General features: G+C 59.3%; 52 protein-coding genes (1 of these 52 running past the window's edge). 25 read left to right on the top strand and 27 right to left on the bottom strand.

Features of this window, described 5'->3' with window-relative positions:
* On the bottom strand, positions 1 to 639 hold the 5' portion of the coding sequence (gene hemE, locus BTE54_RS09480; protein WP_078052270.1) for a uroporphyrinogen decarboxylase. Its footprint begins 396 nt before the window's first position; only the first 639 of its 1,035 coding nucleotides appear in the window; its start codon is at positions 637 to 639; its stop codon lies beyond the left edge, outside the window.
* A 408-nt stretch (positions 640 to 1,047) separates the two neighbouring features.
* Between hemE and BTE54_RS09475 the strand changes: the two genes are divergently transcribed.
* From BTE54_RS09475 to dnaQ, 5 genes are read left to right on the top strand one after another with little or no spacing between them, the layout of a single operon-like run.
* Positions 1,048 to 1,869, top strand: coding sequence for a pyruvate, water dikinase regulatory protein (locus BTE54_RS09475; protein ID WP_003521149.1), 822 nt, complete (start codon positions 1,048 to 1,050; stop codon positions 1,867 to 1,869).
* A gap of 31 nt (positions 1,870 to 1,900) precedes the next feature.
* Positions 1,901 to 2,500, top strand: a complete 600-nt coding sequence (locus BTE54_RS09470) for a Maf-like protein (protein ID WP_078052269.1) — start codon at positions 1,901 to 1,903, stop codon at positions 2,498 to 2,500.
* Positions 2,493 to 3,353, top strand: a complete 861-nt coding sequence (locus BTE54_RS09465) for a shikimate dehydrogenase (RefSeq protein ID WP_078052268.1) — start codon at positions 2,493 to 2,495, stop codon at positions 3,351 to 3,353. The genes BTE54_RS09470 and BTE54_RS09465 overlap by 8 nt, the downstream gene beginning before the upstream one ends.
* Positions 3,353 to 3,961, top strand: coding sequence for a dephospho-CoA kinase (coaE, locus tag BTE54_RS09460; protein WP_078052267.1), 609 nt, complete (start codon positions 3,353 to 3,355; stop codon positions 3,959 to 3,961). The genes BTE54_RS09465 and coaE overlap by 1 nt, the downstream gene beginning before the upstream one ends.
* Positions 3,954 to 4,652, top strand: a complete 699-nt coding sequence (gene dnaQ, locus BTE54_RS09455) for a DNA polymerase III subunit epsilon (RefSeq protein WP_065656821.1) — start codon at positions 3,954 to 3,956, stop codon at positions 4,650 to 4,652. Before coaE ends, dnaQ begins: the two co-directional genes overlap by 8 nt.
* Before the next feature lie 102 nt (positions 4,653 to 4,754).
* Here the strand turns inward: dnaQ and secB are convergent, their stop codons facing one another.
* Together secB and BTE54_RS09445 are read right to left on the bottom strand one after the other, a co-directional pair.
* A complete protein-coding gene (gene secB, locus BTE54_RS09450) occupies positions 4,755 to 5,237 on the bottom strand; it encodes a protein-export chaperone SecB (protein WP_003521154.1) in 483 nt (160 codons plus the stop codon).
* A 102-nt stretch (positions 5,238 to 5,339) separates the two neighbouring features.
* Positions 5,340 to 5,888, bottom strand: a complete 549-nt coding sequence (locus tag BTE54_RS09445; protein ID WP_065656820.1) for an FxsA family protein — start codon at positions 5,886 to 5,888, stop codon at positions 5,340 to 5,342.
* 140 nt (positions 5,889 to 6,028) lie between these two features.
* On the opposite strand from BTE54_RS09445, the gene BTE54_RS09440 reads away from it, so the two are divergent.
* The 5 genes from BTE54_RS09440 (at position 6,029) to gyrB (ending at position 11,357) form a co-directional block, all read left to right on the top strand.
* Entirely contained in the window at positions 6,029 to 6,727 is a 699-nt protein-coding gene (locus BTE54_RS09440; protein WP_137004140.1) for a Tim44/TimA family putative adaptor protein, read from the top strand.
* Positions 6,724 to 7,836, top strand: coding sequence for a murein transglycosylase A (locus tag BTE54_RS09435; protein WP_078052266.1), 1,113 nt, complete (start codon positions 6,724 to 6,726; stop codon positions 7,834 to 7,836). The genes BTE54_RS09440 and BTE54_RS09435 overlap by 4 nt, the downstream gene beginning before the upstream one ends.
* Positions 7,833 to 8,402, top strand: a complete 570-nt coding sequence (locus BTE54_RS09430) for a Smr/MutS family protein (RefSeq protein WP_065656817.1) — start codon at positions 7,833 to 7,835, stop codon at positions 8,400 to 8,402. Before BTE54_RS09435 ends, BTE54_RS09430 begins: the two co-directional genes overlap by 4 nt.
* A complete protein-coding gene (locus tag BTE54_RS09425; protein WP_065656816.1) occupies positions 8,399 to 8,764 on the top strand; it encodes a helix-turn-helix domain-containing protein in 366 nt (121 codons plus the stop codon). Before BTE54_RS09430 ends, BTE54_RS09425 begins: the two co-directional genes overlap by 4 nt.
* 157 nt (positions 8,765 to 8,921) lie before the next feature.
* The gene (gene gyrB, locus BTE54_RS09420) at positions 8,922 to 11,357 is read left to right on the top strand and encodes a DNA topoisomerase (ATP-hydrolyzing) subunit B (RefSeq protein ID WP_078052265.1); all 2,436 of its coding nucleotides are present in this window, start codon (positions 8,922 to 8,924) and stop codon (positions 11,355 to 11,357) included.
* A gap of 98 nt (positions 11,358 to 11,455) precedes the next feature.
* Here the strand turns inward: gyrB and BTE54_RS09415 are convergent, their stop codons facing one another.
* Positions 11,456 to 12,058: a nitroreductase family protein gene (locus BTE54_RS09415; protein WP_078052264.1), complete on the bottom strand. Its 603-nt coding sequence runs from the start codon at positions 12,056 to 12,058 to the stop codon at positions 11,456 to 11,458.
* A 128-nt stretch (positions 12,059 to 12,186) separates the two neighbouring features.
* On the opposite strand from BTE54_RS09415, the gene BTE54_RS09410 reads away from it, so the two are divergent.
* The 8 genes from BTE54_RS09410 to BTE54_RS09375 all read left to right on the top strand — a co-directional run bounded on the left by BTE54_RS09410 (position 12,187) and on the right by BTE54_RS09375 (position 20,446).
* A complete protein-coding gene (locus BTE54_RS09410; protein ID WP_003521165.1) occupies positions 12,187 to 13,029 on the top strand; it encodes a fumarylacetoacetate hydrolase family protein in 843 nt (280 codons plus the stop codon).
* A gap of 126 nt (positions 13,030 to 13,155) precedes the next feature.
* Positions 13,156 to 14,388 carry a polyhydroxyalkanoate depolymerase gene (locus BTE54_RS09405; RefSeq protein ID WP_245316573.1) on the top strand — a complete coding sequence of 411 codons (1,233 nt, stop codon included), beginning with the start codon at positions 13,156 to 13,158 and terminating at the stop codon, positions 14,386 to 14,388.
* A 69-nt stretch (positions 14,389 to 14,457) separates the two neighbouring features.
* Positions 14,458 to 15,225, top strand: a complete 768-nt coding sequence (locus BTE54_RS09400) for a M48 family metallopeptidase (RefSeq protein WP_065656812.1) — start codon at positions 14,458 to 14,460, stop codon at positions 15,223 to 15,225.
* A 102-nt stretch (positions 15,226 to 15,327) separates the two neighbouring features.
* Positions 15,328 to 15,990 (top strand): phosphoribosylanthranilate isomerase, encoded by a 663-nt coding sequence (locus BTE54_RS09395; protein WP_065656811.1) that lies wholly within the window; start codon positions 15,328 to 15,330, stop codon positions 15,988 to 15,990.
* Position 15,991: 1 nt separating this feature from the next.
* Positions 15,992 to 17,212 (top strand): tryptophan synthase subunit beta, encoded by a 1,221-nt coding sequence (trpB, locus tag BTE54_RS09390; protein WP_078052262.1) that lies wholly within the window; start codon positions 15,992 to 15,994, stop codon positions 17,210 to 17,212.
* Positions 17,213 to 17,216: 4 nt separating this feature from the next.
* Positions 17,217 to 18,056 (top strand): tryptophan synthase subunit alpha, encoded by an 840-nt coding sequence (gene trpA, locus BTE54_RS09385; RefSeq protein ID WP_065657024.1) that lies wholly within the window; start codon positions 17,217 to 17,219, stop codon positions 18,054 to 18,056.
* Positions 18,057 to 18,083: 27 nt separating this feature from the next.
* Positions 18,084 to 18,980, top strand: a complete 897-nt coding sequence (gene accD / locus BTE54_RS09380) for an acetyl-CoA carboxylase, carboxyltransferase subunit beta (protein WP_078052261.1) — start codon at positions 18,084 to 18,086, stop codon at positions 18,978 to 18,980.
* Between the two features lie 86 nt (positions 18,981 to 19,066).
* A complete protein-coding gene (locus tag BTE54_RS09375) occupies positions 19,067 to 20,446 on the top strand; it encodes a folylpolyglutamate synthase/dihydrofolate synthase family protein (protein ID WP_198939112.1) in 1,380 nt (459 codons plus the stop codon).
* Positions 20,447 to 20,493: 47 nt separating this feature from the next.
* Here BTE54_RS09375 and trxA read toward each other — a convergent pair whose 3' ends face one another.
* From trxA to chvI, 12 genes are all read right to left on the bottom strand, one after another.
* Positions 20,494 to 20,814 carry a thioredoxin gene (trxA, locus tag BTE54_RS09370; protein WP_003521174.1) on the bottom strand — a complete coding sequence of 107 codons (321 nt, stop codon included), beginning with the start codon at positions 20,812 to 20,814 and terminating at the stop codon, positions 20,494 to 20,496.
* Positions 20,815 to 20,891: 77 nt separating this feature from the next.
* Positions 20,892 to 24,449 (bottom strand): double-strand break repair helicase AddA, encoded by a 3,558-nt coding sequence (gene addA / locus BTE54_RS09365; protein ID WP_078052260.1) that lies wholly within the window; start codon positions 24,447 to 24,449, stop codon positions 20,892 to 20,894.
* Positions 24,439 to 27,624, bottom strand: a complete 3,186-nt coding sequence (addB, locus tag BTE54_RS09360) for a double-strand break repair protein AddB (protein WP_078052259.1) — start codon at positions 27,622 to 27,624, stop codon at positions 24,439 to 24,441. Before addB ends, addA begins: the two co-directional genes overlap by 11 nt.
* The gene (locus tag BTE54_RS09355) at positions 27,621 to 28,358 is read right to left on the bottom strand and encodes a nucleotidyltransferase family protein (protein WP_078052435.1); all 738 of its coding nucleotides are present in this window, start codon (positions 28,356 to 28,358) and stop codon (positions 27,621 to 27,623) included. Before BTE54_RS09355 ends, addB begins: the two co-directional genes overlap by 4 nt.
* 16 nt (positions 28,359 to 28,374) lie before the next feature.
* Entirely contained in the window at positions 28,375 to 29,886 is a 1,512-nt protein-coding gene (gene tsaE, locus BTE54_RS09350) for a tRNA (adenosine(37)-N6)-threonylcarbamoyltransferase complex ATPase subunit type 1 TsaE (RefSeq protein ID WP_078052258.1), read from the bottom strand.
* On the bottom strand, positions 29,883 to 32,465 hold the full coding sequence (locus BTE54_RS09345; RefSeq protein WP_078052257.1) for a PAS domain-containing sensor histidine kinase: 2,583 nt from the start codon (positions 32,463 to 32,465) through the stop codon (positions 29,883 to 29,885). Before BTE54_RS09345 ends, tsaE begins: the two co-directional genes overlap by 4 nt.
* A 208-nt stretch (positions 32,466 to 32,673) precedes the next feature.
* A complete protein-coding gene (gene ahcY, locus BTE54_RS09335; protein ID WP_078052256.1) occupies positions 32,674 to 34,074 on the bottom strand; it encodes an adenosylhomocysteinase in 1,401 nt (466 codons plus the stop codon).
* Between the two features lie 128 nt (positions 34,075 to 34,202).
* A complete protein-coding gene (locus tag BTE54_RS09330; RefSeq protein ID WP_003521181.1) occupies positions 34,203 to 34,478 on the bottom strand; it encodes an HPr family phosphocarrier protein in 276 nt (91 codons plus the stop codon).
* A gap of 11 nt (positions 34,479 to 34,489) precedes the next feature.
* Positions 34,490 to 34,891 carry a PTS sugar transporter subunit IIA gene (locus tag BTE54_RS09325; protein WP_003505374.1) on the bottom strand — a complete coding sequence of 134 codons (402 nt, stop codon included), beginning with the start codon at positions 34,889 to 34,891 and terminating at the stop codon, positions 34,490 to 34,492.
* Between the two features lie 125 nt (positions 34,892 to 35,016).
* Positions 35,017 to 35,481, bottom strand: a complete 465-nt coding sequence (locus BTE54_RS09320) for a serine kinase (RefSeq protein ID WP_065656804.1) — start codon at positions 35,479 to 35,481, stop codon at positions 35,017 to 35,019.
* Positions 35,471 to 37,261 carry a two-component system sensor histidine kinase ChvG gene (gene chvG / locus BTE54_RS09315; protein WP_078052255.1) on the bottom strand — a complete coding sequence of 597 codons (1,791 nt, stop codon included), beginning with the start codon at positions 37,259 to 37,261 and terminating at the stop codon, positions 35,471 to 35,473. Before chvG ends, BTE54_RS09320 begins: the two co-directional genes overlap by 11 nt.
* A 58-nt stretch (positions 37,262 to 37,319) precedes the next feature.
* A complete protein-coding gene (gene chvI / locus BTE54_RS09310) occupies positions 37,320 to 38,045 on the bottom strand; it encodes a two-component system response regulator ChvI (RefSeq protein WP_003505377.1) in 726 nt (241 codons plus the stop codon).
* A gap of 339 nt (positions 38,046 to 38,384) precedes the next feature.
* On the opposite strand from chvI, the gene BTE54_RS09305 reads away from it, so the two are divergent.
* Together BTE54_RS09305 and arfB are read left to right on the top strand one after the other, a co-directional pair.
* Positions 38,385 to 39,995, top strand: coding sequence for a phosphoenolpyruvate carboxykinase (locus BTE54_RS09305; RefSeq protein WP_078052434.1), 1,611 nt, complete (start codon positions 38,385 to 38,387; stop codon positions 39,993 to 39,995).
* 111 nt (positions 39,996 to 40,106) lie between these two features.
* Positions 40,107 to 40,541 (top strand): alternative ribosome rescue aminoacyl-tRNA hydrolase ArfB, encoded by a 435-nt coding sequence (arfB, locus tag BTE54_RS09300; RefSeq protein ID WP_078052254.1) that lies wholly within the window; start codon positions 40,107 to 40,109, stop codon positions 40,539 to 40,541.
* 18 nt (positions 40,542 to 40,559) lie between these two features.
* Here arfB and coaA read toward each other — a convergent pair whose 3' ends face one another.
* From coaA to hisB, 7 genes are read right to left on the bottom strand one after another with little or no spacing between them, the layout of a single operon-like run.
* Complete coding sequence (coaA, locus tag BTE54_RS09295; protein ID WP_174036646.1) at positions 40,560 to 41,561, bottom strand: type I pantothenate kinase; 1,002 nt, start codon at positions 41,559 to 41,561, stop codon at positions 40,560 to 40,562.
* Positions 41,558 to 41,881, bottom strand: coding sequence for a phosphoribosyl-ATP diphosphatase (locus tag BTE54_RS09290; RefSeq protein ID WP_078052432.1), 324 nt, complete (start codon positions 41,879 to 41,881; stop codon positions 41,558 to 41,560). Before BTE54_RS09290 ends, coaA begins: the two co-directional genes overlap by 4 nt.
* 15 nt (positions 41,882 to 41,896) lie before the next feature.
* On the bottom strand, positions 41,897 to 42,673 hold the full coding sequence (gene hisF, locus BTE54_RS09285) for an imidazole glycerol phosphate synthase subunit HisF (RefSeq protein ID WP_078052253.1): 777 nt from the start codon (positions 42,671 to 42,673) through the stop codon (positions 41,897 to 41,899).
* Positions 42,670 to 43,413, bottom strand: a complete 744-nt coding sequence (gene hisA, locus BTE54_RS09280) for a 1-(5-phosphoribosyl)-5-[(5-phosphoribosylamino)methylideneamino]imidazole-4-carboxamide isomerase (RefSeq protein ID WP_078052252.1) — start codon at positions 43,411 to 43,413, stop codon at positions 42,670 to 42,672. Before hisA ends, hisF begins: the two co-directional genes overlap by 4 nt.
* A gap of 1 nt (position 43,414) precedes the next feature.
* Positions 43,415 to 44,065: an imidazole glycerol phosphate synthase subunit HisH gene (gene hisH / locus BTE54_RS09275; RefSeq protein WP_078052251.1), complete on the bottom strand. Its 651-nt coding sequence runs from the start codon at positions 44,063 to 44,065 to the stop codon at positions 43,415 to 43,417.
* Position 44,066: 1 nt separating this feature from the next.
* Positions 44,067 to 44,561, bottom strand: a complete 495-nt coding sequence (locus BTE54_RS09270) for a DUF2628 domain-containing protein (protein ID WP_078052250.1) — start codon at positions 44,559 to 44,561, stop codon at positions 44,067 to 44,069.
* A gap of 22 nt (positions 44,562 to 44,583) precedes the next feature.
* Positions 44,584 to 45,180: an imidazoleglycerol-phosphate dehydratase HisB gene (hisB, locus tag BTE54_RS09265; protein WP_078052249.1), complete on the bottom strand. Its 597-nt coding sequence runs from the start codon at positions 45,178 to 45,180 to the stop codon at positions 44,584 to 44,586.
* A gap of 201 nt (positions 45,181 to 45,381) precedes the next feature.
* On the opposite strand from hisB, the gene hslV reads away from it, so the two are divergent.
* The 4 genes from hslV (at position 45,382) to BTE54_RS09245 (ending at position 50,740) form a co-directional block, all read left to right on the top strand.
* Positions 45,382 to 45,906 carry an ATP-dependent protease subunit HslV gene (gene hslV / locus BTE54_RS09260; protein ID WP_003521197.1) on the top strand — a complete coding sequence of 175 codons (525 nt, stop codon included), beginning with the start codon at positions 45,382 to 45,384 and terminating at the stop codon, positions 45,904 to 45,906.
* 73 nt (positions 45,907 to 45,979) lie between these two features.
* The gene (gene hslU / locus BTE54_RS09255; protein WP_078052248.1) at positions 45,980 to 47,287 is read left to right on the top strand and encodes an ATP-dependent protease ATPase subunit HslU; all 1,308 of its coding nucleotides are present in this window, start codon (positions 45,980 to 45,982) and stop codon (positions 47,285 to 47,287) included.
* A gap of 199 nt (positions 47,288 to 47,486) precedes the next feature.
* Positions 47,487 to 48,452, top strand: a complete 966-nt coding sequence (locus tag BTE54_RS09250) for a DUF1402 family protein (protein ID WP_065656796.1) — start codon at positions 47,487 to 47,489, stop codon at positions 48,450 to 48,452.
* Between the two features lie 119 nt (positions 48,453 to 48,571).
* A complete protein-coding gene (locus tag BTE54_RS09245) occupies positions 48,572 to 50,740 on the top strand; it encodes a malate synthase G (protein ID WP_078052247.1) in 2,169 nt (722 codons plus the stop codon).
* A gap of 78 nt (positions 50,741 to 50,818) precedes the next feature.
* On the opposite strand, the gene BTE54_RS09240 is transcribed toward BTE54_RS09245, so the two are convergent.
* Entirely contained in the window at positions 50,819 to 51,532 is a 714-nt protein-coding gene (locus BTE54_RS09240; RefSeq protein ID WP_003521204.1) for a L,D-transpeptidase, read from the bottom strand.
* Positions 51,533 to 51,715: 183 nt separating this feature from the next.
* Here BTE54_RS09240 and BTE54_RS09235 point away from each other — a divergent pair, with 183 nt between their 5' ends.
* The gene (locus tag BTE54_RS09235; RefSeq protein WP_004444350.1) at positions 51,716 to 52,201 is read left to right on the top strand and encodes an MmcB family DNA repair protein; all 486 of its coding nucleotides are present in this window, start codon (positions 51,716 to 51,718) and stop codon (positions 52,199 to 52,201) included.
* A gap of 6 nt (positions 52,202 to 52,207) precedes the next feature.
* On the opposite strand, the gene BTE54_RS09230 is transcribed toward BTE54_RS09235, so the two are convergent.
* The 3 genes from BTE54_RS09230 to hrpB all read right to left on the bottom strand — a co-directional run bounded on the left by BTE54_RS09230 (position 52,208) and on the right by hrpB (position 56,692).
* Positions 52,208 to 52,795 (bottom strand): ActR/PrrA/RegA family redox response regulator transcription factor, encoded by a 588-nt coding sequence (locus tag BTE54_RS09230; protein WP_078052246.1) that lies wholly within the window; start codon positions 52,793 to 52,795, stop codon positions 52,208 to 52,210.
* 73 nt (positions 52,796 to 52,868) lie between these two features.
* Positions 52,869 to 54,176 carry a two-component system sensor histidine kinase ActS gene (actS, locus tag BTE54_RS09225; protein WP_078052431.1) on the bottom strand — a complete coding sequence of 436 codons (1,308 nt, stop codon included), beginning with the start codon at positions 54,174 to 54,176 and terminating at the stop codon, positions 52,869 to 52,871.
* A 29-nt stretch (positions 54,177 to 54,205) separates the two neighbouring features.
* Positions 54,206 to 56,692 carry an ATP-dependent helicase HrpB gene (gene hrpB, locus BTE54_RS09220; RefSeq protein WP_078052245.1) on the bottom strand — a complete coding sequence of 829 codons (2,487 nt, stop codon included), beginning with the start codon at positions 56,690 to 56,692 and terminating at the stop codon, positions 54,206 to 54,208.
* Positions 56,693 to 57,056 lie beyond the last annotated feature (364 nt).

The raw sequence follows: 57,056 nt of genomic DNA, 5'->3' as shown, positions 1-57,056 counted from the left end.
TTCCTTCTCACCGAGCACGCCGGCCCAGGAATCGAAGATTTGAACCGCATCCGCGCCTGCATCGATCTGCGCGACCAGATAATCGGCGGAAACGTCGGCGAGGAAAGCCAGCAGCTTTTCCATGGCCACCGGCTCCTGATAACCGAATAGTCGCGCCGGGGCCTGATCCGGCGTTCCGTGTCCCGCGATCATATAAGTCGCAACCGTCCACGGCGCGCCGCAAAAACCGAGAAGCGTCGTTTCATTGGGCAAAGAGGTGCGCAGACGGGAAACGGTTTCGAAAACGGGAGAAAGATGCGCCATGACATTTGTGGCATCCAGCTTCTCGATACCGCTGACATCGATCGGGTCCATGGCCGGACCTTTTCCCTCGCTGAAAGACACGTTGCGGTGAAGCGCATCCGGTATCACCAGAATATCGGAAAAGAGAATGGCGGCATCCAGCCCGAACCGGCGAATGGGTTGGAGAGTAACCTCCGTCGCCAGTTCGGGATTATAACAGAGATCGAGGAAACTACCGGCGCTCTTACGCGTTTCCCTGTACTCGGGAAGATAACGCCCAGCCTGTCGCATCAGCCATATGGGCGGCGGTGTGACCGTCTGCCCGTTCAACACCGTCATAACCTTGCGTTCGCTCATGGCACCCAGCTTCTAAAAAATAAAATCAAAGAGATTTAAAAGATTTTCTATTTCTTAGAGTCTGTGGGTAGCAAGGATTAAAATCATTCCAGTCGAAATGCCGCAGTCACAAAGTTTCAAGCGCGCCTGTCGATGTTATCGATCCGCTTGCTTTGGAATAATCGGGAGAATAGAAATTTTATAAATAATTTCAGTTATTTATGACGAACCAGAAAAACAGGACAACTGTGGATAATCTGGGGAAAATTTTGAATGGTTTCACATTCTTCCAACAATTCACAAGCACGTCGGAGACGATTGAAGCTACTTGCGGATTGTGGAAAAACACCACCTTATTCACGTCGCGGTTCGACCCGTAGGACAATTCGGAGATTTGTCCCGGTTTATCAACAGCGGGAGAAAAACAGCGTGGAGAACAAAAAAAGCTTCTTCCATCTGCACCTGATTTCGGACTCAACGGGAGAGACTCTGATGTCGGCCGGTCGGGCCGTTTCGGCACAGTTCCACGCTTCCATGCCGGTGGAACATGTCTATCCGATGATTCGAAACCAGAAACAGCTCGCACAGGTCGTCGACCTCATCGACAAGGAACCGGGCATTGTTCTCTATACGATCGTCGACCAGCAGCTGGCAGAGTTTTTGGATCTGCGGTGCCATGCGATCGGGGTGCCCTGCGTAAATGTCCTTGAACCCATTATCGGCATCTTCCAGACCTATTTGGGTGCGCCGTCCAGGCGGCGCGTGGGCGCGCAACATGCCTTGAATGCAGATTATTTTGCCCGGATCGAGGCGCTCAATTTCGCCATGGATCACGACGATGGGCAAATGCCCGAAACCTATGACGAGGCTGATATCGTCATCATCGGCATCAGCCGCACCTCCAAAACACCGACCAGCATCTATCTCGCCAACAGGGGAATAAAGACCGCCAATATACCGGTCGTTCCCAATGTGCCTTTACCCGACAGCCTCTATGCGGCCACGCGACCGCTGATCGTCGGGCTGGTCGCGACATCCGACCGGATATCGCAGGTGCGTGAAAACCGGGAACTCGGCGCGACGGGTGGATTTGACAGCGGCCGCTACACGGACCGCGCCACCATTATGGAAGAGCTGAAATATGCGCGAGCGCTCTGCGCCCGCAACAATTGGCCGCTGATCGATGTCACGCGCCGCTCCATCGAGGAAACGGCGGCGGCGATCCTTGCCCTTCGTTCGAGGACACGATAATCCGAATCGCACCATTCGGAGCAGACAGTCGATGCAACAAGAATTGATTCTCGCCTCGTCCAGCGCATCCCGCCAGATGCTGATGCGCAATGCGGGGCTGACATTTTCGGCCATCCCCGCGGATATTGACGAACGTGCGCTCGATGAACAGCTGGAACGAGACGGCGCCAGTCCGGAAGAGGTTGCGCTGGAACTCGCCAGGGCCAAGGCTCTTGCGGTTGGCGCGCTTTATCCAGAAGCACTGGTTCTCGGCTGCGACCAGACCATGGCACTCGGCACCCGCGTTTATCACAAGCCGAAAACCATGGCGGAGGCCGAAGCGCATCTGCTGTCATTGTCCGGCAAGGTTCATCGCCTGAACAGCGCTGCCGTTCTCGTCCGACATGGTGAGGTGGTATGGCAGATCGTTTCCAGCGCCGAGTTGACCGTCCGGACCTTGAGCACCGAATTTGTCTCCCGCCACCTGCAACGGGTGGGAGAAAAGGCCCTGAGCAGCGTCGGCGCGTATCAGCTCGAAGGAGAGGGAATCCAGCTATTCACCTCGATTGAGGGCGATTATTTCACGATTCTGGGTCTGCCGCTTCTGCCGCTTTTATCGAAACTGCGCGACATGGATGTCATCGATGGCTGATTCACGTGAAACATTAACCATAAACGCCTTCGTTGTCGGCTATCCGATCAAGCATTCGCGATCGCCTATTATCCATTCCTACTGGCTGAAGAAATTCGGCATTGCCGGTTCGTATAAGGCCGTGGAAATTCCTCCGGACGATTTCGCGAATTTCATTGCAACGCTGAAGCAGGGCAAGCCGGGCACGGCCGTCGGCGGCAATGTCACCATTCCCCATAAGGAAGCGGCTTATCGGCTGGCAGACAGACCAGATGCTCTGGCGGAAGAACTCGGCGCCGCCAACACTGTCTGGATGGAGGAGGGTGAGCTTCACGCTACCAATACGGATGGTTATGGTTTCGTCTCCAATCTCGATGAGCGGCATCCGGGCTGGGACAGGACAGAGCGGGCAGTGGTTATGGGTGCCGGCGGCGCTAGTCGGGCGGTCATTCAGTCGCTGCGTGATCGCGGCATCGCCGAAATCCACGTCCTCAACCGTACCGTCGAACGGGCGCGCCAACTGGCCGACCGTTTTGGGTCGCGGGTTTTTGCCCATCCCCAGGCAGCGCTTCATGAGGTCATGCAGGGTGCCGGGATTTTCGTGAATACGACGTCGCTCGGCATGGATGGAACGGAAGCGCCACATATTGATTTTTCGCCGCTGGCAGATCAGGCCGTCGTAACCGATATCGTCTATGTGCCGTTGAAAACACCGATCCTGAGAATGGCGGAAGAGCAGGGCGTCGCAACCGTCGATGGGCTCGGCATGCTGCTTCATCAGGCTAAACCCGGTTTCAAGCGATGGTTCGGCAAAACGCCGGAAGTCGATGAGGCCCTGCGTTCGCTCATCATCGAGGATATGGAGAAACATTGATGATCGTCATCGGTCTCACCGGCTCGATTGGAATGGGAAAAACGACGACGGCGAAGCTGTTTGCCGGGGAAGGAGTTCCGGTTCTCGATTCGGATGAGGTCGTGCACGGGCTTTACCGGGCGGAAGCCGCCCCGCTGATCGAAGCGGCCTTTCCGGGCACCACCGTTTCCGGTGCGGTGGACAGGCAGAAACTCGGTGAGATCTTGCGGCAGAATCCGGCTAATTTCAGCAGACTGGAAGAGATCGTGCATCCGCTGGTGCGCGCAACGCAGGAGGCGTTTCTGGCGCAGGCGAGGACAGAGGATCGGCAATTCGCCCTCCTCGATATTCCGCTGCTGTTCGAAACCGGGGCGGAAAGCCGGGTCGATAAAGTCGTTGTCGTCAGTTGCGCGCCGGAGATTCAGCGAGAGCGGGTTTTATCCCGACCTGGAATGACGGAAGAGAAATTCGAAATGATCCTCGCCCGGCAGATGCCCGACGCCGAAAAGCGCCGGCGTGCCGATTTTATCGTCGATTCCGGAAATGGTGTCGAAGCGGCACGGGATCAGGTAAGACAGATTCTGCAGAAACTGGCCGCTCAGTCGCGCCCCGGAGAGATGAATGCGTGAGATCATTTTCGATACGGAAACCACGGGCCTTGAATCGAAGCTGGACCGCGTGATTGAAATCGGCGGCATCGAGCTGATCAATCACTTTCCCACCGGCCGCACGCTGCATCTCTACATCAGCCCGGAAGATCGCAAGGTTCACCCCGACGCACTTGCCGTTCACGGGATTACCGACGAGTTTCTGAAGGATAAACCCAAATTCGCCGAGGTCGTCGACCAGATTCGCGACTTCTTCGAGGGCGCGCGCTGGGTGGCGCATAACGCCACATTCGATATGGGCTTCATCAACGCGGAATTCGCCCGTCTCGGCATTGAGCCAGTTGCCGCCGATCTGGTGACGGATACGCTTTCGCTCGCCCGTCGCAAGCACCCCATGGGACCGAACTCGCTGGACGCACTTTGCCGTCGTTACGGTATCGACAATTCCCACCGTACCAAGCACGGCGCTCTTCTCGACTCCGAGCTGCTCGCCGAAGTTTATATTGAAATGATCGGCGGGCGCCAGACGGCGCTCGGTTTCGGTTCCGCCGCCAAGCAGGAAACCATCATCGTCGAGGAAGACGTTGCGCTTGAGCCACTGCAAAGGCCGCGGGCTTTGCCCTCGAGGCTGGATGCGGAAACGGTCGCGGCCCATGGCAAACTCGTTCTCGGCATGGGTGACAAGGCGATTTGGAACCGTTACCAGAATTGATGCCTGTCCAGGCACCGGAAACGGTGCATGCCGTCAAAGAAAAACCCGGGCATGAACCCGGGTTTTGTTTTGTCTGAATTCTGCAGCGCAGAGCCGCGTCACTTAGTTCGGTACGGCCTGAACCTTGGCCTTTGCCTGTTCCTCGGCAACGCGCTGGGCGAACATCTGCGCAAAATCGATCGGATCGATCATCAGCGGCGGGAAACCGCCATTGCGGGTAACGTCCGCAATGATCTGGCGCGCGAAGGGGAACAGCAGGCGCGGGCATTCGATGAACAGCACCGGCAGCATATGTTCCTGCGGGAAGCCGGCGATGCGGAACACGCCGCCATAAACCAGCTCGGCCGCGAACAGCACCTTGTCGCCATCCTTGGCTTCAGCATTCAGCGTCAGCACAACATCGAAATCCGAACCCGAGATCGGGTTTGCATTGACGTTGACATTGATGTTGATCGACGGCGCATTGTCACGGGCCTGAAGCGAGCGAGGAGCACCCGGATTTTCGAAGGAAAGATCCTTGATGTACTGGGCAAGAATGTTGAGGGAAGGACTTACTGCGCCCTGTGCACCATTTTCAGCGGTCATTACATTTCCTCACGGCGTGAATTCGTGGAAGGCGGTCTATCATTTCGACCCGGGGCTTACAACCCTTCGTGATCGGGTCATCGCGATCCATTCCGCCCGGGATCAGGGTTTGGGCAGATCGCGATCATCCGGGTTGCGCGACCATGGCGAACCCTTTGGCTCTTCGCGATGAAACTCCTCCTCGTCGAGATCCACCACCTTCGAATTGCGCGCATGTCCCGGATCATTCCGAAAGCCGGAAAAATCACCGGGCTGAGGACCGGATTGCTGGCCGGATTGCCGAAACGAACCCGCAACGACGACGCGCGGCCCGAAGGCTTTCCAGAAAAAGCGCCGTACGGTGGGCGAGAGAAGCAGAAGGCCGAGAATGTCGGTAATGAAACCGGGGATGAAGAGCAGGATCCCGGCAACGACGCGCATGGCGCCATTTACCAGCTCATCCGCCGGCTGCGCACCGGTACGCCCCGCATCCTGAAGATTTCTCACCATGCCGATGCCGCCGAGCCGCAGGATGAGCAACCCCAGAAACGAGGTGAACAGGACGAGCGCCAATGTCAGCCACAGGCCTATCGCCTTGCCGACGATGATGAAACCGGCAATTTCGAGGATGGGCATCATCAGGATGACGATGGGGAGAAAGGAAAAACGCATCTTCTAGCCTTGCGTGTGCATCTCTGGCAGATTGCCGCTTCCCGGGACACCGATGATTGAATCTGCACATTTGAATGATGATAAGATGCAGACTATATGATGGTGTGGTTTTCGAATTTAAATGGCGGTTTTGGTAAAAGATGGGCTTCAGCGACTTTATCACATTGTTTTTTCTCGTTGCAGCGGTGCTGATCTTCTTTCAGCTGCGCAGTGTCCTCGGTCGCCGCACGGGCAATGAGAAGCCGCCATTCGACCCCTATAGCCCGCGAGATGTGGCCAAGGGTCCCGTTGCAGACGATAACAAGGTCGTGACCCTGCCGAGGCGCAGCGAGGGTGACGAAGAAAACCGTTTTGCCGAGGCGGATGCGCTTGCCCCCGTCGATACGCCGCTCAATGCGTCGCTGCGTGAGGTGATGACCAGGGACCCGTCCTTTGGGCCGAAGGAATTCCTGAACGGCGCCCGCATGGCCTATGAAATGATTGTCATGGGCTTTGCCGATGGCGACCGCAAGACGCTCAAGAACCTTTTGTCGAAGGAGGTTTTCGACGGTTTCGAGGCGGCCATTTCCGAGAGGGAAGGTCGTGGCGAAGTGGTGAAGTCCACCTTCGTGGGTATCGAGAAGGCAGATATCACCCAGGCCAGTGTGCGTGATTCTGAAGTGCAGATCACGCTGAGGATCGTCAGCCAGCTGATTTCGGCGACCTATGACAAGGATGGCAAGCTGGTGGATGGCGACCCGGATGCGGTTGCGGAGGTGGACGACATCTGGACCTTCTCGCGCGATATCCGCTCGCGCGATCCGAACTGGAAGCTGATCGCTACCGAATCCGAGCAATGACCGCGCCCTTTTCGATCGAAGAAGTTTCTTTCAGCGACCTGCCCGGATGGCGGCAAGACGATCCGGGCAAGCTTTTTCCGGCGATGGCGACAATCCTGTCGCATCTTCGGAATGCGAAACCCTACAGAACCGGCGCGCTCGGGGTCACGGCGGCGGAACTGGTCTCGCTTCTGGAAAGCGCAGAGAAAAACCAGACAAGCGACCCGGAACAGGCGCGCCGGTTTTTTGAAACCAATTGCGTGCCTTTCAGGATTTCTCCAGCTCAGGGAAAAAGCGGTTTCGTGACCGCTTTTTACGAACCCGAACTGGAAGTGTCGTCTGAGCCCGACGACATCTGGCGTTATCCGATTTACCGCCGGCCGTCGGAGCTGGTGGATATCGACGACGCCAATCGTCCTGCCGGTTTCGATACGTTCTATGCTTTCGGCAGGCAGGATGAAAACGGTATTTCCTATTTTCCCGACCGCCGGGAGATCGATGAAGGGTATCTGGAGGGCAGGGGCCTTGAGATTGCCTGGGCAAGATCGAAGGTCGACCTGTTTTTCGTTCATGTGCAGGGTGCGGCGCGTCTGGTGTTTCCCGACGGCGCGGTGAAGCGCATCACCTATGCGGCCAAGGCCGGGCACGCTTTTTCGCCGATTGGCCGTCTGCTTCTCGATCGCGGTGAACTCGATCCGAAAACCGTGTCGATGCAGACGATCCGCAAATGGCTCGCTGACCATCCGGATGAGGTGGATGGGGTATTATGGCATAACCGCTCCTATATTTTTTTCCGGGAGGCGGAAGTCGCCGGTCAGGACATGGGGCCGATTGCAGCTGCTAAGGTTCCGTTGGTCGCGGGGCGAGCGCTTGCGGTGGACAGGCTCATCCACACTTTCGGGCTTCCCTTCTTCATCCATGCGCCATCGCTTACCCATCTCGATGACGGAAAACCTTTTGCGCGTCTGATGCTGGCGCTCGATACCGGCTCGGCCATCGTTGGTCCGGCGCGTGGCGATATTTTCACCGGCTCCGGTTTCGAAGCGGGAGAGCTGGCCGGTACGGTGCGAAATGAGGCCGATTTTTATATACTGATACCGCAGGTGGCTGCGCAGAGGTATAGGCGATGAAGAGCAGTCGCAAGCTCGGCAAGGAAGAGCGCATTCTGTGGGGAAAGGTCGCAAAAACCACGCGGCCGATCTCCGGCAGACTGGAAGACCTGCTGGCCTTCGATGACATAGAGGAGCCTCCGGTGGAGCCCGATGTTCCGCAGACCGGCAAAGGCGCTTTTCCGCGCATGCTTTTGGAGCCGGCCGAGCCGTCGCCACCGGCTCCGGACAAGAAGCCGAAGATTCATCAGCCGATGGAAAAACCGGTCAAACGCAAGCTCACCCGTGGCCGGTTGCCGCTGGAAGGGCGGATCGATCTGCACGGTATGTTCCAGAGCGAAGCCCATGCGGTGCTGCTTGATTTTCTATTGCGCGCGCATGAACGCGGTCTGAGGCATGTGCTCGTCATAACGGGTAAGGGCCGCTCCATCGGCAGCGACGGCGCGTTGAAAAGAGCGGTGCCCATGTGGTTTTCCAAGCCGGAATATCGCCACCTGATTTCATCCTATGAGGATGCATCCGCCAATCATGGCGGCGACGGCGCGCTTTATGTGCGGTTGGCGCGTCGGCGGGGTGAAAAATCATGACGCCCTTTGCGGAGGCCGTGCGGCAACTTCGCGAGCGCAAGGGCGTGACGCAGAAGGAAATGGCCGCCGCAATCGGCGTATCGCCGGCCTATCTTTCCGCGCTGGAGCATGGCAAGCGCGGCAAGCCGAGTTTCGATCTCCTCCAGCGCATCGCCGGATATTTCAACATCATCTGGGATGAGGCGGAGGAATTGTTCTTTCTGGCCGGTTCGTCCGACCCGAAAGTGGTGATCGACACCATCGGTCTGCCGCCGCAATATACGGCTTTCGCCAACCGGCTGGCACGGGATATTCGCAAGCTGCCGCTGAGTGTGGTAGAGGAACTGTCAGCCGTGCTGCAAAAAAGCCGTTCTTGCGATTGAAACCCCTCTATCCCCTGCTTTATGCAGCATCCTGAAGCATGCGGCCTTTGGGATTGGGTGTAGAATTTCTATAGTCGCATGTCGGATTTGAGTGATTCGCTGGCTTCAGGCCCCCTCACTGGAAACCTGGCCCGAGAAAACTTTGGAAAGAGTATTTATGACCGAAACATCGTCAAGCGAAGTCGGCGCGAACGCGGAATATGGAGCCGATTCGATCAAGGTCCTCAAGGGCCTTGATGCCGTGCGCAAACGGCCCGGCATGTATATCGGCGACACCGATGACGGTTCCGGCCTGCACCACATGGTCTACGAGGTCGTCGACAACGCCATCGACGAGGCGCTCGCCGGTCATGCCGATCTGGTGACGGTGACCCTGAATGCCGACGGCTCGGTGACGGTGACGGATAATGGACGCGGCATTCCGACCGACATCCATTCTTCCGAAGGCGTTTCTGCCGCCGAAGTCATCATGACCCAGCTGCATGCGGGCGGTAAGTTCGACCAGAATTCCTATAAGGTCTCGGGCGGCCTGCATGGCGTGGGCGTGTCGGTGGTCAATGCGCTCTCCGTCTGGCTGAAGCTGAGAATCCGCCGCAACGGCAAGCTGCACGAAATCGGCTTTACGCATGGTGTCGCCGATGCGCCGCTTTCCGTCATTGGCGAATATGAAGGCCGCTCCGGCACGGAAGTGACCTTCCTTGCAAGCCCTGAAACCTTCACCATGACGGACTACGATTACGGAACGCTGGAGCATCGCCTGCGCGAACTCGCATTCCTGAATTCCGGCGTGCGCATCCTGCTCACCGACAAGCGCCATTCGGACATCAAGCAGGAAGAGCTGCTATATGATGGCGGTCTCGAAGCCTTCGTTCGTTATCTCGACCGTGCCAAGAAGCCGCTGGTGGACAAGCCAGTCGCCATCAAGGGCGAAAAGGACGGCATTACGGTTGAGGTCGCGCTGTGGTGGAACGATAGCTACCATGAAAACGTGCTGTGTTTTACCAACAACATTCCCCAGCGCGACGGCGGCACCCATATGGCCGGTTTCCGCGCGGCGCTGACCCGTCAGGTGACCTCCTATGCCGAAACCTCGGGCATCCTGAAAAAGGAAAAGGTGAGCCTGCAGGGTGAGGACTGCCGTGAAGGTCTGACGGCCATTCTCTCTGTCAAGGTTCCCGACCCCAAGTTTTCTTCGCAGACGAAAGACAAGCTCGTTTCCTCCGAAGTGCGTCCGGTCGTGGAAAGCCTTGTCAACGAAGCGCTCTCCACCTGGCTGGAAGAACATCCTTCCGACGCAAGAATCCTCGTCGGCAAGGTGGTGGAAGCGGCGGTCGCGCGTGAAGCCGCCCGCAAGGCGCGCGAACTGACGCGCCGTAAAGGTGCGCTCGATATCGCCTCTCTACCCGGCAAGCTTGCCGACTGCTCGGAGCGCGATCCGGCGAAATCCGAACTCTTCCTCGTTGAGGGTGACTCCGCTGGCGGTTCGGCCAAGCAGGGCCGCTCGCGCGAAACCCAGGCGATCCTGCCGCTGCGTGGCAAAATCCTGAACGTCGAGCGCGCCCGTTTCGACAAGATGTTGTCCAGCCAGGAAATCGGCACGCTGATTACGGCGCTCGGTACCTCCATCGGCAAGGACGAGTTCAACGCCGACAAGCTGCGTTACCACAAGATCATCATCATGACGGATGCTGACGTCGACGGCGCCCATATCCGTACCCTCCTCCTGACCTTCTTCTTCCGCCAGATGCCGGAGCTGATCGAGCGTGGCCATCTCTATATCGCCCAGCCGCCGCTTTATAAGGTCACGCGTGGCAAATCCGTGCAGTACCTCAAGGATGAAAAGGCGCTGGAAGAATACCTGATCTCCATGGGTATCGAGGAAGCGTCGCTGACGCTCGGTTCTGGCGAAGTGCGTATCGGCGCCGATCTTCGCGAAGTCATTCTGGATGCGGTGCGCATGCGCTCGCTGATCGACGGGCTGCATTCGCGTTACAGCCGCTCTATCGTGGAACAGGCCGCTATTGCCGGCGCGCTGAACCCCGAACTTTCGGCTGATGCTGCCCGCGCCGAGGAAACCGTTGCCGAAGTGGCGCGGCGTCTGGATATGATCGCGGAAGAAACCGAACGTGGCTGGTCCGGCACGGTACTGCAGGATGGCGGCTTGCGCTTCGAGCGCATGGTGCGCGGCGTCAAGGAAGTCTCGACGCTGGATATGGGACTGCTCGGTTCGGCCGATGCCCGCCATATCGATCAGCTCGCAGCCCGCACCCGTGATATCTACGCTACGCCGCCGGTCCTGCAACGCAAGGACGGCACCATGGAACTGGCCGGTCCGCGCGCGCTTCTGGATGCGATTTTCGCTGCCGGCCGCAAGGGTCTTTCCATGCAGCGCTATAAGGGCCTCGGCGAAATGAATGCCGAGCAGCTATGGGAAACCACGCTCGACGCCAATGTTCGCTCCCTGCTGCAGGTAAGGGTGAGTGACGCAACGGACGCCGACGGCCTGTTCGCCCGCCTGATGGGCGACGAGGTGGAACCGCGCCGCGACTTCATTCAGGAAAATGCGCTGAGCGTCGCCAACCTCGACATTTAATCCTGTGGGGTGTTTCGCGTAACGATTCACGTGAAACGAAAATTTAACAAAAGGCCCGGCGGTCAATTTCCGCCGGGCCTTTTGTCATTCGGAGAACATCAATCACCCTTGCCGGTGAAGCGCCCTTCGAAGGCCACATCCGAAAGCGGCAGACGCTTGCTCGGTACTTCCCGCTCCGCCAGATCATCAGGGAGAACGGACTTGTCGGTCAGCGTGCCGATGGCGACCGCGGCCTCCACCTTGTAGCCTTCCGGGATGTTCAGTTTTTCAACGATCTTGTCCTTCAATATGCCAGCCATGCCATGGGCGTGGTAACCGAGCAGGTGAGCCTGCATGGCAAGCGAAAACCAGGCAGCGCCGGCATCGAAGGAATGGGTCGCGGATGGTTTTTTCTCACCGTCGCGCGAGATGTTATAGTCGCGGGAAATGACAAACAGCAGCACGGAGGCGTTTTTCGCCCAGCGCTGGTTTCCCTCCATCAGCAGTTCCACGAAGAGCGGCCAGTCTTCGCTATCCTTGTGTGCATAGATAAACCGCCATGGCTGATAGTTGGAGGCGGAAGGCGCCCAGTGCGCGGCATCCAGAATGGTCATCAGATGCTGGGGCGGCATGGCATTGCCATCGAAGGCGCGCGGAGACCAGCGATCAAGGAAGAGGGGATCGACGGGATATTCTGATTGCCGGGAATTGCTGTTCGTCACGGGCCATGTCCTTTTGATTGACGGGAAGGAAAAGGTATTTTTCGAAACTTGGCGCAGTCAAGGGGTGACAAGTATGAATGCATCGTTCATATATGCATCACCTTGTCTGACAACCGGGAGAGAGTTCCATGAAATTGATGCGTGTCGGCCAGCCCGGCCAGGAAAAACCTGCAATCCTCGACGCGGAAGGAAAAGTCCGCGATCTGTCCGCCCATGTCAAAGACATTGGCGGCGAAGCCATTTCTCCCGAGGGCCTTAAGAAGATCGCCGCGATCGACCTCGGCACACTTCCGGTGCTGAACGAAGAGCGCATCGGCGCCTGCGTTGCCGGAACGGGAAAATTCATCTGCATCGGCCTCAACTTTTCCGACCACGCCGCCGAAACGGGTGCCACCGTACCGCCGGAACCGGTCATTTTCATGAAGGCGACCTCGGCCATCGTCGGTCCGAATGACAACGTCACCATTCCGCGCGGTTCTGAAAAGACCGACTGGGAAGTCGAGCTCGGCGTCGTCATCGGCAAGACCGCCAAATACGTCTCGGAAGCCGATGCTCTCGATTACGTCGCCGGTTATTGCGTTTCGCACGATGTTTCCGAGCGCGCCTTCCAGACGGAGCGCGCCGGTCAGTGGACCAAGGGCAAGTCCTGCGACACTTTCGGCCCCATCGGCCCATGGCTGGTGACGAAGGACGAAATCGCCGATCCGCAGAACCTCGGCATGTGGCTGAAAGTGAACGGCCAGACCATGCAGGATGGCTCCAGCAAAACCATGGTTTACGGCGTCGCCCACGTTGTCTCCTACCTCAGCCAGTTCATGTCGCTGCATCCCGGTGATGTCATTTCCACCGGCACCCCTCCTGGCGTTGGCATGGGCCTGAAGCCGCCGCGTTACCTGAAGGCTGGTGACGTCGTGGAACTCGGCATCGAGGGTCTCGGTTCCCAGAAGCAAACTTTCGTCGCCGACATCTGATCACCGGCAGGCATTCAACGAAAAGTGAGGCGCCGGCGGGAAACCGCCGGCGCCTTCGATTTTGTGCACCTGCGAAAAGCTGCTATGGTTGAAAAAAAGAGCGTGATCGCGAGGGAGGCGTCATCAGTGTTCTACCACCTCTATGAAATGAACCATGCGGCCATGGCGCCGCTGCGCGCCGGCGCCGACATGATGCGTCAGGCTTGCAACAATCCGCTCAACCCGCTTTCCAGCACGGCTTTCGGAAGAAGCCTCGATGCCGGTTTTGAGGTCTTTGAGCGCATGACGCGCCGTTACGCTAAACCGGAATTCGCTCTTTGCAGTACGATTGTCGATGGCCACACCGTCAATGTTGTCGAAGAGACCGTCTGGTCGCGTCCGTTCTGCAATCTGCTTCGTTTCAAGAAGGAACTCGATCCAGCCCGTAAGTCCGATCCGAAGGTGCTGCTGGTGGCGCCGATGTCCGGCCACTACGCCACCCTGTTGCGGGGAACGGTGGCGGCCCTGCTGCCTTCGGCGGATATCTACATCACCGATTGGACCGACGCCCGCACCGTGCCGGTGAGTGAGGGCACCTTCGATCTCGATGATTACATCAGCTATGTCATCGAGATGCTTCGCGCGATCGGACCGGGGGCGCATGTGGTAGCCGTCTGTCAGCCATCCGTGCCGGTACTGGCCGCCGTTTCCCTGATGGAGGCTGATGGGGATAAATTCGCGCCGGCATCCATGACGCTGATGGGCGGTCCGATCGATACGCGCATCAATCCAACGGCTGTCAACGGTCTTGCCAAGGCGAAACCCATTGAATGGTTCCGCGACAATGTCGTCATGCAGGTGCCGTGGCCGCAGCCGGCTTTTGGCCGCAATGTCTATCCGGGCTTCCTGCAACTCTCCGGTTTCATGTCCATGAACCTCGACAAGCACATGACGGCGCACAAGGATTTTTACCTCAACCTCGTCAAGAATGACGGCGATTCCGCTGAAAAACACCGCGAATTTTACGATGAATATCTAGCCGTCATGGATCTGACGGCGGAGTTCTATCTGCAGACAGTGGAAACCGTCTTTATCGACCATGCGCTTCCGAAAGGGAACATGCTGCACCGGGGCAGGGCGGTCGATCCCGCAGCCATTCGCAACGTCGCACTGTTTACGGTGGAAGGTGAGAATGACGATATTTCCGGCGTCGGCCAGACGAAGGCCGCGCATGATCTCTGCCGGAATATCCCTGAAGACAAACGCGCCCATTACATGCAGCCGGATGTCGGGCACTACGGCGTCTTCAACGGTTCGCGCTTCCGCAAGGAAATCGTGCCGCGCATGCTGGATTTTATCCGCAAACATCAGACAGCTTAAGGACAAGACGGCCGGCCGTGCCGCGCATTTGCATGGCCAAGCGACGGACGAATCGGTTATGAAGAGTTCATGTTTTCGCTCCTCAGAAAATCCCTGAAGTCGCCGGTCCCAAAGAAGATTGCGCCCAGCCAGCGCACCGTCGCAGTGGCGGGCAGGCAGGTGCCGATTACGGTCAGGGAAAATCCGCGTGCCACGCGCATTACGCTGCGCATCGAACCCGGCGGCCGGGCGCTGAAGCTGACGATCCCGATGGGCCTGCATCACCGCCAGGTGGATGATTTTCTCGAGAGGCATCAGGGCTGGCTGGAAGGCAAGCTTGTGAAATTCAGCCCCGACGACGGTTTGCGGTCGGGTGCGACCATCGATATTCGTGGCATAGCCCACCGCATTGACCATACTGGCAGCCTGCGAGGGCTGACACATGTCACGAAAGACGCCGATGGGATGGCCGTTCTGAAGGTCAGCGGCGCGCCGGAACATCTGAGACGGCGGATAGCGACATTCCTCAAGAAGGAAGCGAAGGCGGATCTGGAACGGCTTGTGGCTGTTCATGCACGCACCGCCGGCCGGCCGGTCCGCTCCATCAGCATGAAGGATACCCGCAGCCGGTGGGGCTCCTGTTCCCATGATGGAAATCTGAGCTTTTCCTGGCGCATCGTCATGGCCCCGGAAAAGGTCATCGACTATCTCGCCGCCCATGAGGTCGCGCATCTGAGCGAAATGAACCACGGCCCGAAATTTTGGGCATTGTGCGAAAAGCTCTGCCCGCACACGGAAGAAGCCAAGAGCTGGCTGAAACGCCATGGTTCGAAACTTCACGCCATCGATTTCGATTGAAACCGGCGGCGCGGATCGCCATCTGGATTCACGTGAAACATTCCATCGGGAATGGATGCGATTTGGCTCGACTCTTGTCGCATTTCATGTCAGGTCGCGGGTATGAAACCGGATATCAAGATTTGCGGATTGAAGACACCGGAAGCGCTGGAGCGCGCCGTCAGGCGTGGTGCGTCCCATGTCGGTTTTATTTTCTTTGAAAAAAGCCCGCGCAATATCGAGCCCGATCTTGCCGGCAGGCTGGCGGAAGGCGCTCGTGGCGCCGCCAAGGTGGTTGCCGTCACCGTCAATGCCGATAATGATTATCTCGATGAAATCGTCGATCTCGTCAAACCGGACATTCTGCAGCTGCATGGCAATGAAAGCCCGGAACGGCTGCTGAACATCAAGGCGCTGTATGGCCTGCCTGTCATGAAGGCGATTTCCATTCGCGATGCTGCTGATCTTGCCAAAATCGACCCTTATATTGGAATAGCCGACCGTTTTCTGCTGGATGCCAAGGCGCCTGCCGGTTCCGAGCTTCCGGGCGGCAACGGCGTGTCCTTCGACTGGACCATCCTGCGATCACTTGACGGAAGTGTGGATTACATGCTTTCCGGGGGATTGAACAAGGACAATGTCGCCGAGGCGCTGGCGGAGACCAGGGCAAGCGGACTAGATTTATCGTCCGGTGTGGAAAGTGCGCCGGGCGTCAAGGATTTGTCCATGATCGACGCATTTTTCGATGTGGTGAATGATTGGTCGAAAGGCCCAAAGGGAGCTTGAAGTGAACGACGCGCCAACACCCAATTCTTTTCGCGCTGGTCCCGATGAGGACGGCCGTTTCGGCATTTACGGAGGTCGCTTCGTTGCCGAAACGCTGATGCCGCTCATTCTGGATTTGCAGGCGGAATGGGACAAGGCCAAGACCGATCCCGCGTTTCAGGCGGAGCTCAAGCATCTCGGCGCACACTATACCGGTCGTCCGAGCCCGCTTTATTTTGCGGAACGCCTGACGGCGGAACTTGGTGGCGCGAAGATCTATTTCAAGCGCGAAGAGCTGAACCACACCGGCTCGCACAAGATCAACAATTGCCTCGGCCAGATCCTGCTTGCCAAGCGCATGGGCAAGACCCGTATCATCGCCGAAACCGGTGCCGGCCAGCACGGCGTTGCCTCGGCTACCGTCGCTGCACGCTTCGGCCTACCCTGCGTCGTTTATATGGGCGCGACGGATGTTGCCCGTCAGGCCCCGAATGTGTTCCGCATGAAGCTCCTCGGTGCCGAGGTGAAGCCGGTCACGGCTGGCCATGGCACCCTGAAGGACGCCATGAACGAGGCCCTGCGCGACTGGGTCACCAATGTCGAGGACACCTATTATCTGATCGGCACTGCCGCCGGCCCGCATCCCTATCCGGAAATGGTCCGCGATTTCCAGGCCGTTATCGGCGAGGAAGCTAAGACGCAGATGCTGGAGGCGGAAGGTCGCCTGCCGGATCTGGTCGTCGCGGCTGTCGGCGGCGGTTCGAACGCCATCGGCATCTTCCATCCTTTCCTCGATGACAAGAATGTCCGTATTATCGGCGTCGAAGCCGGCGGCAAGGGTCTTTCGGGTGATGAGCATTGCGCTTCCATCACCGCCGGTTCGCCGGGTGTGCTGCATGGCAACCGCACCTATCTGCTGCAGGATGAGGACGGTCAGATCAAGGAAGGCCATTCCATCTCCGCCGGCCTCGATTATCCCGGCATCGGCCCTGAACATTCCTGGCTGAACGATATTGGCCGCGTGGAATATGTGCCGATCATGGACCATGAGGCGCTGGACGCCTTCCAGATGCTGACCCGCCTTGAAGGCATCATTCCGGCTCTGGAGCCGAGCCATGCCCTGGCCGAGGTCATCAAGCGCGCACCGAAGATGGGCAAGGATGAAATCATCCTGATGAACCTCTCCGGTCGCGGCGACAAGGATGTCCACACCGTCAGCAAGTTCCTTGGAATGGATGTATAAGATCATGACTGCACGTATGGACAAGCGCTTTGCCGATCTGCGCGCTGAAAATCGCCCGGCCCTGATTACCTATTTCATGGGCGGCGACCCGGATTTTGAAACCTCGCTCGGCATCATGAAAGCGCTGCCGGAAGCCGGTGCCGACGTCATCGAACTCGGCATGCCCTTTTCCGATCCGATGGCGGATGGTCCGGCCATTCAGCTGGCCGGCCAGCGCGCGCTGAAAGGCGGCCAGACGCTGAAAACCACGCTCGATCTCGCTCGCGAGTTCCGCAAGGGAGATGACGCGACGCCGATCGTGATGATGGGCTATTATAATCCGATCTATATCTACGGCGTCGAAAAATTTCTGGACGACGCAATCGCCGCCGGCATCGATGGCCTGATCGTTGTCGATCTGCCGCCGGAAATGGACGATGAACTCTGCATCCCCGCTCTTGCGCGCGGCATCAACTTCATCCGTCTGGCGACGCCAACGACGGATGGCAAGCGCCTGCCTGCCGTCCTTAAAAATACCTCAGGTTTCGTCTACTACGTCTCGATGAACGGTATCACCGGTTCAGCACTTCCCGATCCCTCGTTGATCTCGGGTGCTGTCGGTCGTATCAAGGCGCATACGGAACTGCCGGTCTGTGTCGGTTTCGGTGTTAAAACGGCGGATCATGCAAAAGCGATCGGTGCCGTTGCGGATGGCGTTGTGGTCGGTTCGGCCATCGTCAACCAGATTGCGGGCAGCCTTACCAGGGACGGGCAGGCGACCGCCGATACCGTACCGGCCGTTACGACGCTGGTAAAAGGACTTTCAACGGGCGTGCGTGCATCGCGCCTTGCCGCCGCGGAATAAGCGCGCGGCCCAGTCAGGAGTAGTCAGTTGAACTGGATCACCAATTACGTACGGCCCCGGATCAATTCCATGCTTGGCCGCCGCCCGGAGGTTCCGGAGAACCTGTGGATCAAGTGCCCGGAAACGGGCGAGATGGTCTTCCACAAGGATTTGGAAGACAACAAGTGGGTCATCCCGGCTTCCGGCTACCATATGAAGATGCCGGCCAAGGCGCGCCTTGCCGATCTTTTCGATGGCGGTGTCTATGAAGCACTGCCGCAGCCGAAGGTAGCGCAGGACCCCTTGAAGTTCCGCGATTCCAAAAAATACACCGACCGCCTGCGCGACAGCCGCACGAAGACCGAGCAGGAAGACACGATCCTTGCCGGCGTCGGCCTCCTGAAAGGCCTGAAGATCGTCGCCGTCGTGCATGAATTCCAGTTCATGGGCGGTTCGCTGGGCATTGCCGCCGGCGAAGCGATCGTCAAGGCCTTCGAGCGTGCCATTTCCGAGCGTTGCCCGCTCGTGATGTTCCCGGCCTCGGGCGGTGCGCGCATGCAGGAAGGCATTCTGTCGCTGATGCAGCTGCCGCGCACCACGGTTGCGGTGAACATGCTGAAAGAAGCGGGAATGCCTTACATCGTGGTTCTGACGAACCCGACGACCGGCGGCGTCACGGCCTCCTACGCCATGTTGGGCGATGTGCATATCGCCGAGCCGGGTGCCGAGATTTGCTTCGCAGGCAAGCGCGTGATCGAGCAGACCATTCGCGAAAAGCTCCCCGAAGGCTTCCAGACTTCGGAGTACCTGCTGGAGCACGGCATGGTGGACATGGTGATCGACCGCCGCGAAATTCCCGACACGCTGGCCAATCTGCTCAAGATCATGACCAAAGCGCCTGCTGACAACGCAAATGCTGTCGTACCGCTGGCCGCTTCGGCCTGAGGAAAAAAATATGTCGCCCGGAGGCATAAACTGCCTTCGGGATGATGCTATACGTTGCATGATTTCATCTTTGGTGCGGCGGACAAATGGCAAGCAAAACGCCTGAAAGGCGAACGGAAGACATGACGAAGCCCGCGATCGGTGAGGCCGAGAAGATCATTGAAGAGCTGATGCAGCTCCACCCCAAGGGGTTCGATCTTTCGCTCGACAGAATTTCCCGTCTTCTTGAAAAACTCGGCAATCCCCAGAACAGGATGCCACCTGTTATCCATGTTGCGGGCACCAATGGTAAGGGTTCCGTCACGGCCTTTTGCCGAGCGCTTCTGGAGGCGGCGGGCCTTTCCGTTCACGTCCATACTTCTCCACATCTGGTGAACTGGCACGAACGTTATCGTATTGGCGTTTACGGGGAAAAAGGCCGTTATGTCGAGGATGCCGTCTTTGCGGATGCGCTGCGCCGTATTGAAGCTGCCAATGCAGGCCAGACGATCACGGTTTTCGAAATTCTGACTGCCGCGATGTTCGTGCTTTTTGCGGAACAGCCCGCCGATGCCGCCGTCGTTGAGGTTGGTCTGGGTGGACGTTTCGATGCGACCAATGTGATCAAAAATCCGGCCGTCTCCGTCATCATGCCGATTTCGTTGGATCATCAGGCCTATCTCGGCGACCGGGTGGAGCTGATTGCCGCCGAAAAGGCAGGCATCATGAAGTCCGGTTCCCCCGTCGTCATAGGCCATCAGGAATATGATGCGGCGCTCGAAACGCTCGTCGCCACGGCGGAGCGGCTCGGTTGCCCGGTATCGGTCTATGGGCAGGATTTTTCCGCCCATGAAGAATTCGGCCGTATGGTCTATCAGGATGAGTTCGGCCTGGCCGATGCGCCGCTGCCGCGTCTTCCCGGCCGCCACCAGCTTGCCAATGCCGCCGCCGCGATCCGCGCCATCAAGGCCGCCGGTTTCGAGGTGACGGAACGGATGATCGAAAAAGCCATGACCTCCGTGGAATGGCCCGGCCGTCTGCAGCGCATCCTGACCGGCAAAATCGCTGAAATGGCCCCGAAGAATTCGGAAATCTGGATCGATGGCGGTCATAACCCCGGCGCGGGCGAAGTCATTGCCGAAGCGATGGCCGGCTTTGAGGAAAAGACGCCACGCCCACTGTTCATCATTGCAGGCATGATCAATACCAAGGATCCGGTGGGCTATTTCAAGGCCTTCGCCGATATTGCCGAATATGTCTTCACCGTGCCGATTGGCGGCACCGATGCGGCGATCGATCCCGTCGTGCTTGCCCATGCGGCCTTCGATGCCGGTCTCGTGGCGGCCCCCACCTCGTCCCTCACGCATGCTCTGGAAGAGCTTTCGCGCCGCTTCGACCCCGAAGGACCGGCGCCGCGCATCCTGATCGGCGGCTCGCTTTATCTTGCCGGCAACGCGCTTGCCTTCAACGGCACGGTTCCCCAATAAAAAAGCCCGGCATCGCTGCCGGGCTTTTTTCATTCCACTGATATTGCTTATGCAGCGCCCGAAATCCAGGCGGACAGCGCTGTCTTGGGAGCAGCGCCAACCTTGATGTCGGCCACTTCGCCGCCCTTGAACATGGCGAGCGTCGGGATGGAGCGCACGCCGAACTGGGCAGCCAGTTCCGGGTTTTCGTCGATGTTGAGCTTCGCGACCTTGACCTTGCCGGCAAGCTCGGACGAAATTTCCTCAAGGCTCGGCGCGATCATCTTGCACGGGCCGCACCATTCGGCCCAGAAATCCACCACGACGGGTTCGGAGGATTCGAGGACTTCGGACTGGAAGTTGGCGGCATCGACTTTTACGGTAGCCATATCTGGCTCTCCTTTCAGCTAAACTTTTCCGCTATCGATGTGATGCGGGCGCGTCGGAATTTCAATGCCCCGGTATCTCACTTTGTCTTTATTGCGGCAAGAGCCTGCGTCATTGCATCATCGTCAACCCGCACAAAAGTGGCATTTTCCGTATAGATCAGCGCGCAGACAAATTCCTTGCCGGGATAGAGCGGTGCAAGAATTTCGCGATAGATGGCAAGCTGCGCGGTGTGGGAGAAAGGTATCTCACGTGCCGTGCGCGGCGGAACCCGGTTCGTCTTGTAGTCGACCAAAATAACGCGATCACCATCCACCGCCAGCCGGTCGACGCGGCCGGAGACGGCATAGTGCTGCCGGCCGATCGTCATCGTGCCCATGATGGAAATTTCCGCGCGGCTGTTGGCGGAAAAGGCCGGTTGCACCGCCGGTTCGGAGATGACCCGCAGAACCGCCCGGATCAAATGCTCGCGTTCGGCCGTAGGCCAGAAACGGGCCGCTCGTTCCGCATAGCGGCGGGCAGCCTCCTCCCGCTCCGCCTCGGCAAAATCCGGCAGTGCCTGCAGCATGCGATGCACCAGCCGGCCGCGCTGCAGCGCAAGCGAAGAGACATCGGCTTTCTCGCCGAAAAGCGGCGAACGCACGGCAAGATCATCCGCACCGTCATCGATGATGGTGCCTGTACCGGAAGGGCTGAGCGGCCTTGGCAAGGAGGGCAGGGCAGGCAGGGGAGCAAGCAGCCCGGCCGGAAGAGTATATTCTTCGTCCTGCTGCTTTTCCGGCAGCCTTTGCGGAAGAGATGTCGCGCGAGCCTCGGATTTACGCCAGACAAGCCCCTGCCATTCCTCGCCATCGGCCGTGAAAAGCTGCGGCTTGCAATGGTCTTCATTGTTGGCAAGCGCCGCCTTGACGATGGCATGCCAGCATTCGGGGTTTTCCTTCTGGCCGCGATAACCGCAGACGACGAGGTGATCGGCGGCGCGCGTCATCGCCACATAAAGCAGCCGTCGATATTCGTCTTCGGCGGCCGTCTTCAGCCGTTCCTCGTCGGAGTGAATGAGATGGTTGGAAAAGCCGCTGCCGGGCAGCCAGACCGGGAAGGCGTCCTCACCCGCTTCGACGAAGCGCAGTTTCGGTACATGGCTGTGATTGAAGGCCTTCGAACCGCCATCGACGACAAAAACGACCGGCGCCTCAAGGCCCTTGGAGGCGTGCACGGTCATAATGCGTACTTCGCCACGGTCCTTGTCCTGCTCGCGTTTCACTTCCGGTGAATCGGTTTCCAGAACGGAGAGAAAGGCCTGAAGGCCGGGCAGACCTGTCCTTTCGTGGTCCAGCGCAAAGGACAGGAACTCATCCAGAACGTCGCTCGCCTCATTGCCAAGCCGGCCCAGGAATTTCTTGCGTCCGTCATGCAGGGTGAGGACCGCTGCAAAGAAATCATGCACGGTGGCCGTTTTGGAAAGCGCGATGAAACCTTCCAGCTTGGCGGTAACGGCGGAAAGATGACCATTCTCTTCCTGCGAAAGGATTTGCAGCCGTTTCCAGACGCTCTCCGTTTCCGATCGCATGGCGGCGATGTTGAAAACGTCATCTTCGGTCAGGTTGAAAAGCGGGCTCTTCAACAGTGCGGCGAGCGAAAGATCGTCTTCAGGCAGGACAACGAAATGTCCGAGCGCCAGAAGGTCCTGCACGGCAATGTGGTCAGTCAGGCGAAGGCGGTCGGCGCCGGCAACGGGAATATTCTTGCGTCGTTTCAGCTCGCGCGTCAGCGCGTTGACAAAGGCATGGCGTTTTCTGACGAGAACCAGAATGTCGCCTGGCTCCACGGCGCGCTCGACGCCCTTTTCGATGATGGTCTCGCTTCCGATCATATCGGCGATGCGCGCGGCGATCCGGCGGGCGACGATGGTGGCCGGCGCGCTTTCCCGCAGCGCATCGAAGGGCGCTGTCCAATCCTCTTCGTCTTCGGCGGTTTCCGGCGCCACCATGTCCCACACCTCCACGGTGCCGGGATGGCCGGCACGGTTGGATCGGTGCTCCACCGGCTCGTTATCGGCACTGAGGCCGCTGGCGTTATTCGGGTCTGAAAAGACCTGATCGACGGCGGCCAGAACATCCTCCGTGGACCGGAAAGAAAGCGGCAGGCGGATACGGTGAAAGGCCTGATCGACGGAATCGACGCGCTTTTTGGTCTCTTCGCGCTCCTGCGAAAACCGTTCCGGCCGGGCGCCCTGGAATGAATAGATCGACTGTTTTTCATCGCCCACGGCAAAAAGCGTGCGCCGCCCCAGGCGGGCGCTCTCGCCGGTGAAGAAATCCGCCGCCAGCGACTGGATGATCGACCATTGCACCGGGCTGGTATCCTGCGCCTCATCGACGAGAATATGGTCGATGCCCTGATCCAGCTTGTAGTGCACCCAGGCGCCGGCCGTATCGCGGTTGAGAAGGTTGGCCGCGCGCTCGATCAAGTCTTCGAAATCGAGCTGGCTTCGCTGTTTCTTCAGGTCTTCGAAATCGCCGATCAGCCTTTCGGCCAGAACAAGGGCGCATTTTGTCGCCGCCAGCATCCGCACCAGACGATATCGGTTGCGGCAGGAAACGACATGGTCCCGCGCCAGCGTCAGCGCATCGAGAAGTTCGGGGGCGGATTTCTGCATGCCCTTGTTGATGACATAGGCATCCGATTTCTTTTCGCCCTTGGCTGTCAGCAGTGCCGCTTCGATGAATTCCATCCGCCGCACGGGGTCCGACTGTCGTTTTGCCTCCCTGAGCGCATAAGCGACATCGATGACGCGTGATCCACCTACCTCGTCGGCAAGGGCGAGATACGTATCGAGCGCAAGGCCTGAGAGGCCGGGCAGAGGCCAGAAGGCGGCTGCCGCGGTTTCTTCGGTTTCCCCGTCTGCGATCTGCATCGCCTGCCGCAACCGCGCATCGATGCCGCCCGACTGTTTGGCGTCCAGAAGAAAGGCGCGAAGGGCGCTGCGATTGGCGATGATGGCGGAAAGCAGCGATTCCAGTCCGCTTTCGTCGGCGAGATCGAGCACATAAGCGAGCGATTGCGCCAGCTCCGCGTCCCGTTCCGTCGAAACCGCCGTTAGAAGCGAACGGCGTGCTTCGGCAAGCAGCGTGGTTGCGGCGCGGTCGTCAAGAACGGAGAAATGGCCGGCGACATTGGCTTCCAGTGGGAACTGATGCAGCAACGCCTCGCAGAAGGCGTGGATCGTCTGGATTTTCAACCCGCCCGGCGTTTCCAGCGCCTTGGCAAACAGCCTGCGCGCTTCGGCAAGCTTGATGCGATCGGGCACCTTGCCTTCGATGGCGGCGATGCGGTCCTTGAGATCGGAATCCGGCAAAGTAGCCCATTCCGCCAGACGGTCGAAGACGCGGCTGGACATTTCCGACGCCGCGGCCTTTGTATAGGTAAGGCACAAAATCGCCGAAGGTCTACATCCGGCCAGTAGCAGGCGGATGACGCGTTGGGTCAGAACATGGGTCTTGCCGGAGCCGGCGTTGGCCGACACCCAGGCAGAGCTTGCGGGATCGGAGGCAAGCCGCTGCCGGGCGCTGGTCCAGTCGATCCAGCTCTCAGGCGTGTCGGCGGCGGGGCCGGAATCGAAGGGATCAATCGTCATCGCCGTCTCCCGGTTCTGCCGTCGACCATTCCGCAACGCGGGCGAGGTGGTCATATTCCCCACCATAGGATTGTTGCTCTTCCGGCACGAGGCGGGAGGCGAAGCCGTTTTCGCCGTCACGCAGGGAATGGACGAATTTGGTGAGCTGTTCGATCGATTCCGTCGCGAGCTCAATCGCCGATTTCGGCGGTCTTTTGCCGCTTCGGCTGGAATGTTCGTTATTGACCTGATCGGCAAAAAAACGCTCGCCAGGCCGCAGGCGAACATAGATGAGGTTTTCCGGTGTGGGCGAACCGGCTTCGCGGAAGGCGCCGCGCATCAAGGCCGCCGCCTCGAGCGCAAGCTGCGGGTCGAGCAGCGCGCGCGCCTGATTGACGGAAGGCGCAAGCCCCGTCTTGTAGTCGATAATATCCGCCTGACCGTTTGTCTTGACGTCGATGCGGTCGGCGATCCCCGTCAGCCTTATGCCCGCCTCGACGATTTCCTGCCCGGCGCGAGCCTCGTAGAAGCTGTGGCGAATGGATGGATGACGTTCTTTTTCCCAGTCGATAAATGCGCGCGCTACCGCTGCAAAACGCGGCCGCCAGATGACATCCACATGGGGAGGCAGGTTTTCCGCATCGAAACATTCGTCGAGAATGCGCTGCATGGCCGAAAGCGAGGCCGGTGTGCCGGGAACATGTCCCTCACGGGAATAGCGCTCGATGATCGCGTGATAGAGCGTGCCGCGATCGGCGGCGTTCGGATCGCGATTGAAGGGGTCGAGTGGGTCCAGCTTCAGGATGCGCCGCGCATAGATCGAATAGGGATCGCGGCGCAGGCGCCCCACTTCGCTGAAGGAATAGCGCGTCGGCTGCAACGCGGCTGGTGGTTTCGGCGCAGGGCGCTTTGCCGCTTCCTGATCGATGCTTTCATCCATCAATCCCGCCCAATGGCGATAGGTCTCGCCGCGCTTCCTCAGTCTATCGGCAACATCCTCGCCGCCCAGCGCGAGAAGACGCTGGAGCCAGCGTGAGGCGACGGCGGGCGTTGAGCCCTGCCTCAGCGCGCGGGTGTAAAAAATCTGTCGGGTGCCATTTGCCATCTCGAAATCATGCGCCAGCTGACCGATGCGCCGTTCAGGCGGTTCGAGGCCAATGGCGGTCTTCATGGTGCGGGACAGGAAGGGATTATTCGCCGTCTGCCCCGGCCAGAGCCCTTCATTGAGACCACCGATGACAACGGTATCGACGCTTTGCAGCCGTGCCTCAAGCGCGCCGAAGATGAAAATGCGCGGATGACGCATCGATCTTGGCTTGATCGATTCACCGGCTACCAGTGCCGCAAAAATATCGATCCATTGCGGTCCATCCGCATCGAGGATTTCGCCGCTTTCCATCAGCTCGCCGAACAGCTCGGAAAGCTTGTCTCCCGCTTCACCGGACCAGAGCGCGGCAAGATCGCTGTTTTCATCCGCGCAGATGGCTTCGATCACGCGACCCGTCCGCTCCGCCCAAACGGACAGCGGCAATTTATCGGTGAAGGCGCGGCCGGATCGATCTTTGCGGACAAAGGCGGAACCGAGCGGCTCGGTCGCAACGGCAATCCGCTGTGCCAGGTCGCGCGCAGCCTCCGCGCTTGCCTCCGGCAGCGCCAGCCGCCAGGCAGGTGGGTGCCGGTCGTCGCGCTGCGCCAGAAGCTGCGCCTCCAGAACCGCTTCCAGATTGCCGATTTCGGTCTCCACACGGCCGCCGCGCAGCGCGATCAGCTCCAGCGCTTTGGAGGCTTTCGCGAAAGCTTCATCGGAAAGCCCGAAGCGGCTAAGCGGATGTTTCAGAAGGGAAATGATCGGCACCGGGTCGCCGGGCCTCAGGATCGCTTCCAGCGCCAGTTGCGTCAGCCCCGCTTGTGGGGTGGCGGAGAGCGGCGTACCGGCCGAGTCGTCTGCTTCGATGCCGAAGCGCTGCAACTCCGTTGCCACGCGCCGCGCCAGCCCGCGGTCCGGTGTTATCAGCGCTGCCTGCGACGGACGCCCCGCGCCGGGCGCTTCAAGCGCCAGCCGCAAAGCCACCGCGATGGCTGTTGCCTCCTCGCGCTCATTGGCGGCTTCTATCAGCGTGGCCGTCGCGAAGGCGTCGTCGAAAAAGCCGGGTTGCCTGTCCTCGCGCCAGCGATTCCAGCCGCTGGTGGATTTGGCCGGCGCAAGTGCGGCCGAAAACACGGCTGCTCGCTTTTCCAGATCGCTATCGATGGCGCCGATCTGAACCACGTCGTCGCGCAGGATGCCGAGCTTCTGCAACAGCATATAAAGTCCATATTGCGAGTGGGTGCGGCTCGAAGGATCGGTAGGGTCCTCGGCGATTGCCTCCCACTGCTCCTCCGGCATGGCGAGATCTAGCCCCGGAAGCACGACGGTGCCCTGGGGCAGGGCCGCAACGGCGGCGATAAGATCGGCTGCGGCAGGAATGGAACCCGTCGACCCGGCGACGATGATTGGTCCCGTATCCGGCAAATTGGCAAGCCGGTTCGCTTCCGCCCGCAGGATGGCGTTGCGATGCCGGCCGGCCGAGGAACGGTTGAGTTCGGCAAGCCGCGCCGGCCAGAAGACGCTGGCGATGCGCAGGAAATCCGCCGTCAGTTGCCACCATTGGGCGTGATCGCCAGTATCGAGATGCTGAAGCGCTTCCCAGTCCTTTTCTTCCGTATCCATTGCATCGATCACCTCGCCAAGCGCACGCGCCAGCCATATGGCGTCTGCGGGGCTGGCGGGGGCGACAAGCGGCGAATCGGAATGGATGGCCCGGATGGCATCCGGCAGGCTGTTGCGCCAGGCGAGAATAAGACGCGCCAGCTCGATCAGTCGGCCGGTGCCGGAAATCGGCGGCGCCAGATCCATGATTTCAGGATTTTCGATCTCGAAAAAGCCGCTGTCGTCATCCGTTTCGCCCAAGGGGCGGATCAGCGGCAGAATGGCGGACCGGCCGCCCAGACGATCGACGAATTCGGAGCGCAGCACACGGGCGGAGCGCCGCGTCGGCACGTAAATCGTCACCTTGGCAAGCGACAGCGGATCGGCCGGGTCGTATTTATAGCCGGCTGTCAGTGTCCCGTCACACAGCGTTTCCGCGAGCGTCTTGAGGAACGGTGTTCCCGCAGCGATCGTCAGAACGCGCTTTGCGTGGTGGGTGAGCGTCATGCAGAGCGTTTTTCCCTGAATTGGCGGATGATGCTTTCAGCATCGTCTATCGCATCCGGCGTGCCGACAGTGATCCAGTGGCCATCCAGAGAAAGCCCGAAAAGCCGGTCTCTTTCAATGGCGCGGTCGAAATAGATATTGAGGTTGAAGGCATCCGCCGGCGCATCGTCCAGCAGCCGCGAATCCATGGCGATGGCTCCGGCATAAACCACGGGGTTCGGATCGCCATCGCGATACCGCGTCAGTTTTCCATCGGCGGAGAGGTTGAAATCCCGCTTGCCATTGTGCCCGGTGGTGCGGTCCATGTCGACGCAGAGCAGCGCCATGTCCATTTGGGTCGGGTCGAAGAATTGCGCAAGCTTGCGCAGGTTGCTGACCGCATTCAGCTGCTCGCCAATCCAGAAGAGATCGGCATTCATGACGAAGACCGGGCCGGGTTCAAGAAGCTTCAGGCCCTTGGCGAGACCGCCGCCGGAATTCATCAGTTGCGTCCGCTCGTCGGAAATCAGGATTTCGGCGTCGGTGCGCTGCTCAAGATGGGTGACCATCTGGTCCGCGTGGTGGTGCACATTGACGACAATGGTTTCCGCACCGGCTTCGACAAGCGCGTCGAGCGCATAATCGATCATCGGCTTGCCCGCGATCTGGACGAGCGGCTTCGGTATCGTATCCGTGATCGGGCGCATCCGCGTGCCAAGCCCGGCGGCCAGCACCATCGCATTTTTAATCGTCATCGTGGTCAACCGTCTTTCAGTCGTCGAATTCCATGCCCATGCGCAGGCACCAGTCTTTGAGCGGTGCGAGTTCCGGATGCGAAAGCGCTGCACTGAGATAGCGGAACGTCCTCGGCATATGTTTCATATAACCGGGTTTTCCGTCCCGTTCCAACAGCCTCACCCAGATACCGGCGAGCTTGCAGTTGCGTTGCGCCGACATGATGGCGAAAGCCTTGAGGAAAAGAGCCTCATCGAAAGAGGGCGCGCTTCTCCTGCTGTCGAGATAGTGCGAAAGCAGGCGCGCTTGCAATTCGGGTGAGATGGTGACACGGGCGTCCTGCACGATGGAGGCAAGATCGTAAGCGCTCGGGCCGATCATCGCGTCCTGATAATCGATCAGGCCGACCTGCCGGATGCCGTTATTCTGTGCCTGCCAGAGAATATTTGGCGAATGGAAATCGCGCAGCAGAAGGCCGGTTTCGCAGCCAGCGAGCGCGTCGATCAGCCTGTCCCACAGGGCGTAATAGTCGTTCTTCTCGTCATCGGAGAGCGGTGTGCCGCGTTTGTAGGGCAGATACCACTCCACCAGCAACGAGACTTCAATTTTCATCGCCTGACGGTCGAACGGGGGAACCTCATAGGCGCTGCCGTCACCCACCGGCAGCAGGCCAGGTCGCGGGGCCTGATGGAGTGCGGCAAGGCAGGCGACGCTTTGGAGATAGCGGTCCTCCATAGGCGTTCCGTCAGGCGCAAGTACGCCATCCCGCCCCAGATCCTCCAGCAATAGAATACCCTGATCGATATCCGCCGCCAGAATCTCAGGGGCGCAAAGGCCGTTGTTTCGAAGATAGTTGCCGATCGCAACGAAGGAGCGGGCGTCCTGGGCAAGATGGGCGATTTCCGCGTAGGTCTTGCCATCCGCAATGATTGCACCCTTGAGGGGACGGCGCCAATCCATAAGGATAAGGTCCGGGCCGTCAGTGGAAACGGTCTCATAGGCTCGTGTTGAGGCGTCACCGCTCAGAAAACGCCGGGCCGCGTCGCCCCTGCCATTTTTTGCGAGAAACGCGCGGATGGCGAAAACCCGTTCAAGTCGTGCTTTCAGCTTTGCCGGAGCCTCGATGGAGGCGAGCCGCCCTTCGCCGGAATGCGTCAGCCGGAGCGTGACGGTCTGTTCCGGCGGCAGGATTTCGACGGCCATATCCGGCCATTCGATCAGGCAGATGCCATCCTCCAGCATCTCATCGATGCCGAGTTCGTCCAGTTCCGAAACATCCGAAAGCCGGTAGAGATCGAGATGGGCGACTGGATTACGGGCGGCATAGGTCTGGACGATCGTGAAGGTGGGGCTCGGAACTTCAAGATCCGGCTCGTCCGCCATTGCCCGGATGAAGGCGCGGGCAAGCGTCGATTTGCCGGCGCCGAGATCGCCGATCAGGGCCAGACAATCGCCGGGTTTCAAAGCCAGCGCGAGGTCTTCACCGAGCCTGATGGTGTCCTTTTCTCCCGCAAGGGGAATGGTGATCGGCAAGATGTCTTCGCTCATTCTGCGGCGATGGAATGCGGCCGTGTGCCGGAAGGAATGCGGCAGGTGACGATGGTGCCGTTGCCGGGCCGGCTGTCGATGCTGACCGTGCCATGATGCAGGCTGACGAAGCTTTCGACGATGGAAAGACCAAGCCCCGCACCGGTTCGCCGCCCGCCATTGCCGCGCGTCGCGAAGCGGTCGAACACGCTCTTCAGCATGTCCTCAGGAATGCCCGGACCCTTATCCGCGACCGAGAACACGAAGTCTCCTTCGCTGCGCTGGCAGGAAAGCTGCACGGAGGAACCTTCGGGTGCGAAATTGATAGCATTGGTCAGGAGCTTGATGAGAATCTGCTTCAGCCGCTGATGATCGGCCACCAGACTGCCGAGATGGGCGGGTGCAACGATCTCGAGCGAAATTCCGCTCTCCTGCAGCCGGTCGGCGATCTGCACGGAAACGTCTTCAAGCAATTCGTTCAGATCGTTTTCCGAATAATTGAGCTGCATGATGCCGGCATCGACGGTCGCGAGATCGAGAATATCGTTGACGATGGTCAGGAGCACCGAGGATGAGGTGGAAATATGGTCGAGATATTCCGCCTGCCGTTCCGTCAATTGGCCGATGCCGGGTGTCTTGAGGAGATCGGTGAAGCCGATGATATTCGTCAGCGGTGAGCGCAGCTCGTAGGAAACATGCTGCACGAAATCGTTCTTAAGCTCGTCGGCCTTCAGAAGCGCGTCGTTCTTTTCTTTCAGCGCCCGCTCGGCCCGCACGCTGTCGGTCATGTTGACGAAGGTCAGCATGGTCTGCGCGTCCGGCAGCGGAATGATGGCGTAGTCGAGCACGAGGCCGGAAAGCAGTTCCAGCGTGCCCTGCCGCGACGGCCGCTCATCGTCGAAGCTGGTAATGAACTGGCTGAAGGCGCGCCAGCCGTCCGGCCTGTCATAGGATTGCGTGCAGGCGGTTTCTATGGCGCGGATATGGGTGCCGGTCTCAGCCTGTTCCGCAGTCACGCCCCAGAGCGCCCGGAATGCCGGGTTGGACAGGCGAATGCGCCCATCGGCGCCGAACACGGCCACACCTTCGGCCAGATGGTCGATGGTTTCGCCCTGCACCTTTACCAGCGTGTTGTAGCGCATCTGCAGATCGACCTGCTCGGTCAGGTTCTCGAAGACCCAGGTCGCGCCGCCCTGCGGATGGGCAGTTGCGATGACCCGAAGCGTCTGGCCGTTCGGCAGGTGCCAGAGATCAGTCTTGGTATCCAGCGAACGGTAGACGGAAAGCGCCGTCTCCTTCCAGTTCTTCCAGTTCAGCTGCTCCGGCAATTTGCCGGCGGTGCGCAGCCTGTCCAGAAGCTCGGAATTGTCAGGGCTGGATTCGAGGAAAACGAGATCGAGACCCCAGAGAGCCGCAAAAGCCTGATTATAGAATTGCAGCCGCTGCCGGCCGTCGAAAATGGCGACAGGCGTTGCCAGATGATCGAGCGTTTCGGCGTGGCTCTTCAGAACCCGCTTGAGTTCCTCGCCGATGGTCTCGGCCTCGGTGGCATCGATGGCGATGCCGGCAGACCCACCCGCCGTCTTGATGTCGACGACGTCAAAGAAGGTGCGGTTTCCGGAAACCACCGTCGAAATACGGTCGTGATAGGGCGATTCCGGTGTCGCGGCCGCGCGTATCTTCTGCCGGGTAACCGTGTTCAGCAGTTCGCGTTTTTCATGAACGGCCTGTTCGGTGTCACGGGCATCCACCGCCTGCGCATAGGCGTGGTTGACCCAGATGAGGTCACCTTCGCCATTGCGCCGCCAGACAGGCTGCTCGATGGAATCGAGAAGTTCCTGAAAGGTCGAGACGGAAGCGATCAGGCGCTCGCGCTCCACCTGCAATTCAGCGAGTTCGGCGCGCAGATTGTTGAGGGCAATAAACCGCGCAAAGGCGTTTCCGCCGGAAACCCGGCCCTGCACTTCAATGACTTCGCCGCGCTGCGTCTCGATGGTCAGGTCGAAACTCTGGGCATGGCTGCGGAGTTTTTCGATGGATTTTTCAAGCTGGCTTGCGGATGCCGGTTTCAGCCAGCGGCCAAAGGCCAGAAAATCCTGATCCGCCAGCGGCACACCCGTCTCGGCCGGCAGCTGTCCCAGAAATTCGGGCCGCTTGTCCGCACCGTCCCAGACGACGATGCGGCGGCTCTTGTCGGAAATCAGCGCCTCGTATTTCGCGATCTTGTGGTGGGACTGGGCAAGCGCCTGTCGGTATTCGCTACTTTCCGCCTCGATATTACCGCGCTGGCGCACCAGCCAGACGACGGAAAACAGCGTTGCCGAAAGCATGCCGACGAAAAGCGAATAGGTGATGGTTTCTCCGGATGAGAACAACCGCGCGCCGGTCTTTGCCACAAGCCCGTCCTGCGCCAGCGCCACGCTTGCGGAGCCGGCCAGAACCGTGCCCGACATCAGGACAGGAAGCCTCGCAAAGCCTGTCTGAACCGCACTGACGACCTGCCGGCAACGCGCAAGAGCCGCGCTCAATGCCACGCTCGCATGCGTGTTTTCAACGCGTTGAACTGTCTGCTTGCGCAGATCCGAATTTTGAACCGACATCCCCGGTCTGTCTCCGTCCTATGTGCCGCATCTTCGACAAGACATCCCATTTCGTCCCCGCCGCCCTTTGGCGTGTCCGAATCAAGTCTGATGACAATACCGCCTTCATAAATCTGCGAAAAGGGAGCGCGCAAAAAAGATGCCGCACGCTTTGTCAAGCGCACGGCATCTAGATATTGTGTAATTTCAGTGGATATTAACTATGAAATTAATATCTGTAGTGTTCGGCCTTGAACGGACCTTCCTTCGAGATGCCGATATAATCTGCCTGAAGGTCGGAAAGTTCGGTCAGGCGTACGCCGAGCTTCTCGAGATGAAGGCGCGCGACCTTCTCGTCGAGGTGCTTGGGAAGCACGTAAACTTCGTTCTTGTATTCGCCCTGCTTGGTGAAGAGCTCGATCTGGCCCAGCACCTGGTTGGTGAAGGAGGCCGACATGACGAAGGAGGGGTGACCGGTGGCGTTGCCGAGGTTCAGCAGGCGGCCTTCGGACAGAAGAATGATGCGGTTGCCCTTCGGGAACTCGATCATGTCAACCTGCGGCTTGATGTTCGTCCACTTCAGGTTACGCAGCGATGCGACCTGAATCTCGTTGTCGAAGTGGCCGATATTGCCAACGATGGCCATGTCCTTCATCTCGCGCATATGCTCGATGCGGATCACGTCCTTGTTGCCGGTGGTGGTGATGAAGATATCGGCGGAGGAAACCACGTCCTCCAGACGAACGACCTCGAAACCATCCATGGCGGCCTGAAGCGCGCAGATCGGATCGATTTCGGTGACCTTCACGCGGGCGCCGGCGCCCTGCAGCGAGGCGGCAGAACCCTTGCCCACATCGCCGTAACCGCAGACCACGGCAACCTTGCCGGCCATCATCACGTCGGTTGCGCGGCGAATGCCGTCCACCAGCGATTCCTTGCAGCCGTATTTGTTGTCGAACTTCGACTTGGTGACGCTGTCATTGACGTTGATCGCCGGGAAGGGCAGCAGGCCCTTCTTGCTGAGATCGTAAAGACGGTGAACGCCGGTCGTCGTTTCTTCCGTGACGCCCTTCAGTGCGTCGCGCTGCTTGGTGAACCAGCCAGGCGAAGCCTTGAGGCGCTTGTTGATCTGCGCGAAGAGAATTTCCTCTTCTTCCGAACCGGGGTTGGACAGAACATCCTCACCGGCTTCGGCGCGTGCGCCGAGCAAGATGTACATGGTGGCGTCGCCGCCATCGTCGAGGATCATGTTGGAGAGGCCGCCATCGGCCCACTGGAAGATCTTGTCGGTATATTCCCAATATTCCGTCAGGGTTTCACCCTTAACGGCGAATACCGGAATGCCGGCTGCAGCAATGGCGGCCGCTGCATGATCCTGCGTCGAGAAAATGTTGCAGGACGCCCAACGGATGTCCGCGCCGAGTTCCTTCAGTGTTTCGATCAGAACGCCGGTCTGGATCGTCATGTGAAGAGAGCCAGTGATGCGTGCGCCCTTCAGCGGCTTGCTTTCGCCGAATTCCTTGCGGCAGGACATCAGGCCCGGCATTTCGGTTTCGGCGATGTCCAGTTCCTTGCGGCCAAATGCGGCAAGGTTGATATCGGCGACGATGTAGTCCTTCTCAAGGCTCATGAAGTTCTCCAGATCAGAAACGCCGCACCTTGCGGTCCGGCTCTTAAACGTAGCAGCGGTTTAGCAGGCCACGAACGATCTGGCAATGATGATATAAAGAAGTCTTTATGTCTTTATATGGTTCCGGCTCAGGCTTCTTCGCCGAAGCGGTCGGCGACAAGCGCCTCCAGTGCTTCCAGCGCTTCTTTCGCCTGATTGCCGCTTGCCTCGACATAAACGCTGCAGCCGGGGCTTGCCGCCAGCATCATCAGGCCCATGATGGAGGTGCCGCCAACGGTCATGCCATCCTTGGAAACCGTGATCGTCGCGTCAAAACCTTCGACCATCTGCACGAATTTTGCAGAAGCCCGGGCGTGAAGGCCGCGTTTGTTGATGATCGGTAGTTCCCGGGAGAATGGCGACATGGGCTAACTTCTCACTTGCCGCTCAAAACGCGGCTGGCGACGTTGATATATTTGCGGCCGGCATCGGATGCATCCTGAAGGGCCTTGTCCATATTATCTTCGCTGCGAACGCCTGCAAGCTTGATCAGCATGGGAAGATTGACCCCTGCGATGACTTCGACGTTGCCGTTATTCATGACGGAAATCGCGAGATTGGAAGGCGTGCCGCCGAACATGTCCGTCAGGATGATCACGCCATTGCCGTCATTGGCGCGCGCAACGGCGTCGATGATATCCTGCCGGCGCTGATCCATGTCGTCTTCGGGACCGATACAGACCGTCTCGATCAATTTCTGGGGACCGACGACATGCTCCAACGCATGGCGAAACTCCTCAGCCAGCTTGCCATGGGTGACAAGCACTAGTCCGATCATGAAATGCTCCCTTGCACACGCACTCTCATTGCCGACTATCGCAACGCGGCAATCCTGTCCATCGGTGGGATTTCATCTTGATGAGGAAAATGGGAATCGCAAGCCTAAAATCGCCCGAATCATCGTCACTTCACATTCGTTTCAAAAAGATTCTGAGCAAGTGCAGCAAATTTTCCATAGGGCGTAAGACTGGAAAGCGGAATGCGCAGAAGCCTGATGTGCCCGCCGCAGGGCAGGGAAAACACCTCGTCATCTTCGGGAAGTCTTGGATTCGTCCCTGAAAGGACTGTCGTGACCGCAAAATGTAGTGGAGCGCGCGCAATGCTTTTGACGGAAACAATACCGCTACCGCGCAATTCCAGCAGGTCGGCGATTGCTTCCGGCCGCTCGGCAATGATGTTGTCGCCATCGCGATACACGAAAATCTGATCGTCCGCGATCAGCGCCGCCGGCAATCCGCAGCGTTCTGCCTCCGTCAGGAAGCTGAAGGCAAGCTCGCTTTTGCCGCTGCCCGACGGCCCGACGAAAAGGATGCCGGTGTCTTGAACGGTGATGGCGGTGGCGTGCAGGTTGAAGCGTTCAGCGTTCATGAGTTTCGGCCGCCGGCAGCGACAGGGTGAAGCGCGCGCCGGAAATCACGCCATATTTGTCGACCACGTTTTCCGCCCGCAAACTGCCGCCATGGGCTTCGGCGATCTGGCGGCTGATCGAAAGGCCAAGGCCGGAATTCTGTCCGAACCCTTCGCTCGCCGGCCGGTCGGTGTAGAAGCGCTCGAAAATCCGGTCGATGTCTTCGGCCTGAATGCCGGGCCCGTTGTCCTCCACCTGCACGATACAGCGATCCTTGTGACGGGAAAGGCGCACGGTGATGCGACCGCTTTCCTCGGTAACGAAGGAGCGCGCATTCTCGATGAGGTTGGTGACGATCTGGCCGATACGCAGGTCGTGGCCATTCACCACGAATGAGGTTTTCGCGCCCGCTTTCCGGTCGACGACATAGTCTATCGTCACGCTTTTCTTCTTGGTGCTTATCTGGCGGGATATATCCACCAGACCCTTCATCAGCACATCCAGATCGAGCGGCGAGGCGTCGGCGCGCGCCAGTTCGGCGTCGAGCCGCGAGGCATCCGAAATGTCGCTGATCAGGCGGTCGAGGCGGCGCACATCGTGGAAGATGATTTCGGTCAGGCGCTGTTTCGACTCTTCGGTCTTGGCGCGCGGCAGGGTTTCCACGGCGCTGCGCAGCGAGGTCAGCGGGTTCTTGAGTTCATGGCTGACATCGGCGGCGAAGCTTTCGATGGCGTCGATACGGTCGTAAAGCGCCGTCGTCATTTCACGCAGTGCAATCGAAAGATTGCCGATCTCATCCTGACGCGCCGAGAAATCCGGTATTTCCTCGCGGGTTCTCGCCCCGCGGCGCACGCGGATTGCGGCAGCGGAAAGCCGCCGCAGCGGCGTGGCGATGGTCGAGGAGAGGAGCAGCGACAGCACGATATTGACCAGCGTGGCGATGCCGAAGACACGCATGATGGCGAGGCGCTCGGCATGCACGATCTTGTCGATATCGCCCGCCTGCGTTGAGAGCAGCAGAACGCCGAGCACCGCCCGGAAGCGTTGCACCGGCACGGCGACTGAAACGATCAGCTCGCCCTTTTCGGTGACGCGCACCACCGCGCCGCGCACACCGGTCAACGCATTCATCACTTCGGGATAGATCGAGCCGTCGCCGCCAGGCGCTTCCTTATATTGCGGCAGGCTGCTCGGCTGCAGCATGCGGTTGAACATGCTGGTGAACCAGTCGCCCCAGGTCTGCGTCTCCGGCGTTACCGGCGGCAGATCGAAGCGCAGCACCTGACCGCGCGAATAAAGATGACGGGAATCGAGCAGCAGATTGGCGTCGGCATCGAAAAGCCGTGCACGGGTACGCGTCGGCGAAATCAGCCGCCGCAGCACCGGCGCCACCCGTTCAGGATTGATGGGGAAACTCAGGTCCTCATCATTGGGGGCAGGGGTGATGCTCTGCCCCGCCTGCAATTCGAGCAGCTTTTCCGGATTGATGGTGATCGAATTGGTATCGACCGAGGCGGAAGCGGAGACGGCGCCGGCGATGATCTCGCCCTGCGTCAACAGGCTTTCCACGCGCGCATCGATCAGCCCTTCACGGAACTGGTTGAGATACAGAATGCCGCCGACCAGAACCACCGTCGCTGCGACGTTGAAGAACAGGATGCGGCGCGTGAGGCTGGAAAACACCGCATTGCCGAAAATGCGCCGGATGATCGTCAGCGGATGGATACGATGGCGGCGTTCGCTGCCGCGTTCTTCGGCATCGTCGCTGTCCGAGACGGTTTCCGGCGTTTTCTTCAACACGTATTCAAGTCCTCACCACCCCCATATTGGGTGGTCCCTTCTGCGCGAGTCGGCTTCTTCAAGCCGCTTCGCGGAAGCGATATCCTACGCCATAAAGCGTTTCAATCATATCGAAGTCGCCATCGACCAGTTTGAACTTCTTGCGAAGGCGCTTGATATGGCTGTCGATGGTGCGGTCGTCCACATAGACCTGTTCGTCATAGGCGGCATCCATCAGCGCGTCGCGGCTTTTCACCACGCCCGGCCGCTGCGCCAGCGAATGCAGGATGAGGAATTCGGTGACCGTCAGCGTCACCGGCTCACCCTTCCAGGTGCAGGTGTGGCGTTCCTGGTCCATGGCGAGCTGCCCCCGCTCCAGTGTGCGCGCCTGCTGATCGGCGGTCGGCTTCAGCACGCTGCCGGTTGCGGCGGACGCCTCGCGGCTGCTGGCGCGGCGCAGGATGGCCTTGACGCGTTCCACCAGAAGGCGCTGCGAGAAGGGTTTCGTGATGAAGTCGTCCGCACCCATCTTCAGGCCGAACAATTCGTCGATCTCTTCATCCTTGGAGGTGAGGAAGATGACCGGCAGGTCCGACTTCTGGCGAAGGCGCCGCAAAAGCTCCATGCCGTCCATGCGTGGCATCTTAATATCGAAAATGGCGAGCTGCGGCGGACGGGCGATCAACCCGTCAAGCGCGGAAGCGCCGTCCGTATACGTTTCGACCCGGTAGCCTTCGGCTTCGAGCGCGATCGATACCGAAGTCAGAATATTCCGGTCATCGTCGACAAGCGCGATCGTCTGCATGTAGTTGGTCTCCATCGTCATTTTCTCGTAACTCCCGACATTCACCCAGCCAAGGTTGCGCGCCGCGAGCCACTCTCTTGAGTATAAAGGTGGAACAAATTGTGGCAAAGGAAAACTCGCTCCGAAATCGCCGCCTAGGCGGGAGCGGATTTTGCGAAAAGGCCGCAGCTGGATTTTAATGCGTCTTCAACCGATTTAAAAAGAAATAAAATCTTTTAAATCGATTAATATATTGAAATCACTAAGTTTTTTAAAGTTATGCTCTTGCGTTTCCAAAAGCTGCCACGTATTTTCCGAGGAAATTTCAACGTCCTTATCGTCATTAACAAGGAACGCGTCATGAACGAGCTTGGGGTTCATAATCCTGCCAATGGAGTTGCGGAACTCGGACTGGGCGAGGCCTCCCGCGTCTTTTATAACCTCAACGAGAGCGAATTATACGAAGAGGCGATCCGCAATGGCGAGGCCGAACTGACCATCGATGGCGCGTTGCGCGCCGTCACCGGCCAGCACACGGGCCGTTCTCCGAAGGACAAATTCGTCGTCCGCGATGCGTCCACCGAGAACACCATCTGGTGGGACAACAACAAGCCGCTTTCGCCGGAAAAATTCGAGCTGCTGCGCAAGGACATGCTGGCCCATGCCGCCGGCAAGACGCTTTACGTGCAGGATCTGATCGGCGGTGCCGATGAGGAAAATGCTCTGCCGACACGCGTCGTCACCGAACTTGCCTGGCACTCGCTGTTCATCCGCAATCTGCTGATCCGTCCGAAGCGGGAAAAACTGGCGGGTTTCAAACAGAAGCTCACCATCATCAACCTGCCGAGCTTCAAGGCCGATCCGGCCCGTCACGGTGTCCGTTCGGAAACCGTCATCGCCTGCGATCTGACCAACGGCCTCGTTCTGATCGGCGGCACCTCCTATGCCGGTGAAAACAAGAAGTCGGTCTTCACGGTGCTGAACTACCTGCTGCCGGCAAAGGGCGTGATGCCCATGCATTGCTCCGCCAATGTCGGTCCGCAGGGTGATTCCGCCGTGTTCTTCGGCCTCTCCGGCACTGGAAAGACCACGCTGTCTGCCGATCCTTCGCGCACGCTGATCGGCGATGACGAACATGGCTGGGGCGAGCACGGCATCTTCAACTTCGAAGGTGGCTGCTATGCCAAAGCGATCAAGCTTTCGGCTGAAGCCGAGCCGGAAATCTACGCCGCGACCCGCCGTTTCGGCACGGTTCTCGAGAACGTCGTGCTGGACGAAAACCGCGTTCCCGATTTCAACGACAACTCGCTGACGGAAAATACCCGTAGCGCCTATCCGTTGCACTTCATTCCGAATGCATCGGAGACCGGCATTGCCGGCCATCCGAAGACGATCATCATGCTCACGGCGGATGCCTTCGGCGTGCTGCCGCCGATTGCCCGGCTGACGCCGGAACAGGCCATGTACCACTTCCTCTCCGGTTACACCGCAAAGGTTGCCGGCACGGAAAAGGGCGTGACCGAGCCGGAAGCGACCTTCTCCACCTGCTTCGGCGCACCCTTCATGCCGCGCCACCCGGCGGAATACGGCAACCTGCTGCGCGAACTGATCGGCAAGCATGGTGTGGATTGCTGGCTGGTCAATACCGGCTGGACCGGCGGTGCTTACGGCATCGGCAAGCGCATGCCCATCAAGGCAACCCGCGCGCTTCTGACCGCCGCACTGACCGGCGACCTGAAGAATGCGGAATTCCGCACCGACGCGAATTTCGGTTTCGCCGTGCCGCTGTCGCTGGATGGCGTCGACAGCGCGATCCTCGATCCGCGTTCGACCTGGGCCGACGGCGCAGCTTATGACGCGCAGGCAAAGAAGCTGGTCTCCATGTTCGTCACGAACTTCACCAAGTTCGAAGATCACGTCGACAGCAAGGTTCGCGATGCAGCCCCGGGCCTTTTGCTCGCGGCTGAATAATAAAGCCTCATTTGTGAGGAGGAGGGGACCCGGCCTTGTGCCGGGTTCTTTCGTTTGGCCTGCTGTTTCCATTCCTGCCGATCTATGGCATCACCGGCGCGGAGAAAGATCATGGCCAGCGACCCGCTTTACATCAGCAACCGTATCACCATCGCCGGCTGGGAGCTGACGGAGCAATTCGTGCTGGCCGGCGGGCCGGGCGGCCAGAACGTCAACAAGGTCTCGACGGCGGTTCAGCTGTTTTTCGACATTGCCAATTCGCCATCGCTTTCGGACCGGGTGAAGGCCAATGCGCTGCGTCTGGGTGGCAGGCGTGTGTCGAAAGACGGCGTGCTGATGATCGAGGCAAGCCGGTTTCGCAGCCAGGAGCGCAATCGCGAAGATGCACGCGAGCGGCTTAAGGAGTTGATCCTGGAGGCGGCGGCTCCGCCGCCACCGGTTCGCAAGGCCACCAAGCCGACAAAAGGCTCGGTCGAGCGTCGTCTGAAGGCAAAGTCCGGCCGTTCGGATATCAAGAAGATGCGCGGCAAGCCCTCCGGCGACTAATCCGAAGGTGCTTGATTTTCAGAGCTTACGAAGCGCAACGGTGTCGATCAGATGGTTCCTGCCTTTGCGTAGAATAAGATCGGCGCGCGGGCGCGTCGGCACGATGTTCTGCCGCAGGTTCTTCAGGTTGATGTTCTGCCAGAGCCCTTCGGCAATGCTCAACGCCGCTTCTTCACTGATCGAGGCATAACGGTTGAAGAACGAACTGGGATCGCGGAAGGCGGTTTTTCTCAGATTCATGAACCGGTTCACATACCAGTTGTGAATAAGGCCCTCATCGGCATCGATATAGATCGAGAAATCGAAGAAGTCGGAAACGATCGGCACGATCCGTCCACCCGCCGGCAAATCGCGCGATTGCAGCACGTTGATGCCTTCGAAGATGAGAATATCGGGCTGGTCGATGACAGTGAACTCGTTCGGCAGAACGTCGTAGGTCAGGTGCGAATAACGCGGCGCTTTTACATTCGGCTGGCCCGCCTTGATCGCCGACAGGAAACGCAGGAGCGCGCCGATATCGTAGCTCTCGGGAAAACCCTTGCGCTCCATCAGGTTCTCGCGCCGTAGAACCTCATTCGGATAAAGAAATCCGTCTGTCGTGATGAGATCGACCTTGGGGCTGGAGGGCCAGCGCGCCAGAAGCTCCTTCAGGATACGCGCCGTCGTCGATTTTCCAACCGCCACGGAGCCGGCAATGCCGATTACGAAAGGCGTCTTGTTGACGTCAGCCATGTTGAGGAAGCGGTTGCGCTGTTCGAACAGCAGCTGCGACGCCTCCACATGCGATGACAGGAGGCGCGACAATGACAGGTAAATGCGCCGCACCTCGTCCAGATCGATCGGGTCGTCCAGCGAGCGGAGACGTTTGACCTCGTCGGCGGAAAGCGTCAGTGGTGTATCGGCACGAAACTTCGACCATTCTTCCGAACTGAAGAAGTGGTAGGGCGAATATTCATCCGGTCGGAAATGATCGAGTGTGCTCGGCATGCCTCTCTCCCCGCTGCCTGCCTCGACATTCATGATGTCGGCCTCGCCGCTTTTTCCGCAAGGCCGGTTTGCCCCGTACGACGCTCCAGCTCGGCAAAAACGTCGTCCAACGGAATATCTGCGATCTTCAGCACCACCAGCAGATGGTAGAGCAGATCGGCCGCCTCGTTCTTCAGCCCGTCGCGATCTTTCGCGATGGCCGCGATAACGGCTTCGACCGCTTCTTCGCCGAGTTTTTTCGCCGCGCGCTCCTGGCCCGCCGCAACCAGCTTGGCCGTCCAGGATTCTTCAGGAGAGGCAGCGGCGCGGGTCGCGACGATGCGCTCCAGATCGGAAAGGGAAAATGCGCTCATGGGAAATTCCTGCAATCAATCGAGACGCATGGCGACGCCGTGCTCCGCCATGTAGTTCTTGGCTTGCCCGATCGAATAGGTGCCGAAGTGGAAGATGGAGGCAGCGAGCACCGCAGTTGCATGGCCATCGCGCACGCCCGCCACCAGATCGTCCAGCGTGCCGACGCCGCCGGAGGCGATGACGGGCACGCGAACCCGATCGGCAATGCTGCGTGTCAGGCCGATATCGTATCCGCTCTTGGTGCCGTCGCGATCCATCGAGGTAACAAGCAATTCGCCAGCGCCGCGTTCGACCATCTTGATGGCGAATTCCACGGCGTCGATACCGGTGGGCTGGCGTCCGCCATGGGTGAAGATTTCCCAGCGGCCTTCTTCTCCATCCTTCGAAACCCGCTTGGCGTCGATGGAAACGACGATGCACTGGTTGCCGAACTTGTCGGCCGCCTGCGCCACGAAGTCGGGATCCTTGACCGCTGCGGAATTGATCGAGACCTTATCGGCCCCGCACAGAAGCAGCTTGCGGATGTCGGCGACGGCGCGAACCCCGCCACCGACGGTCAGCGGCATGAAGCAATGATCGGCGGTACGCGAGACGACATCGAAGATCGTGTCGCGATTATCCGAGGAGGCGGTAATGTCCAGGAAGCAGAGTTCGTCCGCCCCTGCCGCATCATAGGCTTTCGCTGCCTCGACCGGGTCGCCGGCATCGATCAGGTCGACGAAGTTCACGCCCTTGACGACACGGCCGTCTTTCACGTCCAGGCAGGGAATAACGCGAGCTTTTAGGGTCATACGCGTGCCTCCTTTGCGGCCTTGATGAGGGCGAGCGCCTCAGCAGGGTCGATACGGCCGTCGTAAAGCGCGCGGCCGGAAATCGCGCCTTCGAGCTTTGCGGCATCCGGCTGCAACATGCGCTTGATGTCGTCGATGGAGGCGAGACCGCCGGAGGCAATGACCGGGATGGAAACGGCGTCGGCCAGTTCCAGCGTCGAAGCCCAGTTGATGCCGGCCAGAATGCCGTCGCGATCGATATCGGTATAGATGATGGCGGCGACGCCGGCACCCTCGAAACGTTTGGCCAGTTCGATGACGCCGAGTTCGGACGCTTCCGCCCAGCCCTCAACGGCAACCTTGCCGCCCTTGGCATCGATGCCGACGGCGACCTGGCCGGGGAAACGCTTGCAGGCTTCGATAACGAGAACCGGATCGCGCACCGCAACGGTCCCGAGAATGACACGGGCAAGCCCACGGCTCAGCCACGCTTCGATATGATCGAGCGTGCGGATGCCGCCACCCAGCTGTACCGGGTTTTTCGTGGCTTTCAGAATGGCGTCGACTGCCTCGCCATTCACGGTCTGGCCGGCGAATGCGCCGTTGAGATCAACGACATGCAGCCATTCGAAGCCCTGATCCTCAAAGGCCTTCGCCTGCGCGCCGGGGTCCTCGTTATAAACGGTGGCCTGGTCCATATCGCCGAGTTTCAGGCGAACGCACTGGCCGTCTTTAAGGTCGATTGCGGGAAAAAGAATCATGTCAGGGCTTCCAGCGCAGGAAATTGGAAATCAGGGCAAGGCCGAGCGTCTGGCTCTTTTCCGGGTGGAATTGCGCGCCCGCCATATTGTCGCGACCGACGAAAGCCGTCATCGCGCCACCGTAATTGGTGGTGGCGATGACATCCGTCGAGTGCTTGGCGGCCAGATGATAGGAATGCACGAAATAGGCGTGCAACCCGTCCGCGCCGGTCTTGATGCCGTCGAACAGAGGGTGGGCGTAGCGGATTTCCAGCGTGTTCCAGCCGATCTGCGGAATCTTGAGGCTGGGATCGGATGGCGTCATTTCCACGACATCGCCTTCGATCCAGCCGAGCCCGGTGCTGACAGTCTTTTCCAGCCCGCGCGAGGACATGAGCTGCATGCCGACGCAAATGCCGAGGAAGGGATGGGCCTTTTTCTCCACGGCTTCGATGAGTGCGTCATGCATGCCGGGAACGGCGTCGAGACCGGCGCGGCAATCCGCATAGGCGCCGACGCCCGGCAAAACGATGCGATCCGCCGAGGCGACATGATCCGGCTTGTCGGTCAGGTCGATGGTTGCATTGATGCCGGCTTCGCGGGCGGCACGCTCGAAAGCTTTTGTGGCCGAACGCAGGTTGCCCGAACCGTAGTCGATGATCGCGACACGCATGTCAGCGCCTTCCATTCAAGTCGAAAAGAAACGATCCGGCGGGATCGTTGACGAAGTTTTTGTCGCCGCTCTTTTGCGGCGAAGGGGTCCAGACCGGCTGGGACAGCTGTTCCGCCCTCTCGGTGTTTTCGGAGAGACCGGAGAAATATATGTCTTCGGCGCTCGAAAGATCAGGGGCGGAAACGACGGATGTCAGCGTCCAGCCCTTTCGGATCAGGTGCCGGACGAGAAAATTGCGTCCCTCCAGCGCCGTGATGAGCCCGATGGCGAAACCGCAGAGAATGCCAACCGGTTCAAATCCCGCTAATATCGAGACCTGACCGGCCAGAATGAGGGCGATCACAACAACCGCCGTCGCCAGCCACAGCCGGTTGATCGCAAGCCATAACCAGGGCGCAATGAGAGCCAGCCAGACGAAACGGTCGGCAATGAAGCGGGTCGTCTTGTGGTCCCTGTCCGGCCCGTTGGGGGCTTCCAGAACGAGATAGCTTGTCATGGGCTTCCTGACAGCTTTGGCGTCAGGCCAGCATGCCCTTTGTCGAGGGAACGCGGCCTGCCTGCCGGGGGTCGATCTCGGTTGCCGTGCGAAGAACGCGGGCAACGGCCTTGAAGCATGTCTCGGCGATATGATGGTTGTTGGCGCCGTAATGGTTCAGGATATGCAGCGTAATGCCGGCATTCTGGGCGAGCGCCTGAAAGAACTCGCGCACCAGCTCCGTGTCGAAAGTGCCGATCTTCGGCGCGGAAAAATTGACGTTCCAGACGAGGAACGGCCGGCCGGAAATATCGACGGCGGCTTTGGTCATCGTCTCGTCCATGGCAAGATCGAGCGAGGCGTAGCGGGTAATACCCCGCCGGTCGCCAAGCGCTTTCGCGATCGCCTGGCCAATGGCGATGCCGGTATCCTCCACGGTGTGGTGGTCATCGATGTGCAGGTCGCCCTGAACATCGATCTCCATGTCGATCAGCGAATGGCGGCTCAGCTGGTCCAGCATATGGTCGAAAAATCCCACGCCGGTGGAAATTTTCGATTTGCCGGTGCCGTCGATATCCACACGCACCGAAACCGAGGTCTCGTTGGTCTTGCGGATAATCTCGCCTTTACGTTCTGCCATTTTGGCCGCTCCGTGAAAATGTTGCCGTTCCTTATCAGCACGGGACACAAATATCCAGTTGTTCCCTCGTCTTGCCTGACATGCTCAAAACGGTGCGTCGCCTCGAAGATTGCAATCGTGAAAAGCAAACTTACATAGAACCCGAGAAGGGCCGCATCCCGGCCCGTTAACCGCAGGCCCGGCAGGGCAGACAGGTGTTTGATGACAACAATTATTACAGTCAGAAAGGGCGGCAAGGTCGTCATGGCTGGCGACGGGCAGGTAAGCCTTGGCCAGACGGTCATGAAGGGCAATGCCCGCAAGGTTCGCCGCATCGGCAAGGGTGAAGTGATTGCCGGTTTTGCCGGTGCAACGGCGGATGCTTTTACGTTGCTTGACCGTCTTGAAAAGAAACTCGAGCAATATCCGGGCCAGCTCATGCGCGCCGCCGTAGAGCTTGCGAAGGACTGGCGTACAGATAAATATCTGCGCAATCTCGAAGCCATGATGCTGGTGGCCGATAAATCCACCACGCTTGCCATCACCGGCAATGGCGATGTGCTGGAGCCTGAGCACGGCGCGATCGCCATCGGTTCCGGCGGCAATTACGCCTTTGCGGCTGCCCGCGCCATGATGGACACGGACAAATCGGCGGAGGAGGTGGCGCGCCAGTCGCTCGATATTGCCGCCGATATCTGCGTTTATACCAATCACAATCTCGTCGTGGAAACGCTCGACGCCGAGTAAGCCTATTTCTCACCAATGGGTCCTGTGGGCCGGGCCGAACGGCCGGCCGGAACAGGAAAGCCGAGAGGACAGAATGACCACTTTTTCTCCCCGGGAAATCGTCTCGGAACTGGACCGCCACATCATCGGCCAGCACGATGCAAAACGTGCGGTCGCGATTGCGCTGCGAAACCGCTGGCGCCGTCAGCAGCTCGATGAGAGCCTGCGGGATGAAGTCATGCCCAAGAACATTCTGATGATCGGGCCGACCGGTGTCGGCAAGACGGAGATTTCCCGCCGCCTCGCAAAGCTGGCCGGCGCGCCTTTCATCAAGGTCGAGGCGACCAAGTTCACCGAAGTCGGTTATGTCGGCCGCGATGTCGAGCAGATCATCCGCGATCTGGTCGAGATCGGCATCGGCCTCGTGCGTGAAAAGAAGCGCGCCGAAGTACAGGCGAAGGCGCACCAGAGCGCCGAAGAGCGGGTGCTCGATGCGCTGGTTGGCGCAACCGCCTCGCCCGGCACGCGTGAAAGCTTCCGCAAGAAGCTGCGCGATGGCGAACTGGACGACAAGGAAATCGATATCGAAGTGGCGGATAGCGGATCGGGCATGCCCGGTTTCGAAATTCCCGGTATGCCGGGCGCCAATATCGGCGTTCTCAACCTGTCGGAAATGTTCGGCAAGGCCATGGGCGGACGCACCAAGAAAGTGCGTACCACGGTATCGAAATCCTATGCCGATCTGATCCGCGATGAATCCGACAAGCTGCTCGACAATGAAATGATCCAGCGCGAGGCGGTGAAATCGGTCGAAAATGACGGCATCGTCTTCCTCGACGAAATCGACAAGATCGCCGCCCGTGACGGCGGCATGGGCGCCGGCGTCTCGCGCGAAGGCGTGCAGCGCGATTTGCTTCCGCTTGTCGAAGGCACGACGGTTTCGACGAAATACGGGCCGGTAAAAACCGACCACGTTCTTTTCATCGCATCGGGCGCTTTCCATGTGGCAAAGCCGTCGGATCTTCTGCCGGAGCTTCAGGGCCGTCTGCCGATCCGTGTGGAGCTGAAGCCGCTGACCAAGGAGGATTTCCGCCGTATCCTGACGGAGACGGAAGCAAGCCTCATCCGCCAGTATAAAGCGCTGATGGCGACGGAAGAACTCGACCTCGATTTCACCGATGATGCAATCGATGCCCTGGCCGATGTGGCTGTTCATCTCAATTCGTCGGTCGAGAATATCGGTGCGCGCCGTCTGCAGACGGTGATGGAGCGTGTTCTGGACGAGATTTCCTTCAATGCACCGGATCGCGGTGGCTCCGCCGTCAAGATCGATCAGGAATATGTTCGCAAACATGTCGGCGATCTCGCCGCCGATACGGATTTGTCCCGCTATATTCTCTGAAGATTTCAGGGACACGAGAAAGAAGAGTGCGGCCATATTTGCCGCACTCTTTTATTTTATCCGCCTTGTCTCGCATTCAGCTCGCATTTTGTTTATGGGAAGGGCTGCATTCCGGTTGGAACCGCTTTAGTGGAATGATCCGGTTTCCTCAGCATCTTTCGCTGGCGGAAATCGCAGGCTTGAGAAAAGGCATTCGCTCGTGCGCAAAACTCTTCTGGCATTTGCCGCTGCTTTGACGTTCACCGTCACCGCGTCTTCTTACGTCGAAGCCGCGACGGTCGTTCCGCCAGGCAATCGCAATGCCGAACAGCCCGGCGTTCCCGGCGCTTCCGCAAAAAGAACAAAGGCGTCCAACACCTCCTTCGAGCGCAAATACCAGAAGGTCATCGACCTTTTGTCCTCCGACAAGGCGCTGATCGCCAAGATCAAGTCGACGGCCGGGCGCTACGGCATCGATCCGATCCATATGATAGGCGCGATCGTCGGCGAACATACCTATAATGTCGACGCCTATGACCGGCTGCAGTCCTATTACGTCAAGGCGGCGTCTTATGCGGGCAACAGCTTCCGTTTCGGCTACAAGGACGAAACCATTGCGCAGTTCCTGACCCATTCGCAATTTGCCAAATGCCAGTCGAAAAAGGATTCCTACAGCCTCTGGAACTGTCGGGAAGATGTCTGGGAAGACAGTTTCCGCGGCAAGACGGTCGATGGTGTCGCCTATCCGAACAACCGTTTCAGCGCCGTGTTTTTCCAGCCCTTCTATGCCGGTCAGACCTTCGGCCTCGGCCAGATCAACCCCCTCACAGCGCTGATGTTGTCCGATATGGTGTCCAGAACTTCGGGCTATGAGAAGCTGGATGAGAACGACGCCACCGCCGTCTACACCGCCATCATGGATCCTGACCGGTCGCTCGCTTTCATGGCGGCGTCCATCCGCAAGTCTATCGACGACTATAAATCTATTGCCGACATGGATATTTCGAAAAATCCGGGTGTGACCTCTACGCTTTATAATGTCGGCGGATCGCAGCAGCGTGCTGCCGCTCTTGCCCAGAAGAACCGCCAGCGCGCCTCAGGCGGGGAGCAGCCCCTGTTGCCGGAGGAAAATTATTACGGCTGGCTGGTGAATGATCGCATCAAGGATTTGCAGGCGCTTTTGTAGAAAAAGGCGACTATCGCCCGCATTGTTTCCAAAACGGAAATAATATTTGGCTGTCTGCCGCAATTGACGAGCGGCCGTCTCCGCGTCCAATCTGTGCCTCCAGAATAGAGGAGGCGCATGTGAGCCGCACGAATAAATTCGGTCTTTCCATCGATGACAGGCTTTATGCCTTTTTGACTGACGACGTCCTGCCCGGCACGGGTCTGGATAGCGAGGCGTTCTTCGAAGGTTTTTCGACCATTGTTCACGAGCTTTCTCCGAAGAACCGCGAATTGCTGGCAAAGCGTGACGCTCTGCAGGAAAAGCTGGATGGCTGGTATCGGCAGAATGGCGCGCCGGCGGATTTTGACGCCTATGAGGGCTTTCTGAAGGAAATCGGCTATCTGCTGCCGGAAGGTCCCGGCTTCCAGGTGGAAACCAGCAATGTCGACCCTGAAATCGCCGCCGTTGCCGGCCCGCAGCTCGTCGTTCCGGTCATGAATGCGCGTTATGCGCTGAATGCGGCCAATGCCCGCTGGGGTTCGCTTTACGATGCGCTTTACGGCACGGATGCTATTTCTGACGCCGATGGTGCGGAGAAGGGCAGGGGGTATAATCCGAAGCGCGGTGAAAAGGTCATTGCCTGGGCGCGAAACTTCCTCGATGAATCCGCGCCGCTGGAAACGGGAAGCTGGTCCGAGGTGACCGGTTTCAAGATCGAGGATGGCCTGTTGCAGCTTGCTATCGGCGACGCCAGGACTGGTCTCAAGGATGCAGCCCAGTTCAAGGGTTTCAGCGGCGAAGCGGCAAAGCCTGCAACGATCCTGCTCGGCAAGAATGGCCTGCACACCGAAATCGTCATCGATCGCACGACCGAAATCGGCAAGGGCGACAAGGCGGGTATCTCCGATGTCGTTCTCGAATCCGCTCTCACGACCATCATGGATTGCGAAGATTCGGTTGCCGCCGTCGACGCCGAAGACAAGGTGCTGGTTTATGGCAACTGGCTTGGCCTGATGCGCGGCGACCTGACCGAAGAAGTATCCAAGGGTGGCAAGACCTTCACACGCAGCCTCAACCCGGATCGCTATTACACGGCTCCCAATGGTGCCGCGCTGACCTTGCCGGGTCGGTCTCTGATGCTGGTGCGCAATGTCGGTCATCTGATGACCAATCCGGCGATCCTGGACAGGGATGGTCGGGAGGTTCCTGAAGGCATCATGGATGCCGTCGTCACGGCGTTGATCGCCCTTTATGATGTCGGTCCATCCGGGCGGCGTCAGAATTCCCGCGCCGGCTCCATGTATGTCGTCAAGCCGAAGATGCACGGGCCGGAGGAAGTGGCCTTCGCCAACGAAATCTTCAGCCGGGTCGAAAAGCTTGTCGGCATGGCGCAGAACACCATGAAGATGGGCATCATGGATGAGGAGCGCCGCACCACGGTCAACCTCAAGGAAAGCATCCGTGCCGCGAAGGATCGCGTCGTCTTCATCAATACGGGCTTCCTCGACCGCACTGGCGACGAAATCCACACCTCGATGGAGGCGGGTCCTATGATCCGCAAGGGCGACATGAAGCAGGCGGCATGGATCGCGGCTTACGAGAACTGGAACGTCGATATCGGCCTCGAATGCGGCCTTTCCGGCCATGCGCAGATCGGCAAGGGCATGTGGGCCATGCCGGACCTGATGGCGGCGATGCTGGAGCAGAAGATCGCGCATCCGAAGGCCGGCGCCAATACGGCCTGGGTGCCATCGCCGACGGCGGCGACGCTGCATGCCACGCATTATCACAAGGTCGATGTCGCTGCTGTTCAGGAAGGTTTGAAAAGCCGCGGCCGGGCGAAGCTTTCCGATATTCTGTCGGTGCCGGTCGCGCCGCGTCCCAACTGGACGCCGGAAGAAATCCAGCGCGAACTCGACAACAACGCGCAGGGCATTCTCGGATACGTCGTGCGCTGGGTCGATCAGGGCGTTGGCTGCTCGAAGGTGCCGGATATCAACAATATCGGGCTGATGGAAGACCGCGCCACGCTGCGCATCTCCGCACAACACATGGCGAACTGGCTGCGCCACGGCGTGGTGACAGAGGACCAGATCGTCGAAACCATGAAGCGCATGGCCGCCGTGGTCGATGCGCAGAATGCCGGCGATCCGGCCTATCTGCCGATGGCATCCGATTTCGATGGCTCGGTGGCATTTCAGGCGGCTGTCGAACTGGTGCTGAAGGGCCTTGAACAGCCGAACGGCTACACCGAGCCGGTTCTGCACCGCCGTCGTCTGGAGCTGAAGGCCAAACAGGCGGCCTGAAGCCGTCAGCAGTCCTGAGAAACAAAAAAGCCGCCGGGGGAAATCCACGGCGGCTTTTTCTTGTCTGGTATGTGATCTTTACTGGATCACGATGACCTTGGTGCTGCGGCCGGGACGAACGCGGCTGTAAAGGTCGATGACGTCCTGATTGATCATGCGGATGCAGCCGGAAGAAGCGGCGGTGCCGATCGAGGCCCATTCGGGCGAACCATGGATGCGGAACAGCGTGTCCTGTCCCTTTTCATTGAAGAGATACATGGCGCGCGCGCCGAGCGGGTTGGTAAGACCCGGACCCATGCCAGCCTCGACATATTTGGCGACTTCCGGCTTACGGTCCGCCATTTCTTTCGGCGGATGCCACATCGGCCATTCCTGCTTCCAGGCGACATAGGCCTCACCGGCCCAGGCGAAACCTGCCTTGCCGACGCCGATGCCGTAACGAACCGCGCGGTTGCCGGACAGGATGTAATAGAGGTAACGCTCACGCGTATTGACGATGATGGTGCCGGCGCGTTCGGATGTCTGGAATTCGACGATCTGACGGCGATACTTCTCATTCACACGATTGATTGGAATGGCCGGCAGCGCATAGCCCGCATCGGTCACGGGACCGTAGACATCGTTGAAGATCTGGACCGTTTCGACCTTTGCCGGAACGGGGTCAGCAACCGGTACAGACGCTGCGATCTTGCCGGAGGTCGGAGCGGAGGATTGGGAAGTCGTTTCGGCGCAGCCGGCCAGAGCCAGTGCTGCCGTCAGACCGAGTGCGGTCAATGGGGTACGGATGCGCATGTCGTTCTCGCGGAAAATTCGCCAAATTGTGCGAAAGAGTAGGCTTAATTGGATAAATCGGTTATTTTCCATTCAGCCGCTCTTGGCAAGCCGTTGCGCCGCCGCGAAACGGTCGGGCATTTAAAATTGCCGGTTGATTGCCTTTTTGCAACAATAGGCCAAACGCTTCAGCAGCCTTTATCCATGACTATTCTTTCCGTTACCAACAATAATCCGTTAATAGACGGTCGCCAGTCGGACAAGGCGATGCTGGTGCGCCGCGGCGTTCAGGTGCTTCTGCACGAAATGCGCCATTCGGTGCTGCCCGAACTGCCGCTTGCAAGCGGGCGACGGGCCGATCTCATCAGCCTGTCGGTCAAGGGTGAGATCTGGATCATCGAAATCAAATCCTCCATCGAGGATTTCCGTGTCGATCGCAAATGGCCGGAATACCGCCTGCATTGCGACCGGCTGTTCTTCGCAACCCATCCTGAAGTGCCGACCGACATATTCCCGGAGGAATGCGGGCTGATCCTGTCGGATGGATATGGCGCCCATATGCTGCGCGATGCGCCCGAGCATAAATTGCCGCCCGCGACCCGCAAGTCGGTGATGCTGGATTTCTCGCGAACCGCTGCGACCCGGCTGATGCTGGCGGAATGGACGACCGGGCGCAGCTTCGGAGAATGACTTCCGTTATTTGGGGGCGCGTTTGGCGAGAATGCGTTGCAGCGTTCGCCGGTGCATGTTCAGCCGGCGGGCGGTTTCCGAAACGTTGCGCTCGCACATTTCATAGACACGCTGAATATGCTCCCACCGAACCCGGTCTGCCGACATCGGGTTTTCGGGAACTTCGGTCTTTTCGCCCTTGCGCTGCGTCAGCGCATTGAACACATCGTCCGCATCGGCGGGCTTGGCGAGATAATCCAGCGCTCCAAGTTTCACGGCGGTGACGGCGGTTGCGATATTGCCGTAACCGGTCAGAACGACGATCTGCGTATCGTCCCGGTTCTGCCTGATGGCCTCGATGACTTCCAGACCGTTGCCATCCGCAAGCCTCAGATCGACAACCGCATATTTCGGCGGTGCAGCTCTGGAGCGGGCAATGCCATCGCTGACCGTCTCGGCGGTGTCGACGGTAAAGCCGCGTGTTTCCATTGCCCGGGCAAGCCGGCGCAGGAACGGGCCGTCATCATCGACGATCAGCAGCGATCTGTCGGGTCCGATCGGGTCGATGTCGTCCGTTGGCGCGCTGGTGGAGTTGTTCTGGTCTTCTATCTTCATGTTTCCGGCCTTCCGGCAACTTCGTCGGCTTGGTTTTCTTCTTCTTATCGCCGCTTCAACGTGGATGGTAAAGTCAACGGCTTCTTTTATCGTCCATAAGCGCTCGAGGCCAGACGATTGTGACCCGCGCTCCGGTTCCGCTCGTGCCGCGATTCTCAAAGGTGACGGTGGCGCCGGAGCGCTCCAGCAAGGTCTTGGCGATGAAAAGTCCGAGCCCGAGCCCGCCGGCCCGTGTGTCATTGTGACGTTCGGTCACATAGGGCTCGCCGATACGGGCAAGCACGTCGTAGGCATAACCCGGCCCATCGTCTTCAATGATGACGGCGACGTTCTGCTGGTCGTAATCCACCGTCACGGTCACCTTTTCCCGCGCATAATCCACGCCGTTTTCAATGAGGTTGCCAAGACCGTAGATGATGCCGGCATTGCGGATGCCGACCGGCTCGTCGGCGCGATTGTTCTTTTCAACGAGTTCGAGACGGATGCCGAATTCCCGGTGCGGCGCCATCACCTCCTCTATCAGCGAGGAGAGCGGCAGGCGGCGCATGTGCTCCTCATTGTCGGCGGAAAGCGAGGTGAGGCGGCGCAGAATATCGCGGCATCTTTCGCTCTGGCTGCGCAGCAGGGCTATATCTTCGCCAAATTTTTCGTCGTTTCCGAGTTCCCGCTCCATCTCCTTCGCGACGACACTGATGGTCGCGAGCGGCGTACCGAGCTCATGCGCCGCTGCCGCCGCAAGCCCATCCAGCTGCGAGAGATGTTTTTCCCGCTCCAGCACCAGTTCGGTTGCAGCCAGCGCATCCGCCAGCTGATTGGCCTCATGCGAAACGCGATAGGCGTAAAAGGCCGCAAACGAGGTCGTGGCGATGATCGCGACCCAGGTGCCGACATGCAGCAGAAGCTGGATCGGCAAAACCTCGCCGGGATACCACGGAACCGGAAAGGGTGAAAAAGCGATCGCGGTCGAGCAGATGACGGCAAAGCCGAGGAGAATGAGCGAATGTCGCAGTGGCTGGGAGGCAAAGGCAATGATGACCTGCACGCAGATCAGCGGCGCGAAGGGATTGGAAAGTCCGCCGGTGATGTAAATGAGCGCCGTCAATTGCAGCAGGTCGAAGGCCAGCAGCAATGTCGCTTCCCAGGGCTCCAGACGATAGGTGGAGGGAAAACGGGCGGTAAGAAACAGATTTGCAAGAGCGAGTGCCGCGATCAGAAGGCCGCAGGCCAGAAGCGGCAGGGGGAAATTGAGCCCGAAAGCGACAAGCAGGATCGTTGCCGTCTGTCCCGCAACCGCCAGCCAGCGCAGCCAGACGATGGTCTGCAGCCTTATCCTGCGGCTGGCGCGGCCGAGCCTCGTGGTTTCGATAGAATGGCCAGCCACCTTCATCTCCTTTGCCCTGTTCATCATCGTCACGTCCCGCGCGGTTTTGCACGGCTGGTCGGCAGGGCCGATGCCGGGTCTTCCGGCCATGGATGGCGTGGATAACGCCCGCGCATATCCGCCCGTACATCCTTCCAGGACCCCGACCAGAAGCCGGGAAGATCGCGTGTCGTCTGTATCGGCCTGTGCGCCGGGGAGGTCAATTCCAGCAGCAGCGGCAACCGTCCCTGCGCAATGGACGGGTGGGCTCTCAGCCCGAAAAGTTCCTGCACGCGAATGGAAAGCGTCGGTTCGCTGGCGTCGTAACGGATGGGATGCCGCTGGCCCGTCGGTGCTTCGAAATGCGTCGGCGCCAGCTTGGCGAGATCGCGCGCCACCTCATGCGGCACCAGAGACAGGATCCCTTCGGAGAGGCTGCCGGGCCGGATGTCCTGCAGGCTGCGCGCACCGTTCTGAAAAGGGACGAACCATTCGTCCAGCCTGGAAAGCAATGCCTCGTCGCTGACATCCGGCCAGGGCTCCCCGATACTGGCGTTCAGAAAGCCGATCCTGTCGCGCAACTGCAGCGTCTCTTTCGAAAAAGGAAGAATGCCGATGCCGAATTCCCGAACGCCATTGGCGAGCGCCTGTGCCGCCTGCTCGCCCTCGGGACGGGGCAGGGGTGTCTCATCGAGGATGATGGCGCCAAGCCGCGTCACCTTTCGCGCGCGCGCCTGGCCGCTCGCCTTGTCGAAAAGCAACTGGTCCTGCTGAACGATGAGATGCGGCATCCGCTCTTCGACATCGCTCCTCTCTATGCCTGCCGCCGCAAGGATGCGCGGCTGCGCCGCTCGCCCGGTAATATCGGCAACCACCAGCATTTTGCTCGCCGCCAGCCGTTCTGTCTCGGCAAGCTCTGCGCCACGCCCGTTGGCCATCACATAACGTCCCCGCGCGCCGCGCTGAAGCGCGATCCTGTCCGGATAAGCATGCAGCAGCAGCGGACCGGCCTCGCTGGGCAACTCGACTGTCGCCGTTTTGTCGCCGATTGCGTCGAACAGCCTCGATGCCAGCTTGCGCGCCGCCTGTGCCCTTTCGCTTCTGTCGGAAAGAAAGCGCCGCAGCCGTTCATCGAGATCGATATCGTTTCCGCCGAGCCCCTGTTCCGTGAGCATGACGGCGAGCATCGCCGCCTTTTTTCCCGCGCCTTCGCTTGCCGCCGCAATCACCATGGCCGCCAGCCGTGGCGGTAGTGAAAGGCCGCGCATCAGATGGCCGCGCTGCGTCAGCGCTCCGCCTTTGTCGAGCGCGCCCAGATTTTTGAGAAGCGCCACTGATTCTTTAAGTGCGGCTTCGGGGGGCATATCCAGAAAGGCAAGAGAAGAGGGATCCTGAACGCCCCAATGGGCGAGATCGAGCGCAAGGCCGGCAAGATCGCTCGCCAGAATTTGCGGTGGCGTAAAGGCGTTGAGCGCCGCCGTCTGCCCCGGATGCCACAGGCGGATCGCAACACCGGGTTCTGTCCGCCCGGCGCGACCCGCCCGCTGGTCGGCGGAAGCGCGCGACACCCGCACCGTCTCCAGTCTCGTGATTCCCGTTGCCGGCTCGAAGACAGGTAGTCGCTGCAATCCGCTGTCGATCACCACACGCACGCCATCGATGGTAATCGAGGTCTCCGCAATCGAGGTGGCGAGCACGATCTTGCGTCGTCCGGCCGGTGCCGGCTTTATCGCTGCATCCTGCTCCTTCTGTGAAAGATTGCCGTAAAGCGGAATGATATCCGTATCTGCGGGAAAACATCCCTCCAGCCGCGTGGCCGTTCGGATAATTTCCGCCTGTCCCGGTAGAAAGGCGAGGATGGAGCCGGTTTCCGACCCATGGGCTTCGGTGATCGCCTTGGTGACTTTCTCTTCAATCGGCACGCCCTGCCAACGATCCTCATAACGGACCTCGATTGGAAACGTCCGCCCAAGGCTCTGAATGACCGGCGCGCCTGCCATGAGCGTGCTGATGCGTTCGACATCGAGAGTGGCGGACATGACGAGGATACGCAGATCGTCGCGCAACCCACCCTGCACATCGAGTGCAAGCGCCAGTCCGAAATCGCCGTCGAGCGAACGTTCGTGAAACTCGTCGAAAATCACCGTCGAAACGCCGGCAAGTTCAGGATCGTCCAGAACCATCCGGGCAAACACGCCTTCGGTCACCACTTCTATCCGGGTTTTCGAGGAGACGCGATTGTCGAGCCGCATGCGATAGCCGACGGTTTGCCCGACATCCTCGTGAAGCAGTTCGGCCATGCGCCCGGCTGCGGCACGGGCGGCAAGCCGGCGTGGTTCGAGAAGAATGATCTTGCCGTCACCCCGCCAGTCCTGCTGCAAAAGATGAAGCGGCACGAGCGTCGTTTTACCCGCGCCCGGTGGAGCCGAAAGAACTGCGCGCTTCGCCCCGGCCAGAGCCTGGGCGATATCGCCGAGAACGGCACTGACGGGAAGTTCGGGCAACTCGGTCTTTATAGGAACGGGCATTCTGGTCATGCAAACAGGCCTGCGGCATCTGGGGTGGTGTTTAAGCGTCTCATATGCCGTTTCTAATGCACGGCCCCGCACTTTGACAGCCGTATGTAAGGAGCAGGCAAATGCTCCGACGTCAAAGTTACGGTTCCTTGCGTGCTATTTGTAGTCAGGACCGGAGGGCAGGCATTGGGCGTGTGGCAAAATGTCGGAAGATTCCGTCTCTTCCGCTTGTTTTCGCTTCCCTCCACGAAACTACCTAATAAAATCAATAGCTTGATAAAAATGTCAGTTTTTTGACGGTGGGTGTGTTGACTTGTTTGGCTGGGTAGATTTATAAGTCCGCTCACTGAACGAGGGCGGCGGCGCTGCTGGCGACGGCGACTTT

This window comes from Agrobacterium sp. YIC 4121 (assembly GCF_002008205.1).
Taxonomy (GTDB): domain Bacteria; phylum Pseudomonadota; class Alphaproteobacteria; order Rhizobiales; family Rhizobiaceae; genus Agrobacterium; species Agrobacterium leguminum.
Note: the sequence above shows the minus strand (reverse complement) of the source record. Positions and strands in the feature narration are given on the sequence as shown.

What these genes read in the sequence shown, in the direction of transcription:
- BTE54_RS09325 (WP_003505374.1), bottom strand. Translation starts at nt 34,891, where the DNA reads ATGATCGGACTAGTGCTTGTCACCCATGGCAAGCTGGCTGAGGAGTTT.
- chvI (WP_003505377.1), bottom strand. Translation starts at nt 38,045, where the DNA reads ATGCAGACGATCGCGCTTGTCGACGATGACCGGAATATTCTGACTTCG.
- BTE54_RS09305 (WP_078052434.1), top strand. Translation starts at nt 38,385, where the DNA reads ATGAACGAGCTTGGGGTTCATAATCCTGCCAATGGAGTTGCGGAACTC.
- hisF (WP_078052253.1), bottom strand. Translation starts at nt 42,673, where the DNA reads ATGACCCTAAAAGCTCGCGTTATTCCCTGCCTGGACGTGAAAGACGGC.
- BTE54_RS09395 (WP_065656811.1), top strand. Translation starts at nt 15,328, where the DNA reads ATGAAACCGGATATCAAGATTTGCGGATTGAAGACACCGGAAGCGCTG.
- BTE54_RS09435 (WP_078052266.1), top strand. Translation starts at nt 6,724, where the DNA reads ATGACCGCGCCCTTTTCGATCGAAGAAGTTTCTTTCAGCGACCTGCCC.
- BTE54_RS09230 (WP_078052246.1), bottom strand. Translation starts at nt 52,795, where the DNA reads ATGAAGATAGAAGACCAGAACAACTCCACCAGCGCGCCAACGGACGAC.
- BTE54_RS09425 (WP_065656816.1), top strand. Translation starts at nt 8,399, where the DNA reads ATGACGCCCTTTGCGGAGGCCGTGCGGCAACTTCGCGAGCGCAAGGGC.
- hrpB (WP_078052245.1), bottom strand. Translation starts at nt 56,692, where the DNA reads ATGACCAGAATGCCCGTTCCTATAAAGACCGAGTTGCCCGAACTTCCC.
- trpA (WP_065657024.1), top strand. Translation starts at nt 17,217, where the DNA reads ATGACTGCACGTATGGACAAGCGCTTTGCCGATCTGCGCGCTGAAAAT.
- BTE54_RS09270 (WP_078052250.1), bottom strand. Translation starts at nt 44,561, where the DNA reads ATGACAAGCTATCTCGTTCTGGAAGCCCCCAACGGGCCGGACAGGGAC.
- BTE54_RS09290 (WP_078052432.1), bottom strand. Translation starts at nt 41,881, where the DNA reads ATGAGCGCATTTTCCCTTTCCGATCTGGAGCGCATCGTCGCGACCCGC.
- coaA (WP_174036646.1), bottom strand. Translation starts at nt 41,561, where the DNA reads ATGAATGTCGAGGCAGGCAGCGGGGAGAGAGGCATGCCGAGCACACTC.
- BTE54_RS09465 (WP_078052268.1), top strand. Translation starts at nt 2,493, where the DNA reads ATGGCTGATTCACGTGAAACATTAACCATAAACGCCTTCGTTGTCGGC.
- trxA (WP_003521174.1), bottom strand. Translation starts at nt 20,814, where the DNA reads ATGGCTACCGTAAAAGTCGATGCCGCCAACTTCCAGTCCGAAGTCCTC.
- dnaQ (WP_065656821.1), top strand. Translation starts at nt 3,954, where the DNA reads ATGCGTGAGATCATTTTCGATACGGAAACCACGGGCCTTGAATCGAAG.
- BTE54_RS09235 (WP_004444350.1), top strand. Translation starts at nt 51,716, where the DNA reads ATGACTATTCTTTCCGTTACCAACAATAATCCGTTAATAGACGGTCGC.
- hslU (WP_078052248.1), top strand. Translation starts at nt 45,980, where the DNA reads ATGACCACTTTTTCTCCCCGGGAAATCGTCTCGGAACTGGACCGCCAC.
- BTE54_RS09440 (WP_137004140.1), top strand. Translation starts at nt 6,029, where the DNA reads ATGGGCTTCAGCGACTTTATCACATTGTTTTTTCTCGTTGCAGCGGTG.
- secB (WP_003521154.1), bottom strand. Translation starts at nt 5,237, where the DNA reads ATGACCGCTGAAAATGGTGCACAGGGCGCAGTAAGTCCTTCCCTCAAC.
- BTE54_RS09400 (WP_065656812.1), top strand. Translation starts at nt 14,458, where the DNA reads ATGTTTTCGCTCCTCAGAAAATCCCTGAAGTCGCCGGTCCCAAAGAAG.
- BTE54_RS09445 (WP_065656820.1), bottom strand. Translation starts at nt 5,888, where the DNA reads ATGCGTTTTTCCTTTCTCCCCATCGTCATCCTGATGATGCCCATCCTC.
- coaE (WP_078052267.1), top strand. Translation starts at nt 3,353, where the DNA reads ATGATCGTCATCGGTCTCACCGGCTCGATTGGAATGGGAAAAACGACG.
- BTE54_RS09375 (WP_198939112.1), top strand. Translation starts at nt 19,067, where the DNA reads ATGGCAAGCAAAACGCCTGAAAGGCGAACGGAAGACATGACGAAGCCC.
- gyrB (WP_078052265.1), top strand. Translation starts at nt 8,922, where the DNA reads ATGACCGAAACATCGTCAAGCGAAGTCGGCGCGAACGCGGAATATGGA.
- arfB (WP_078052254.1), top strand. Translation starts at nt 40,107, where the DNA reads ATGGCCAGCGACCCGCTTTACATCAGCAACCGTATCACCATCGCCGGC.
- addA (WP_078052260.1), bottom strand. Translation starts at nt 24,449, where the DNA reads ATGACGATTGATCCCTTCGATTCCGGCCCCGCCGCCGACACGCCTGAG.
- BTE54_RS09470 (WP_078052269.1), top strand. Translation starts at nt 1,901, where the DNA reads ATGCAACAAGAATTGATTCTCGCCTCGTCCAGCGCATCCCGCCAGATG.
- BTE54_RS09320 (WP_065656804.1), bottom strand. Translation starts at nt 35,481, where the DNA reads ATGAACGCTGAACGCTTCAACCTGCACGCCACCGCCATCACCGTTCAA.
- BTE54_RS09410 (WP_003521165.1), top strand. Translation starts at nt 12,187, where the DNA reads ATGAAATTGATGCGTGTCGGCCAGCCCGGCCAGGAAAAACCTGCAATC.
- BTE54_RS09430 (WP_065656817.1), top strand. Translation starts at nt 7,833, where the DNA reads ATGAAGAGCAGTCGCAAGCTCGGCAAGGAAGAGCGCATTCTGTGGGGA.
- BTE54_RS09355 (WP_078052435.1), bottom strand. Translation starts at nt 28,358, where the DNA reads ATGACGATTAAAAATGCGATGGTGCTGGCCGCCGGGCTTGGCACGCGG.
- tsaE (WP_078052258.1), bottom strand. Translation starts at nt 29,886, where the DNA reads ATGAGCGAAGACATCTTGCCGATCACCATTCCCCTTGCGGGAGAAAAG.
- addB (WP_078052259.1), bottom strand. Translation starts at nt 27,624, where the DNA reads ATGACGCTCACCCACCACGCAAAGCGCGTTCTGACGATCGCTGCGGGA.
- ahcY (WP_078052256.1), bottom strand. Translation starts at nt 34,074, where the DNA reads ATGAGCCTTGAGAAGGACTACATCGTCGCCGATATCAACCTTGCCGCA.
- hisA (WP_078052252.1), bottom strand. Translation starts at nt 43,413, where the DNA reads ATGATTCTTTTTCCCGCAATCGACCTTAAAGACGGCCAGTGCGTTCGC.
- hisH (WP_078052251.1), bottom strand. Translation starts at nt 44,065, where the DNA reads ATGCGTGTCGCGATCATCGACTACGGTTCGGGCAACCTGCGTTCGGCC.
- hslV (WP_003521197.1), top strand. Translation starts at nt 45,382, where the DNA reads ATGACAACAATTATTACAGTCAGAAAGGGCGGCAAGGTCGTCATGGCT.
- BTE54_RS09240 (WP_003521204.1), bottom strand. Translation starts at nt 51,532, where the DNA reads ATGCGCATCCGTACCCCATTGACCGCACTCGGTCTGACGGCAGCACTG.
- BTE54_RS09345 (WP_078052257.1), bottom strand. Translation starts at nt 32,465, where the DNA reads ATGTCGGTTCAAAATTCGGATCTGCGCAAGCAGACAGTTCAACGCGTT.
- BTE54_RS09330 (WP_003521181.1), bottom strand. Translation starts at nt 34,478, where the DNA reads ATGTCGCCATTCTCCCGGGAACTACCGATCATCAACAAACGCGGCCTT.
- hisB (WP_078052249.1), bottom strand. Translation starts at nt 45,180, where the DNA reads ATGGCAGAACGTAAAGGCGAGATTATCCGCAAGACCAACGAGACCTCG.